Below are 54,727 nucleotides of genomic sequence, written 5' to 3'. Positions count from 1 at the left end.
GTCCCGGTTCTCCTTGATGGACGTCTCGATCATCCACAGAACCGGAAACAGCATCACGACGGCCAGCACGGTCAGCAGCACGACCTCCAGCACGGAGCGACCCCGGCCACCGAGGCGGCGCGCGGAGGGCGTGCGATCCCGGACAGGACCTGTGGCCACGGCCTCGTCGACGGAGACGGCCATCAGTCCTCCTTGAGCTTGTTGAGGTAGCGCAGGTAGAGCTGCGTGAGGACGATGACGATGAGGACCATGAGGATCCCGTACGCCGAGGCGGTTCCGGTGTTGAAGCCCAGGAACGCGACCTTGTAGACGTGGAACGACAGCGTCTCGGTGGAGACCCCCGGACCTCCGCTGGTGAGGATGTAGACGAGGTCGAACAGCCGGAAGGCCTCGATGGCCCTGAACAACACGGCGATGAGGAGCAGCGGCCACACCAGCGGAAGAGTGATGGTGCGGAACCGGAACCACTCGGACGCCCGATCGATCGAGGCGGCCTCGTACAGGTACTTGGGGACCGCGGTGAGGCCGGCGAGTGCGATGAGCATGATGAACGGCGTCCACTGCCACGTGTCGACCACGATCAGGGAGAACAACGCCGTCTGCTGCCGGGTGAGCCACTCCACCTGTCCCAGGCCGAGCGAGCCGAGCATGCTGTTGATCACGCCGAACTGCGCGTCGAGCATGAACCGCCAGAACAGCCCGACCACGACCGGCGACAGCATCATCGGAACCAGGAACAGAGTGGTCAGCAGTCCTCGCCCGTGCGTGCGCCGTGAGATCAGGTAGGCGATGGAGAAACCGAGCACGGTCTGCAGGGCGACCGCGCCGACCACGTAGATCACCGTCGTCAAGGCCCTCAGGTGGACCTGCGCCGAAGCCAGGATGGCGGTGTAGTTCCCGAACCAGACGAAGGTGGCGGGCCCCCCGCGGGTGGCCGAGTAGTCGGTGAAAGACAGGTACAACGCCCACAGCAACGGGAACACCGACATCGCGAGCAACAGCAGCAACGCGGGGGAGATGAAGACCACCGCGAGCCAGCGGTCGCTCAAGTGGCGGGACCGACCCGGTGCAGGCGGCGTCGTGGACGCCACCTGCCCGGGGTGGTCCGTCGTCAGAGAGACGGGGTCACTCACAGTCCGCCGCCGCCCTTGCGGCCGCTGGAGTCGAGCACGCTCTGCTGCTCCTTGGCGATGTCGTCGAGCGCGTCCTTCGGCGCCTTCGCGCCGTTGAGAGCCGCGTTGACGTTGGTGTTCTCGATGTCGATGAGGCGCGCGTACTCGGGCACGTTCCACATGTCCCGCATCCGCGGGACCGACTCGGTGTACACCTTGTTGAACGGCCCGGCATTGAGGAACTCGGGCGACTCCAGGGCGTCCGTACGCGCCGGCACGCCACCGGCCGCGGCCCACTTCTTCTGGATGTCAGCCTGCTCGAACCACTTCATGAAGTTCAGGGCCTCGGCCTGCTTCTCCTTGGGGGAGTAGGCCGAGATGTGCATCCCCATGCCGCCGAGAGGCACCAGGTTCGTCTTCTGGCTCGGCAGGGCGGCGAAGCCCAGCTTGCTGAGAATCTCTTCCTTCGTGGAGCCGAGCGTCGACTGCTTCGGGTCGAGCAGAGCGCCGCTCGCGGCGATCCAGTTGAACGCGATGCATGCCTTGCCCTGGGCGACCGCCGCGTTCACCTCGTCGATGAACCAGTTGCCGGAGCCCTTGGCGGTCAGCGGCTTCATCTTGTTGACCAGGATGTCCATCGCCTCCTGGCCCGCGGCGTCGTTGATGACGCCCTCGATCTTGCGCGCCTTGGCGTCCCAGAGGTTGCCGCCGTAGAGGCCGTTGACCGTGTTGTAGGTCACGGCCGCGGCGTCGGAGCCGTTGGCCTGGTGGAAAGCCAGCCCGCTGACGCCGGGGTTGTCCGCCTGGCACTTCTCGGCGACCGAGATCATCTCGTCCCAGGTCTGCGGCGGCTTGTCGCCGATCAGATCCTTGCGGTAGATCATCGTCCAGGTGTCGCCGAGCAGCGGCAGTCCGTACAGGCTGGCGTTCTCGTCGCGCTTCCCGGTCTCCGCCTGGGGGAACTGGCCGTAGGCCGCCAGGAGGTACGGGTTGTAGGCCTTGACGTCGATGTTCTTCTTGACGAAGTCGGTGATGTCGAGGATGTTGCCGTTCGTCACGGCCTCACCGATGTGCTGCGAGTCCAGGACCGGAATGTCGAAGTCGGTCTTGTGCGCCGCGAACTGGGTGAACATCGCGTCGTGCCAGTTCGCGTTCGGCACGGTGTTGACCTTGATGGTCACATTCGGCCGCTCCTTGGTGTACTCCGCGTTCGCGAAGGTCTCCAGCGCGTGGGCGGGGGGCCAGTCGAACCAGATGAAGCTGAGGGTCAGCGGGTCCTTGGTGAGCTCCGGGATGGTCGCCGGCGCCTTAGGGGCGCTCGAATTCGCGCCGTCGTCCTGGCCGCAAGCCGCCATGGCGGCCACCAACAGGGCCGCCGTCGCCAGGTGCGCCGTTCGACGAGGAACGGACAGTCGTCCTATTCGCTTTGGATACCGCATCTTCTTGCCTGCTTTCTGAGTGGGGAGCTCTGGAGCCTTACTGCGTGCTTCGCCGAGCAGTTACTGGGGGGTGTTCAGGCGTGTTGCCGGCTGTCGCAGGGGCTGACCCGCAGACCGGCGTCACGAGTACGCCGCGACGTAATGGGGCTTCAAGCAGTCGAGAGGTCCTTCGGCCCTTGTGTGGCCCGGCGGCGAGCCGAGTAGGACGTCGAGCATGCTCATGGGAGCTCCAACTGATCGAAGCGGAGCGATGACGGGCGGTTCCGAGATGGAGGAAGGATGGCTGGCATCCGCCACCTTTCCTATACGATCCGAGTGGGGGCGTCAACATCCAGCAGCGTTGCGAACGACGTCAACAGGTTCCCGAAAACTCCAGAAAGGACCTCACGTCACGATGGACGACGAAACGATGATCGTGCGGCGCCGTGGGGCCATGACAGGCGGAGCGCCGCCGAGAAGATCTCGCGGCCGGCTTGCCGACGAGGTGTACGACACGCTGCTCGGACAGCTGATGTCGCTGCGGATCGAGCCTGGCTCCCGCGTCACGATCGACGTCCTGGCGCGAGAGCTCGGGGTCTCGCAGACGCCGATCCGAGACGCTCTGAACCGCATGGAGGCCGAGGGCCTGGTCGTGCGTGTGCCCCATGCCGGCTATCGCATTCCCCCCCAGATCACCCGTCAGCGATTCGAGGACATGCTTGAGCTCCGCCTGCTCCTCGAGCCGGCGGCGGCGCGCAGATCCGCCGAACGCGCATCCTTGCAGCAGGTGGCCGGTCTGCGACGAATGCTGGAGGAGATGGCGGAGCTGGAGGGAGGCAACGGGATCATGGCCTATGGCGCCTTCGGGTTACGCGACGCCGCTTTTCACGATCTCGTCGCCCTGAGCGCGGAGAACCAGGTCATCCGCGAAGCGCTCGGTCGCCTGCACACGCACGTGCACCTGTTCCGGCTTCTCCACGACACCCAGGTCACTCATTTGGCCATGGCCGAGCACGAAGAGGTGCTGGCCGCGATCGCCGCGCGTGACCCCGACGCCGCCGCCTACGCCATGCGCCGGCACATCCTGCTGTCCGGCGAGCGGTTCCGCCGATTGTTCGACGAAGTCAAGGGCTCGGACGGAATGGCGTAAAGGCTTGACGGGCGGGCCAAGCCGAGGAATGCTGACGCAATCGGATCGGATCCGATTGGATCGGATCCACCTCACCCGCCCCAGATGCGAGGAGAAGTAGGTGCCTAGAGCACTGCTCCTTACCGGCGACGCCGCCGAGGAGCTCGACACCATGTATCCCTACTATCGCGTGCAGGAGGGCGGCTGGGACGTCGACGTCTCGTCACGGACGATGCGTGACGTTCAGCTGGTCATCCACGAGTTCGACCCCAACTCCGACGCGTACGTGGAGAAGAACGGCCGAAAGCTGCCGGTCGACGTGCCCTGGGCCGAAGTCGACGTCGAGCGCTATGACGCCCTCATCATTCCCGGGGGACGTGCCCCCGAGTGGATCCGGGTCGACGCCGACGTCAGGCGCATCACCGAGCACTTCTTCGCGCGCAACCTCCCGATCGCGCTGGTGTGCCACGGCGCGCAGGTGCCGGCTGTGTACGGACTGCTGAAGGGCCGTAAGACGGCGTGCTTCCCCCCCATCACCGGTGACATGGAGAACGCGGGCGCGACGGTCATCGACGCTCCCGACGTCGTGGACGGAAACCTTGTCTCCTGCCGCGGCTGGCCTGACATGCCGCAGTTCGGCCGGGTGATGATGGAGGTCTTCTCGAAGTCCGTCAACTCCGCGTCCGCATGAGCACACCTGGCCTGTCCCGGTGACGGCGCTTCGGACCGTCACGGTCGACGGCTCCCCCGTTCAGGTCATGGAGAGCGGCACCGGGCCCTCGGTGCTGATGCTGCACGGCTCCGGACCCGGTACGACCGGATCCGGAGCCTGGGCGGCGACCGCACAGGCGCTGGACGCGTCCTTGCACCTGGTGGCTCCTGACCAGGCGGGGTTCGGCCGTACACCGATCCCGGCGGGCTCCAGGGGTGGGCTCCGGCTGTGGACGGAGCAGGCCGCGGGCCTGATGGATGCTCTCGGTGTCGAGCACTACGCGGTGGTGGGCCACTCCATGGGCGGGGCCGTGGCGCTGGCGTTGGCGGCCGCGCGTCCCCAGCAGGTCACCCATGTCGTGGCGGTCTCGACGATGGGCGCCCCCGGGGCGCCGCTGTCGCCCGACCTCGACGCGCTCTGGGCCGCCTCCGCCGGCCCGCTCGGGGCACGAGACATGCTGAGTCGCCTCTTCTTCGACCAGGCGCTCGTGACCGAGTCGGCCGTCGCTGCCCGTGCGGCTGCGATGCGAGAGGGGGCGGACGCGTACGCGTCGTTGTTCCCTCCGCCCAGGGCACGGTGGGCCGATGACCTCACCCTGTCGGCGCAAACGCTGGCAGGGGTCCGCGCGCCCGTGCTGCTCGTCCACGGCGCCGAGGACCGAGTCACCCCGCTCGGGACGGCGGCCCTGCCCCTGCTCGAGCATCTGGCCGATGTGCGTCTGCACGTGTTCGGCCGATGCGGGCACGTGCCGGCGATCGAGCACGCGCACGACTTCAGGCGACTCCTGTCGTGCTTTCTCGGCAGGGAACAGGGTCACTGATCGCCGCGACAGGTCCGCAGCCCGTGTCAAGCAGATCAGCATGAAGCGGGCGTGATCCGCGCAGAAGCCGGCGCCCTCCCCGAGGCCCGAGCCATGACGAGACAGTGGCCGAGGCAGTGGCCGAGGTTGGGGGGCACTGCGCTGCCGGTTGTTCCCGAGCGGACGGCGGCGGTGGCAGGTCGGCGATGTCCGCCCGATTCCCGGCGAGTAGTGCGGCAACCCCGGCTTCGGCGATCGCGGGACTTCGGACGTTCTAGGGGTGTCGGGCCGGCGACGAAACCGGCGCCGGGGCCGGCCAGGCGACGTCGTCGATCGCGAGCCACGGCGCCTCGGCCACGGCCGTGGGCGTGAGCCCGGCGAACGCCTTGATCTCGCGGTTGAGGTGGGACTGGTCGGCGTAGCCGCTTTCCGCGGCGACCCCGGCGGCGCAGTGCCCCGCCGCCAGAAGGTGGGCGGCGTGGTCGAACCGCACCAGCTGAGCGGCGCGTTTTGGGGTGATCCCGAGCTGCGACCGGAAACGGGACCACAGGCGCTTGCGGCTCCAGCCGACCTCGTCCGCCACGCCGTCGACCCGCACCCGCCCCCGGCTCGCGAGCGTCCGCCGCCAGACGTGGGCGACCTCCGGATCGACCGGGGGACGGGCGTCCAGTCGCCGGCCGAGGATGTCCCTCGCGATCGCGAACCGTTCGTCCCACGACGCGGCGGCGCGCAGCCTGTCCTCGGCTCGCCCGGCGTCGCGGCCCCAGACGTCCTGGAGGGGCACCACCGTGCCGCTGAGCTCGGCCGGCGCGCCGAACACGGCGGCCGCCGCGACCGGCTCCAGCCGGATCTGCAGGCACTCGACCCGGCGGCCGGCTGCCCGGAAATCGCCGGGAAGGAGCCCGGCGACGACACTGCCGCGCCGGCTCCGGCCATGGGCGTCGTAGACGACGGCCTCCTCATCGCTCAGGTCGACGAAGACGGTGACGAACGGGTACGCGACCATGGTGATGTCCCAGAGCGCGGGGGAGCGCTGGCGGAACCCGGCCATGCTCACCCCCGGCAGCCGGCCCGGCGCACCCGGGACCGCGACATCCACCCACGCCCAGTCGTATGGGGTCCCCGTCGACGGCATACGACCAGCCTAATCACCCCAGCCGCACGTCGTGATCTCCGATGCCGGCCGGGCGGCCCCGGGCCGTTGAGCGGAGGCTCCACGCTTTGTCGCGAAATTCGATTGCACGGCCTTGTTACGGTGGCCGCATGCCCTCTCAGCGTGCCCTGCTGCCGCGTTCGACACCGGCCGCCTCGGGGATGTCGTCCCGTTCGATCGGCGCGATGCTGGACCGGCTCGAAGCACGATCCGTCGAGTGCCACTCCATCATGGTCGTACGCCACGGTCACGTCGTCGCCGAGGGCTGGTGGGCGCCGTACTCGGCCGGACGCCCGCACCTTCTCTACTCGCTGACCAAGTCGTTCACCGCGGTCGCCGTAGGGCTCGCGATCGCCGACGGGCTGCTCGCGCTGGACGACCGGGTGGTGGACGTGCTGCCCGGCCACGTTCCGGCCGGCATCTCGGAGCAGGCACGCCGCATCACCGTTCACCACCTGCTGTCCATGACGACCGGACACCGCGCGGACAGCCTCGCGGAGGCATGGCGGCTGGAACCTGGCGACCTGGTGAAGGGCTTCCTGCGCGTGCCCTTTCCCGAGACCGAAGGGACACGGCACGCCTACGACAACCCGACCACCTTCATCCTGGCCCGGATGGTGGAACGGGTCACGGGCCGCGGCTTGCCCGAGCTGCTCGACGAGCGCCTCTTCACGCCTATGGGCATCGACCACGCCGAATGGGACCGGGTGGCGAGCGGCGCCACCTTCGGCTTCCACGGGCTGCACCTCACGACCGAGGCCGTGGCCGCCTTCGGCGAGCTGCTGCTGCGCGGAGGCCGTTGGGGCGACCGGCAGCTCGTCCCGCGCGAATGGGTGGAGCTCGCGACCAGGCGGCACATCGACACCCTGCCGTTCGAGGACGGATCGGGGGACGCCGACTACCTGAGCGGCTACGGCTACCAGTTCTGGGTGTCGCGCCACGGTTACCACGGTGACGGCTCCTTCGGCCAGCAATGCGTGGTAGTCCCGTCGCACGACCTCGTGGTCGCCGTGACCGGCGCCCACACGCAGGCACAGGAGATGCTCGACGCACTGTGGGAGTGCCTGCTGCCGGGCATGGACCACTTCGACCGGAAGGCGGAAAGCACCCGGGACGACGAGATCCTCGCCGAGCGGCTGCGGCGGCTGTCGTTCGCGCCGGTGCCCGGTTCGGCCGCCCCGGGGCGTCCCGTCAAGGCGAGCATCGACGCCTCCGCCGAGGGTTCCGCTCTGCCCGGCGGAACCCCGGTGATCGTCGATTCCGCGGACGGTGGATGGCTCCTGCGGTTCGGATCGTCCCTCGACATCGAGGTCGGCCACGGCGCATGGCGGGAGAGTTCGCCGCTCGGCCGCCCTGTCGTCGCGGCCGGCGCCTGGCAGGGCGACACGTTCGTCGCCGAGCTCTACGTCATCACCACTCCGCACCGGGTCAGGCTGGTGGTCGACACCGGCGCCGGGACAGCGGCGGCGACGTGGAACATCGTCCCCCTGACCGGTCCCGATCTGGAGTTGCACCTGCGGTCGCCGCTGATGACACGGCCCGACGTCGCGTAGGCGATGCCGGCGAGGCGCGCGGGCGCCGGCCGCTCCGTCCCCCGTGACACCGGTCGCGTCGGGCGGGTCCCGCCATGTGGGAGACAATGCGAGCCATGACGAATCCTCCCGGAGGCGCCGCGGGCAGGCCGCCCGGCGTGCAGCTCGACGCCGTGCTGGAGCGGATCACCTACGCCAACGAGGAGACCGGTTACACGATCGCCAGGGTCGCCACCGAACGGTCCGGCACCGAGCTGCTGACCGTCGTCGGCCCGCTGCTCGGGGCGCAGGTGGGCGAATCGCTGCGGCTCACCGGCCGCTGGGGCTCCCACCCCAAGTACGGCAGGCAGTTCGAGGTCTGGTCGTACTCGACCGTCCTGCCGGCGACGATCCAGGGCATCCAGCGCTACCTGGGCTCCGGGCTGATCAAGGGCATCGGCCCGAAGATGGCCGAGCGGATCGTGGACCACTTCGGCACCGACACGCTGCGGATCATCGAGGAGGAGCCCAAGCGCCTGGTCGAGGTCCCCGGCCTCGGGCCCAAGCGGACCAAGATGATCGCCGCCGCCTGGGAGGAACAGAAGATCATCAAGGAGGTGATGATCTTCCTGCAGGGCGTCGGGGTGTCCACCTCCATCGCTGTGCGCATCTTCAAGCAGTACGGCGAGGACTCCATCGACGTGGTCCGCAAGGAGCCCTACCGGCTCGCCGACGACGTGTGGGGCATCGGGTTCAAGACCGCCGACACCATCGCGCAGGCCGTGGGCATCCCGCACGACAGTCCCGAGCGGGTCAAGGCCGGTCTGCGCTACACGCTGTCGCAGGCCGCCGACGACGGTCACTGCTACCTGCCCGCCCCCAACCTGGTCGCCGACGCCGTCAAGATCCTGGAGGTGCCGCCCGACCTGACCACGGCCTGCCTGGAGGAGCTCGTCGCCGAGGAGGGCGTGGTCCGCGAGGAGGTCCCGGCCAGGGGAAGCGGCGAGCAGAACGGGGACGGCGACGAGAGCACCGTTCCCGCGATCTACCTCGTCCCCTTCCACCGCGCCGAGTTGTCGCTGGCCGGCACCCTGCGCACCCTGCTGACCTCCGGCCACGACCGGCTCGGGGCGTTCGCGGACGTGGACTGGCCGGCCGCCTTCGACTGGCTGCGCGGCCGGACCGGCGCCGACCTCGCGCCTGAGCAGGCCGAGGCCGTACGGCTCGCGCTGACCGAGAAGGTCGCCGTCCTTACCGGCGGCCCCGGCTGCGGCAAGAGCTTCACCGTGCGCTCGGTGGTGACCCTTGCCCGCGCGAAGCGGGCCAAGGTCATCCTGGCCGCCCCGACCGGCCGGGCGGCCAAGCGGCTGGCGGAGCTGACCGGCCACGAGGCCACCACCGTGCACCGGCTGCTCCAGCTGCGCCCCGGCGGGGACCCCACCTTCGACCGCGACAACCCCCTCGACGCCGACCTGGTCGTGGTGGACGAGGCGTCCATGCTCGACCTGCTGCTGGCCAACAAGCTCGCCAAGGCGGTCGCCCCGGGCGCGCACCTGTTGTTCGTCGGCGACGTCGACCAGCTTCCCTCGGTCGGCGCCGGAGAGGTGCTGCGCGACCTGCTGGCCGCTCCCGGCATCCCCCGGGTGCGCCTGACGCAGATCTTCCGCCAGGCGCAGGAGTCCGGCGTGGTCGTCAACGCCCACCGCGTCAACACCGGCCAGCACCCGCTGGTGCGCGAGTTCCCCGACTTCTTCCTGTTCTCCTGCGAGGAGCCCGAGGAGATCGCCGCCCTGACCGTGGACGTCGTCGCGCGGCGCATCCCCAGGAAGTTCGGGCTCAATCCGCGCAGGGACGTACAGGTGCTGGCGCCCATGCACCGCGGCCCGGCGGGCGCCGGCGCGCTCAACATCGCTCTGCAGGAGGCGCTGACCCCCGCCCGCGAGGGCATGCCCGAGCGCCGGTACGGCGGGCGGGTCTTCCGCGTCGGCGACAAGGTCACCCAGCTGCGCAACAACTACGACAAGGGCGCGGCCGGGGTGTTCAACGGCACGGTCGGCGTCGTCACCGCCATCACCTCCGAGGAGAGCAAGCTGACCGTGCTGACCGACGAGGACGAGAACGTCGACTACTCCTTCGACGAGCTCGACGAACTCGCCCACGCCTACGCGGTCAGCATCCACCGCTCCCAGGGGAGCGAGTATCCGGCCGTGGTCATCCCGCTGGCCACCAGCGCCTGGATGATGCTGCAGCGCAACCTCCTCTACACCGCGATCACCCGGGCCAAGAAGCTCGTGGTCATCGTCGGGTCGCGGCGGGCGCTCGGCCAGGCCGTGCGCACGCGGGGGGCGGGCCGCCGCCACACGGGGCTGACCCACCGCCTCCGCGTGATCTGAACCATCGTGTCCCGGCCGGCGCGCCCGCCCCTGCCGCCGGTCGTCAGTACATCGAGGTGTAGGTCACGAACGACGCCTGGTTGACCCTGGTGGTGGCGTTGTAGCACGCGACGTCACGGACGTAGGTGGTCGACCCCGAGGTCGTCCACAGGGTGAGCAGGTTGCAGAACCCCGGTCCGGGGCCGTACGCCGTGACCTGCACGTTGTTGGGCAGCGCCCCGACCTTGGGGAAGGTCACGAGACGCAGGCCTGTCCCGGCCGACTGGACCGTGTTGACCGCGCCGGGGTAGTTGAAGTTGATCGCGGGGGGCACCGGCGCGTACGGCCCGGGGTTGGCCGGGGTGTTGTCGAAGGTGTAGGCGAACAGCTTCGGCGGCGCGAACGCTCCGGTGATGGCCCGCTCGCGCTGGTAGGTGAGGGTCCAGCCGGTGTCGAGTGGGTTGACGGTGGCGTCGTGGCACAGCACCTGGATCTTCTGCCCGGACGTCGCCCAGCTCCAGGCGCCCACCTTGCAGCGTGCCGGCTGACCCGAGTCGACCGCGGTGACCTGGATGTTCCCCGCCTGCACCGAGGAGCCGAGACCGGGCAGCCAGACGGTCCAGTCACCGGTGGCGTTGTGGAAGACGGAGTTCGCCGCGAGCGAGGAGTTGTAGCCGGAGGCGATGGAGCTGCCGTTCCAGAAGACGTAGCCGAACGCCTGCGCCGCCGAGAACAGCGCCCCGCTGCTGCTGCCGAAGACGATGGAGAACAGCGCCTTGGCCGGGCCGCCGCCGAACCGGTAGCACCGCACCGCCACCATCTCGTCGGTGCCGACCTGGCCCCACTTCTCGATCTGGCACCACTCGGCCGACTGCGAGATCGCCGTCACGTGCGCGATGCCGCCGCCCGAGGGGATCCCGATCTGCGGGAACCGCACGAAGTACTCCCCGGGAACGCCGGGCGTGACGGAGACCGCACCGGATGTCCAGCTGCCCGCCTGGTAGGACAGGTTCGGCACGCCGGAGCTGGTGTCGACGTAGGCGAAGCCCCACGCGTCGGGAACCGCCGCGTTCGCGGTCCCCGTCCCGGCGGCGGCGCCCGCGGCGACCATCGCACACAGTAGAAGTAATCGGGTGAACACGGAGCGTAACAAGCGCATGCCGTCCTCCATCGCGGTGGTGCCCAGTGGGCGTACGAGATGTCGACGCCGGGTTGCCGGCGAGTGGTGCCCGTTCGTGGAGCCGTGGAACGTTCTAGAAGGGCGCGGAGTTCACGATCACCCTTCCGCCCTGTGATAACCCGCGGACCGATCTTTGAGAAGGCCCAAAGGCGCACATGTCGTACATCGCCATTTAGGCGTGAAACGTTCATCTTTCGACGGTTGCCGAAGGATCACGGCCCTAACCTGCCGGAGAGACGACGACCACCGCAGAAAGGGGGAAGGGGGCGGGCCTCCACGCGTCCCCGGCCACCGATGACAGCCGACCCGCCCGCCGTTCTGGAACGGCGGCTCACCCGGCACGCGGACGTGCGCGCCGTGCTCGCCGACCCTCGATTCCTCGTCCCCGCCGCCCCCGCCGCGCAACCCGGCACGGGGATGGCGTGGCTGCGGGGGGCGGTCAGCAGGTTCAGCAACGGGGCCGAGCACGCCTGCCGCCGCGCGCGCGCCGAGGGGCTGCTCGACGCCCTCGACCCCGTACGGCTGCGCCGCGAGGCCCGCGAGCAGGCCGGCGCCGAACTGGCGGGCGGCTCCCGGGTGGACGTGATGGCCAGGATCGCCCGCCGCGTCCCGGTCGGCGTCCTCGCCACCCGGCTCGGCGTCCCGGAGGACCGGCGGGAGGAGGTGGTCGCCGCGGTGACGGCCATGGCCGCCGCCTACCATCTCCCGCCCGCGCCCGGGGCCGCGTCCGCCGGGGACGCGGCGGTGGCCGTGCTGGCGGACGCGCTGGGCGAGGGGGAGGGGCTCGAACCCGGCCTGCTGGCCGCGGTGGCCGGGGCGCTGGTCCAAGCGTGTGACGCCACCGCCGGCCTGATCGGGAACACCCTCGCGGTCGTGGCCCGTCTGCCCGCCGACCTGTCCGTACGGTGGCCGGTCGAGGCGCTGCTCGCCGAGACCCTGCGGTGGGACCCGCCCGTACGGCTCACGCGCCGGGTGGCGGCCGAGGACGCCACGGCCGGAGGAGTCACCGTGCCCGCGGGGGCCGTCCTCGTGCTGGACCTGGCGGCGGCCAACCGGGACCCCGAGGTCTTCCCCGACCCACACCGCTTCGACCCCGGCCGTTTCGACTCCGAGCGCTTCGACTCTGGCCCTCGCCGGCAGGGGCGTGGCGGGAGCGGCGGGCACCTGGGCTTCGGCGGCGGGATCAGGCCCTGCCCCGGTGAGCGGGCCGCGCTCGCCCTGGCGGCGGGCGTCGTGGAGGCCGCTCTCACACACCGCCTCGCCGACCCCGAGATCCCGTACGAGCCGTCGCCGAACCTGCGCGTGCCCGCCAGCCTCCACCTTGAGGGCACCCACACCACGAAAGGACCCCGATGAGCACCCACGGCGAGACGTTCCGTGCGCTGCACCACCCTGACTTCCGTGCGCTGCACCACCCTGACTTCCGTGCGCTGCACCACCCTGACTTCCGTGCGCTGCACCACCCTGACTTCCGTGCGCTGCACTATGCGAAGCAGCCGCTGGTGCTGCCCAACGCCTGGGATTACGCCTCGGCGGCCGTCCTGGCCGCCGCCGGGTTCGCCGCGATCGGGACCACGAGCCTCGGCGTCGCCGCGGCGGCGGGCAAGCCCGACGCGACCGGTGACACCGCGGAGGAGACGCTCGCGCTGGCCCGGCGGCTGGCCGGGCTGCCCTGCCCGGTGTCGGTGGACATCGAGGGCGGCTTCGCGGACACGCCGGAGGGGGTGGCCGAGATCACCGCCGAGCTGGCCGCGCTCGGCGTGGCAGGCGTCAACATCGAGGACGGCCGGCCGGACGGGACGCTGGCGGATCTCGGCGAGCGGTGCGAGACGATCGCGGCGGTCAAGGCGAAGGCGCCGGGCCTGTTCGTCAACGCCCGCACCGACACCTACTGGCTGGGGGCCGGGGACCTGGCTACGACCGTCGGCCGGCTGCGGGCCCTCGCCGAGGCCGGAGCCGACGGCGTGTTCGTTCCCGGGGTCGCCGACGGCGACGACGTACGGGCGCTGGTGGACGCGGTCGATCTGCCGCTCAACGTGCTGCTCCTGCCCGGCCGCCACACCGTCGCGGGTCTGGCCGCGCTGGGCGTGCGCCGGATCAGCACCGGCTCGTTGCTGCTGCGGGCCGCTCTGCACGCCGTGGCCGAGACCGCGCGGGCGGTCGCCTCGGGCGGGCAGATCCCCGCCGGCCTTCCCTCGTACGAGGACGTGCAGGCCCTCATATGACGGGCGCTGACTTGCCACTTGATCAGTCTTGACCTGCACCTTACCGTCTACAGAGACGAGCCCATCGGAGAAGCGACCGAAATGTGACCTAAGCGCAGGAGAAAATGCCAACATAGGAGGCAACCCCGAATAAGGTCTTATAGTGCCCTTCGCGCTCATGGGGGAGTAGTTGTGCTGAGCACTGGAAGTCGTTCGAGGTGGCCGATCGCCGGAGTCGCCGTGGCGCTGGCCGCGGCTCTGTCGGCATGCTCCGGCGGATCGGGGACGCCAGGCTCGACGGGCGGGGACTCCGGCGACGCCGCGCCGGCGATACCGGCGCCGAAGATCACGATCAGCCCGGCGACGGGCAGCGCGAAGGTGCGTCCCGACAAGACCGTGGTCGTCACGGCCGCCGACGGCGAGCTGGAAGAGGTCACCGTCCAGGCGGGCGACGAGACGGTCGAGGGCGAGTTCGACTCCACGCACACCAAGTGGACCTCCAAGGAACCGCTGAAGCCCTCCGCCAAGTACACCGTGTCGGCCAAGGCCACCGGCAAGGGCGGCCCGGCGGCCGCGACCAGCCGCTTCACCACTCTCAAGCCCAAGGTCGGGCTGGAGGTCGTGGACGTCACCCCCGGCATCAAGGGGGAGACCGTCGGCGTCGGCATGCCGATCATGGTCAGGTTCAACGCGCCGGTGCAGGACAAGGCCGCGGTGGAGCAGGCCCTTGAGGTGGACGCGGAGAAGCCGGTCAAGGGCGCGTGGCGGTGGATCGACGACAAGTACGTCATCTACCGGACCGCCAAGTACTGGCCCGCGCACCAGAAGGTGAAGTTCACCGCGCACCTGACCGGCGTGAAGGCCGGGCCGGACACCTACGGCATGGAGGACCACAGCACGATCATCAAGATCGGCGCCGCCTGGATCAGCTCGGTCAGCACCAAGACCCACATGATGGTGGTCCGGCGCGACGGCAAGGTCGTGCAGACCATGAAGATCAGTGCCGGCATGGCGACCACCCGCGAGTACACGACCACCAGCGGCGTCCACCTGACCATGGAACGCGGCAACCCGGTCACGATGATCTCTCCGGGCAAGAAGGAGGGCGACCCCGGCTACTACAAGGAGGTCGTCAACCACGCGGTGCGCATCTCCAACAGCGGTGAGTACGTCCACAGCGCGCCCTGGTCGGTGGGCTCCCAGGGCCGGGCCAACGTGAGCCACGGCTGCGTCAACGCCAGCCCCTCCCAGGCCAAGTGGTTCTACGACAACTTCCACCGGGGAGACGTCGTCAAGATCGTCGGTACCAGCCGGATCCTGGAGTGGAACAACGGCTGGGGCTTCTGGCAGATGCCGTTCAGCAAGTGGCAGCAGGGCAGCGCCCTCGAATCGTGATCCCTCGCTCGCATCGAGGAATTCCGAAATATGGGTGGGGGAGCTGTAGCCTGGGCTCATGGCGGAGAGCGTGACCTCACCGGATCCCGAGCTGGTCGAGGCGTTGCGTGCGCTGTCGAACCCGATGCGGTTGCAGCTGCTGATGTGGCTGCGTGAGCCCGAGCGTCACTTCCCGCTGCACGAAGCGATCGCCGACCCGGCCGAGGTCGGGGTGTGCGTGAGCCACATCCAGGCCAGGGCGGGGCTCGCGCAGTCGACGGTGTCGGCGTACATGGCCGAGCTGCAGCGGGCGGGCCTGGTGAAGGGCACGCGGGTGGGCAAGTGGACCCACTACAAGCGCGACGAGGAGCGCATCGCCCGGCTCGTCGCCTCCCTGGGGGAGACGCTCTAGAACCACGACGTCGCATGACGCCCGCCCTCGCATTGCGGTTCATATCGAAAATCTGCGATACTTCGATATATAGATCGAAGACAAGCACGAGGAGACACCGATGGGCGACCTCGACGGCCTGGACCTGGGCGGGTTCGGCGTCTACACCTTCGACTTCGAGCACCAGCCCGCCGCGCTGATGCGCGAATCGATCCAGGAACTGGAGGATCGGGGATGGCCCGCGTTCTGGATCCCGGAGCTGGCGGGGCGTGAGGCGTTCACGCACGCCGGTTACCTGCTCTCCTGCACCCGGCGGATCGCCGTCGTCAACGGCATCGCGCGGATCTGGTCGCGCGAGGCCCCGTGGGCGTACGGCGCCGCGCTGCTCCTGGCCGACGCCTACCCCGGACGGCACGTGCTCGGCCTGGGCTTCGGCGGCGCCCCGAGGCCGGGAGTCACGCCGCTGGCGGCGATGGCCGCATATCTCGACGACATGGACGCGGTGCGGACGTCCAACCCGCTGCCGCGGACACCGATGCGCCGCATCCTGGCGGCGTACGGGCCCAAGATGCTCGAACTGGCCCGTGACCGCTCCGCCGGCGCCCTCACCTACCACGTCACGGTGGAGCACACCGCGCGAGCGCGGGAGATCCTGGGACCGGACGCGTTCCTGGGCGTCGAGCACGCGGTACTGTTCGAGTCCGACCCCGCCAGGGCCCGCGCGGCCGCGCGGGAGCACCTGCACCGCTACTTGAACTCGCCGTACAACATCGCCAAGTTCCGGCGGCTGGGCTACCCGGACGAGGAGATCACGGGCGGCGGTAGCGATCGCCTGGTCGACGACCTGGTGTTCTGGGGCGACCTCGACACGATCGTGGCCAAGCTCGGCGCCCACCGCGACGCCGGCGCCGACCACGTCGCGATCCAGGTCATCGGAGTCGAGCCGGGGCGGTCCGCGATGCCGTACTGGCGGATGCTCGGCGACGCGCTGCTCCCCCAGGGGGCCGGCGTCCGCCGCACGACGTGAGGGGAAACCGCGGTCCTACTGGACGCCCCACTTCATGAGGGCGAAAGCGCCCACGATCTTCAGCGCGACGAGCGCGATGACCACGCAGAACACGATCAGCGCGGGGCGGTGCTCGAAGTGCTTGCCCTCCTTCAGCGGAGGACGCTTGGCGACGCGCTCGGCGATGCGCTCTTCGAGGGGTTTGCGGTGGAACATGAACGCAGACTACTACCCGACTCGCCCGGCCCATCTGCCGATCGGAGGGCCGGAAAAGGATTGGACGAGATCACGCTCGGGCTTGTAGCGTGCGGTCCACCGTGACACCGGCCGAGGAGGTGAGACCCATGAACGCTGCATCGACGTGGGTGCTCCCCCTTCCCGTCACGGCCGGGCGATTGACGTAGGTGTCGCCGGGAGCGCCCAGCCATCAAGGCACTCCCGAAAGGCACCACCTATGCGTTCTCAGTTCACCGCCGAGCCGTCGTCGAACGACATGGCCGATCGCGACTTCACCGTGGGCGAGGTCCCCACAGTTGTCCGGGCACCCGCCACCGACGCCGATCGCGAACCCGTGTTCGACGTGATCATTGCCGGGTGCGGGCCGACCGGTGCGATGCTGGCCGCCGAACTGCGGCTGCACGACGTGCGGGTGCTCGTCGTGGAGAAGGAGACCGAGCCCAAGTCGTTCGTCCGCATCGTCGGTCTGCACATTCGCAGTCTCGAGCTGATGGCGATGCGCGGGCTGCTGGAGCGCGTTCTCCCACATGGAAGACGGCGTCCGGCCGGCGGTTTCTTCGCCGCCATCGACAAACCCGCGCCCAAGGGGCTGGACTCCGCGCACTCCTATCTGCTGGGCATCCCGCAGCCGGTCATCGAACGCCTGCTTGAGGAACATGCGACCGAACTGGGCGCGCAGGTGCGGCGTGGTTGCGCGGTGACCGGTTTCGAGCAGGACGACGAGGGTGTGACCGTAGAGCTGGCCGACGGGGAACGGCTGCGTACGCGCTATCTCGTCGGCTGTGACGGCGCGCGCAGCACGGTGCGCAAACTGCTCGGCGTCGGCTTCCCCGGCGAGCCCTCGCGCACCGAGACGCTGATGGGCGAGATGGAAGTGGGGGTGCCGCAGGAGGAGATCACCGCCAAGGTGACCCAGATCAACGAGACCCACAAGCCGTTCTGGCTGAGGCCCTTCGGCGGTGGGGTCCACAGCGTCGTCGTCCCCGCCGTGGGAGTCGTCGATCGTGCGGAACCGCCCACCCTCGAGGATTTCAAAAACGCGCTGCGCGCCATCGCCGGAACCGATTTCGGCGTGCACTCCCCGCGCTGGTTGTCCCGCTTCGGGGACGCCACCCGGCTGGCCGAACGTTATCGGGCCGGGCGGGTGCTGCTGGCCGGCGACGCGGCACACATCCATCCGCCCATCGGCGGACAGGGCCTCAACCTCGGCGTTCAGGACGCGGTCAACCTCGGCTGGAAACTGGCCGCGCAGATCCGCGGCTGGGCGCCGGGCCCACTGCTGGACACCTACCAGGCCGAACGCCGTCCGGTCGCCGAGGACGTGCTGGACAACACCCGCGCCCAGAGGGAACTGCTGTCCGCCGAACCGGGCCCCCAGGCCGTACGCAGGCTGCTCAGCGAACTGATGGACTTCGACGTGGTGAACCGCCATCTCATCGAGAAGATCACCGCGATCGGCATCCGCTACGACTTCGGCGACGGCCCCGACCTGCTCGGCCGCCGCCTGCGCGACATCGACGTGAAACAGGGCCGCCTCTTCGATCTGCTGCATCGCGGCCGCGGCCTGCTGCTGGACCGCACCGGACGCCTGACCGCCGGCGGCTGGTCGGACCGGGTCGACTATCTCGCGGACCCCACCGCGGCGCTGGATGTTCCGTGCGTCCTGCTACGCCCCGACGGCCACGTCGCCTGGATCGGCGACGATCAGCAGGATCTGGACGCCCACCTCTCCCGCTGGTTCGGCACGCCGGCCGGCTGACTTCGAAAGGGCACCGATCATCTCGCGTGTCCTGTGCGGTCATGACGGCATTCCGGTCGGATCGGCGGCGAGGACACAGGCGACGGGCGGGTCGAGGTCGAGGGTCTCGACCCGCAGGCGGGTGAAGCCGGCCCGGGTGAGCAGGTCCTGAAGCTCTAGGGCGGCCCGGGCCGTGGTGTCCCGGGTGGCACGGTTCCTGGTGGCACCGTTCCGGGCGGCAGGAGAGCAGCGCGGCTGGCTGACGAGCGCGATGCGTCCCCCGGGCCGGAGCAGGCGGCGCAGCTCGCGAAGCCGCTCCACCGGGTCCGGCCAGAACCCCACGGAGTTGACGGCGAGGATCGCATCGAGCGGATCGCCGAAGTTCGGCAGCCGCTCCACGGTGGCGTGCGCGAGGTGGACGCGGCCGGCGCGGATGGCGGCGGCGTTGCGACGGGCGGCCCGCCGGACCATGGTCTGTGAGTGGTCGACGCCGAAGACGTGGCCCCGAACGGCGCGGGCGGCGCATTCGGCGATGGCGATGCCGGGACCGAAGCCGACCTCGAGCACCTGGTCGGCAGGCTGCACGTCCAGCAGCGACACCGCCCAGATGTTGCGCTTCCGGTTGGAGGGGCGGTGGGCGAACATCCAGCCGTTCGCCCACCCGACGACGCCCCGGGGGCGATGGGCCTGGCCCACCAGGTATCTGATCACGCGTTGCTTGAGAGACGCACCCGCTGTTCGCATGATCGCCAGTCAACGGCTTCAAGTACGCTTGAAGTCAATGGACGAGCAGTTGACGATCGGTGAGCTGGCGCGCCGCACGGGTGTGGCCACCTCCGCTCTGCGCTACTGGGAGGAGCTCGGCCTGCTGCCGGCGCCGGCCCGGGTCTCGGGCCAACGGCGTTATCCGCCGTCGGCGGTCGGGCTGGTCGGTGTGGTCTTGATGCTGCGGGACGTCGGTTTCACGCTGCGCGAGGTCAAGACGTTCGTCGCGTCCCGGTCGCCGGCCGGCGACGGTTGGCGGGAGCTGTACCACCGCAAGCTCGCCGAGCTGGATCAACGGATCGCCCGGGCTCAGGTGGCCCGCACCGCCATCGCCCACGGCCTGGCCTGCCCGCACGAGGACATCCTCGAGTGCTCCAACTTCGCCACCGGGGTCGCGGCGGTCCTGGAGGGGCGTTCCCTCGAAGAGGCTCACGAAGAGATCCACTCGCACTGACCTCGCCGCCGAGAGCTGCCGAGAGCCGCCCAGAGTTGCTGGGAGCGGCCCGTGCCCGCCGCCGTAGGAGGTAGTGCGGCCCGAGCCGCTCCGGTCAGCCGCCGAGCCCGAGCCGTACGGCCCGCGCGAGGGGGGTGGCGTCACCGGAGGTCAGCGGCTCGGTCAGGAAGAACGGAATCTGGGACATGAAACGAGGCCGGGTGCCGCGATGGGGCTGAGCGGCGTGGACGAGGTGCGGATGACACAGGTAGACGTCGCCGGGCAGTCCCGTGGCGAGGGCCTCGGGCCGGTCCGCGGTCGCCTCGTCCAGCACCGGGCCGGAGGCGAAGAACTCCAGCCCCTGCGCGCCGTGCGGCTCCAGGACGCGGACGGTGTCGAGGTGGGAGCCGACCCTGACACGGGTGGGCGCGTCGTCGGGACCGACCTCGGACAGCAACACCAGCACGAGCATCGTGTGGGACGCGAGGGCGACCGTCCCCCAGGCGCCGGCCGGGCCGGGGTCGTTCTGGTCGATGTGCCAGCCGGTGTCCCCGGCGTCGGAGGGGTGGGGGAAGCGGACCGGCGTGTTGCCGATGGTGCCGCGCGGCACCCACCCGCCCTTGCCCGCGACGAGGTCCAGCGCCTCGGCAAGACGCGGGCCGCGCATCGCCTCCCCGAACGGGCCCTGCCCGGCGGGGTCGGGGGCGGCCCACACCACCGGCTGCGTCCAGTCCTCCGGCCGGTCGGGGGACAGTCCGATCTGCCGCCACAGCAGATCCCTGATCCGGTCCCCGGTCTCGCGGGGGAACGCCTCCTCGACCTTGAGGAAGCCCTCGGTGACGAAGCGGTCGAGGTCAGCGTCGGTGAAAACGGCCATGGCCGGACGGTAGCGAGCTCCGGCGCCGGGTGTCGATCGATTTATCCGGCACCTCACCCGCCGCGGTCCGGGCGCCCGGCGGCGCGACGTTCCGCGGCGGGTGAGGTGCCGATACAGGAGACCGGGGTCAGCGCGACGGAACGCGGCGGCCTCCGGACGCGAGAAAACAAGGTGGCTTTCCGACGCGATGAGGCATTCGTCAGGTCAGGGGCTGCTGCAGGTGACCGCCGGCGATGCCGGTGATCCGTTGGCGAGGAACCCGAACGTGGCGGAGGCGTTCGCGCCCAGCGAGCCGTTCCAGCTCATGTTCTTCACCGTCACCGCGGAACCGCTGACACTCAAGGTGCCGTTCCAGAGCTGGGTGATCGTCTGCCCGCCGGCCAAGGTCCAGCGTGCCGTCCAGGCGTTGATCCCCGAGGTCCCGGCGCGCACCGTCACCTCGCCCTGGAATCCGCCGGGCCATGAGCTGATCGTCGTGTAGGTGGCCGAGCACGCGCCGCCGACCGGCGACGGGCTCGCCGAAGGCGAAGCCGACGGTGAGGGACTCGGGGACGGCGAGGCTGAGGGCGACGGGCTCGGGGACGGCGAGGGGCTCGCGGACGGTGAAGGTGAGGGGCTAGGCGATGGTGAGGGGCTCGGCGACGTTCCCTTGTACTCCGCGGCCACCTTGGCCAGGTCGGTTCCCGTCCCCCTCATGTAGGTCTGGTTGACCCACGAGGTGAAAGCGGTCTGGACGGCCGACGACGAGGTGCCCGACCACCGCTCCTCCTTGTCCTGGTCGAAGTAGACGACGTTCTTCAGGTCGGGGTAGCGGCCCGACTGCAGGACGGACGCCATGTCGTTGATCCACTGGGCCTTGTTGCCGCCGTCCTCGCTGGAGGCGACCTCGCCGATCATCACCGGGCGCTTCGGGGCGACGGCGCGCGCCTTGGCGTAGGCGCTGGAGAACATCGAGTCGAAGCTCGTCCAGTAGTTGCCGGACGGGTCCCAGGTCGGGCCGAGGCCCCAGTTGTAGCCGTCGATGCCGACCCAGTCGACGTAGGCGTCACCGGGGTAGGACTGCCCGGGGTCGTTGAAGGAGGAGTTGGGGGTGGAGCTGTTGTTGAAGCACCACACCCACTGGACGTTGGTGGCGCCGGCGGCGACGACCAGGTCGTGCACCCGCCGGTAGGCGCTTATGTACAGAGCGGGGTTGCTGCCGTTGTTGACGATGCCCCAGGGGTACCAGTCGCCGTTGAACTCGTGTCCCCAGCGAATCATGATCGGCGCGCCGACCGATGCGAACTCCGCGCCGCGGGCCCTGATGTAGCTGTCCCACTTTCCGTTGACGATGTCCTGGAGGTGGATCTGGTTGGAGTCGCTCACGCCGAGAGCCGGGTTCCAGGGTTCCCAGGTGAAGTGCGTCATCACGCCCTGGTTCCACAGGGCCCTGGCCTCGGCCGCGTTGAAGGCGTTGCCGGTGGCCCAGCTGTCGAACCACTCCACGCTCGCGGGGGTGACCCCGTACCGGCTGACGGTTCCCGAGAGGATCTGGGAGGGGCTCGTCTCGCGGAACACGCCGAGGTACTTGGTTGAGGCGTCCGCGGCGGCGGCCTGCTGGGAGATGGTCAGCGCCGCGCACACAAGGAGACCGGCGACGAAGACGGCCATCGTTCGGAGGCGCCCGAACTCGATCCGGTGTTTCATATGTCCTCCATGGATTTGGCGCGATCCGAGCCGGTCACACGGAGATCCGGGCGCTCAGGTCCATCGGCCTGCGCCACTCGCGCCGTCGGCTGCTCGTCGGCGCTTCGGGTCTGATCGGCGGGAGCTCGCGTGCCCAAATGGTGAAACAGAGGGCTACACGCCGAACACCCCAGGCGAGTGGCGGCAAACATTTCCGCAGGTGAAACCGGATAATGGAATGAATGCTTCTGAAAGTTCCACGAAACACTCGTTCCTGCACCTGCCATGGAGGGCCGGATGGCCGGTGAACCTGGGTCAGACAAGGGGAGCGGTGCTGGAGCGCACGTGTAGCCGGGTGGCCAGCTCGACCCGCTCCTCGACCGGGGCTCCTCGGGAGGCCAGGGCCAGCACCATCTCGGCGGCGGCGGTGCCCATCTTCTGCAAGGGCTGGCGCACGGTGGTCATCGGCGGGTCCGCCCACTGCGCGAGGGGCAGGTCGTCGAACCCGACGACGCTCAGGTCCTCGGGAACGCGCAGCCCGGCCCGGTGGGCGGCCTGGTAGACCCCCAGGGCCTGCAGATCGTTGGCGGCGAAGATCGCGGTCGGCGGATCCGGGAGCGCCAGCAGCGCCTGGGCCTGGGTGCGGCCGCCCTCCACATACAGCGGGCCGGTGCACACCAGGCCGGGATCGGCCGGGATGCCGGCCGAGTCCAGGGCGGCCCGGTAGCCGTCCAGGCGGGCCCGGCAGCACATCAGCGTGTCCGGCCCGTTGATCATGGCGATCCTGCGGTGGCCCAGCTCCAGCAGGTGGCGGGTGGCGGCCAGGCCGCCGTTCCAGTTGGTGGCTCCCACCGAGGGGACGTCGTGGTCGGGCTCGCCGCGCGGGTCCAGGGCGACCAGCGGGATGGAGCGGCTGGCGAGCCGGGCCCGCTGGCGTTCACTGAGATCGGCCGAGACCGCGATCACCCCGACCGGTCGGCGGGCCAGCACCTGGTCGATCCAGCCCGAGTGCGGGGAGCGCCGGCCGCGCATGTCCGTCAGGCCGAGGATCATGCCGCGGTCCTGGACGACCTCGTCCATGCCCCGGATCAGCTCCAGCGCCCACAGGCTGTCGAGCGATTCGAAGACGACCTCCACCACCGCGCTGGAGTCGACGGCGTCCGGCCGGCGCCGCCAGCCGTGCTCCTGGACCAGTTCCTCGACCTTGCGGCGGGTTCCGGCGGCCACGCCGGGATGGCCGTTGATCACTTTGGAGACGGTCGGGGCGGACACGCCGGCCAGCTTCGCGATATGCGCCAGCGTGACCTCCGGGCGGGGACGCGGCGCCGCGTACGGGTCGTGGGGGGTAGCGGTCACACCGAGATTCTACGAAGCATGGAATCCGCCATGAAAATTACAGAATCATTCGCGAGAAATACCGTTACGAGCTGCACGAAATACTTTCTCGTCGGTGTCCGCGAATGTGCATCTGCCGCACCCGCGGTGGCCTCGCCTACGGCGGCTTCCCGCTGCCGCAGGTCGTGAACACCTATGCCTGCAAGGCCTCCGTGACCCGCAACATCACCTTTCACCGACCACCTGCGTGGCACCTCCGTCGGATTCTCCTGGTCGGCACGCCACGGCACGGCTCGACCGGCCCGGGGCATCCAGCCGCAGCGCGAGGCACGGCGAACGGCGTGATCACGGCGCGCCCTCGGGGCCGCGGGGCGTCATCCCGTGACCGCGCGGACACGCGGTCAGCACCTGATGACGCCCCGCCCGGCTCACCAGGTCTTGCCGGCCTGTTCCCGGACGGCGCGGTTGATCCGGTTGAAGAAGTTGGTCATCGCGACGTTCAGGATGATCGCGGACAGCTGCCCGTCGTCGAAGTGGGCGGCGGCGGCCTCCCAGATCTCGTCGGTCACGCCCGGCGCGCCGTCCTGGATGCGGGTGGCGGCCTCGGTCAGCGCGAGCGCCGCCCGTTCCGCCTCGGTGAAGAAGGGCGTCTCGCGCCACGCCACCACGCTGTGCAGCCGTTCGTCGGTCTCTCCGTGCTTCTTCGCCGACGCGACCCCGGCGAACACGCACGGGCTGCAGCCGTTGATCTGGCTGGCGCGCAGGTGGACCAGTTCGAGGACGCGCGGGTCGACGCCACCGGCGTGAATCGCCTTGTAGAGGTGCTGGACTGCCGTGGTCACGTCGGGGTTCGCCGGGCTCTTCAGGCGTGCTTCCATCGGTGTTGCTCCTTCATCGGTTACCTCGGCCCGTCCGGGCCCGTCATCCCCATGACGGAGCAGATCCGAGGAAGGTAACAAACATGTCCGACACCAGCCCCGCGGACCCGGTGGCCGAGGCGTTCGAAGCCCAGCGCGACCGGCTGCGCGCGGTCGCCTACCGCATGCTCGGGTCGCACGCCGACGCCGAGGACGTGGTCCAGGAGGCCTGGCTGCGGCTGTCCCGCCAGGACACGGCCACCATCCACAACTTCGCCGGCTGGCTGACCACGGTGGTCGGCCGGATCAGCCTCGACGTCCTGCGGTCACGTCAGGCCCGTTCCGAGGCGTCCTACGACGACCGGCTGCCCGAGCTCGTCGTGACCGTCGACGACGGCCCGGCGCCCGAGGACGACGTGGCGCTCGCCGACTCGGTCGGGCTCGCGCTCCTCGTCGTCCTGGAGTCGCTCGGGCCGAGCGAGCGGCTGGCGTTCGTGCTGCACGACCTGTTCGCGGTCTCGTTCGACGAGATCGGCCAGATCCTCGGCAAGTCCACCGCCGCCGCCAAGATGCTCGCCAGCCGCGCCCGCAGGAAGGTGCAGGCGGCGGAACACCCCACGTCCGCCGGGCGAGAGCAGCGCGAGGTGGTTCAGGCCTTCCTTTCCGCGGCGCGCCGCGGCGACTTCGAGGAGTTGCTGCGCGTGCTCGACCCCGGGGTGAAGCTGACCGCCGACCTCCCCCATGGTGTGGTCGTCATCCTCGGCGCCACCGAGGTCGCCACCGGCGCACAGAGCCGTGTGGCCGCCGGCGCGGCCGTGCGAGGCCGGGCGGTGCTCGTCAACGGCCTGCCGGGGTACGCGTCGTGGCGAGAGGACGGCGCTCCGCTGTCGGTCATGGCGTTCACCGTCGTCGACGGCCGGATCACCGGCATCACTGTCGTGGCCGACCCGGCCAGGCTCGCGGCGATGGACCTGCCGGAGCCGGAGTGAGTCGCCGCCGGAATCGCCTTCACGCGTGCTCAGCGGTCTTCGGGCCGCGGTCTTCAGGCCGCGGTCTTCAGGCCAGGTCTCGGGCCCGTGGTCTACGGGCCGTGGTCTACTGGCCGTGGTCTACGGGCAGCGGCCCGGCCCTACCGGGCTCTCAGGTTGCGGAAGAAGTCCCGGACGTCGGCGACCAGCAGATCCGGGGCCTGCAGCGAGGCGAAGTGCCCGCCGCGGGGAAACCGCGACCAGTGGACGACGGTGTTCGACAGCTCGGCCAGGCCGCGGATCGCCCGGTCGCCGAGGAAGTTCGCCACGCCCGTCGGCACCGGGGACGGCGGGGGGCGCCGGCCCCACGCCTCCGAGGCGGTCTCCAGGTACAGCCGCGCGGCCGAGCCCGCTGTGGCGGTCAGCCAGAAGATCGTGACGTTGGTCAAGACGGTGTCGCGGTCGACGGGGGTTCGCTCGGTCCGGGTGGGATCCCAGTCCACGAACCACTCCAGGTTCCACGCGAGCTGGCCGGCCGGGGAGTCGTTGAGCGCGTACGCCAGGGTCTGCGGCCGGGTGGACATCTGGGTGGCGTAGCCGGAGTGGCCGTACCACCACGACTGGTTGCGCCTGGCCTGTTCGCGCTCGTCGTCGGAGAGCTTGTCCAGCTCGCCGGGGTCGATCGGCGTCGAGGCGGTGGCCAGCGCGTTGACATGGACGCCGATCACGTGTTCCGGCGCGATCCGGCCGAGTTCCGGGGAGACGATGCTGCCGAAGTCGCCGCCCTGAGCGCCGTAACGCTCGTATCCCAGGCGTCGCATGAGCTCGGCCCAGGCCCGGGCGACGCGGCCTGACCCCCAGCCGGTCTCGCGGGTCGGCCCGGAGAACGCGAAACCCGGCACCGAAGGCGCGACGACGTGGAAGGCGTCCGCCGGATCACCGCCGTACGCCCGGGGGTCGGTCAGCGGCCCGAGGACGTCCAGGAAGTCGTACACCGTGCTCGGCCAGCCGTGCGTGATGATCAGCGGGGTGGCGTCGGGCTCGGGGGAGCGTACGTGCAGGAAATGGATGTCCTGGCCGTCGATCTCGGTGGTGAACTGCGGGACCCGGTTGAGGCGGGCCTCGTGCTCGCGCCAGTCGTAGCCGCTGCGCCAGTGCTCGACCAGCTCCATGAGGTAGTCCTTGTTCACCCCGTAGGACCAGCCGGCGCCGGGAAGCTCGTCGGGCCAGCGGGTGCGGGCCAGACGGCCGGCCAGGTCGTCGAGGTCGGCCTGCGGGACGTCGATGCGAAACGGTCGTGGTGTGCTCACGGCAGTCAGCCTGCCCGGTGTGTAGGACAGCAGCGGTCCTACACATCCGTCACCATGGACGAATGGTGGACACCGACACCCCGGCTCGCCTGCTCCGGCTGCTGTCGCTGCTGCAGACCCACCGCGACTGGTCGGGCACCGAACTCGCCGAACGCCTGAACGTCACGACCAGGACGGTGCGGCGCGACGTCGGAAGGCTGCGCGGGCTCGGCTATCCGGTGCACACCACGATGGGCCCCGCGGGTGGCTACCGCCTCGGGGCCGGCGCCTCACTGCCCCCGCTGTTGCTGGACGACGAGGAGGCGGTGGCGGTGACTGTCGGGCTGCGCGCCGGCGCGCCGAGCAGTGTCAGCGGGTTCGAGGACGCGTCGCTGCGTGCGCTGTCCAAGGTCGAGCACGTCCTGCCGTCGCGGCTGCGTCACCGGGTCGAAACTCTGGGAGACGCCATGGTGGCGATCCCGCCGCGCGGCGGGCCCACCGTGGACGCGGCGGTCCTGACCGCTGTCTCCGCCGCGATCCGCGCTGCGGAGACGCTCCGCTTCGACTACGTCGGCCACGAGGGGGCGCCGTCGGCCAGGACCGCCGAACCCCATCGCCTGGTCTCCTGGGGCTACAGGTGGTACCTCGTCGCCTGGGACGTGGACCGGGGCGACTGGCGCACGTTCCGAGCCGACCGGATGTCGCTGCGCACACCCAACGGGCCCCGCTTCACGCACCGCGAGCCACCCGACGGCGACGTGGCGGCCTACCTCCGCAGGACGATCGGCCGTGACATCTGGCCGTACCGCTGCCGCCTTACGGTGCACGCCCCCGCTTCGCGGATCGCCGGACGCGTCGACGGCGTCGTCACCCCCATCGACGACGACAGCTGCCTGCTCGAACTGGCCTCCGACTCGCTCGACCTGGTCGCGCTCGTGGTGGGCACGCTCGGCGTCGACTTCGACGTCCAGTCGCCGCCGGAACTCGCCCGGCACCTTCGCACGCTGTCCAGCCGCTTCGCCAGGGCGGCCGGACAGCGCCGAAGGTGACGGGCCGGGGAGGCGTCGTTCAGCTCTGACCGAGGAGTCAGACGAGGGCGAGCTGGCGGGCGGGGGAGCGGCGCCTCCGCCAGCGCCGCGCGTCCCTGCCGATGCCGTAGGTCTCGGCGAGGGACCGCACCTGCTCGGCGATCCGCAGGCGGTAGCCCTCCTCGGCGACCTGGCCCCTGCCGTACAGCGCCTGGTAACGCGGCACGAGACCGGGATGCTCGCGCTCCAGCCACCCCATGTACCACTCCCGCGCCCCCGCCGGCAGGCGCAGCACGACGGGGGTGACGCTGACCGCGCCCGCCTCGGCCGCCCGCCGCACGGTCGCCAGCAGGTGATCGGTGGAGTCGGTGATGAGCGGCAGGATCGGGGCCATCAGCACCCCGCAGGGAATGCCGGCGTCGTTCAGCGTCGCGCAGATCTCCAGGCGCCGCTGCGGCGTCGCGGCTCCCGGCTCGACGGCGCGCCGCAGGCGGTCGTCGACGAACCCGACCGACACCAGGGCGCCGACCTGGGTCACCTTCGCCGCGTCGCGTAACAGGTCCAGGTCGCGCAGGACCAAAGGGCTCTTGGTGAGCACGGTGAACGGGTTGGCCGCGTCGGCGAGGGCCCGGATGACACCGGGCATCAGGCGGTAGATCTCCTCGGCCGGCTGGTAGCAGTCGCCCGTGAGGCCCAGCGCGACCGGATCGCCGCCCCAGCGGGGGGATGCCAGCTCGCGCCGCAGGCGGCGTGCCAGGTCGGTCTTGACCACGATCTTCGTGGCGAAGTCAGCGCCGGGGTCCAGGCCCAGGTAGCGGTGACCGCGGCGGGCGGCGCAGTAGCCGCAGCCCGCCTCGCAGCCGCGATAGGGGCTCGCACCCCATGTGAAAGGCAGCTCGGCGGCCTCGGGCACCCGCTCCAGCGCCGCGCGGGCCGGCACCTCATAGCAGGTGATGCCGTCGAAGACGCGGGTGACGGCCTGCCGCTCGATGCGCGGCCGGGCGGGCCCCTCACCGACGAGCGACTGCTGCCCAGACTCCCGAGACTGTCGCTCAGGCTGTCGCCCAGCCTCCACGGGCCGCCGCGCCTGCTGCTGTGCGGACTGTCCGGGCTGTCGCACGGGCTCCCCGGGCTCCTGCACCGTCTCATGCACTTGGGGCCGCGCCGGGATCTGGTCCTCCGCGCGGGAAGTGGCGTCGCGACGCATGAGGTTCAGTAGAACACGCATTCGACCGTCGCGCCAAGTGTCCACGCCCACACGCATCCCGCCCGTGCAGGACTCGCGGCGTCCCGCGCGGCTGCTCGGCGCTCGAGGTTCGGGGTCGGGGTTCGGCGGTCCGCGCGGTTGCTCAGGTTTTGTGCTCGGGGGTTCGGGGTTCTGCGCTCAGGGCTCGGCGGAGGCGGCGGCGTGACAGGCGCCGTATCCGTCGGCGCGCGCGACCACACGCCCTGACCGCACCCGCACGGCCGCCTCGGTCCCGTCGCTCACCGCGGTCACCCCGGCCGCCGCCGCCACGGCCCCCTCGTCGTCGTGCACCACGCGCAGGCGCGGCCAGGCCGCCTCGGGCAGGGTCTGCCGGAGGCAGGCGCGTACGTCGGCGAGGGCCAGCCGGGCGAGCGGCCCCAGCTCGCCGGGATCGCCGGTGACCAGGACCGCGGTGACCTCGTCGCCGGGCGGTGTCGCACGCACCGCCTCCTCCACGGCCTCCAGCCGGTTCAGTCCGAGGACCGCCACCACGCCGTCACGCGCGAGCGAGGCCGGCTCACCCCGCACCGCGTCCACCGCGAGCGGCGGCGACCAAAGCTCGTCGGCGGGCCGTGCGCGGGGCACGAAGGGCAGGTGAGGGGGGTCCCATCGGTCGCCGAGGTCGAGGTCCGCCAGCGCGGCGCACGCCGTGACGATGTCGAACGGCTCGGCGAACCCGGGCGCCGCGTCGGCCATCTGGCTCGCGCCGTGCAGGGTGGTCAGGGCGGTCTCCGCGATCCGCACCCGGCGCCGCGCGGACATGTTCCCGTCGAGTCGTTCGAGCGCGAGCCCGAGCACGATCGCGTTCAGCTTCATCAGCTGCGCGAACGGCTGGCGGACCCGCTGGTCGGCGAGCACCTCCGGCATCAGGTCCATGCCGAGCCTGCCCGGGCCGTCGGTGGCCAGGGGGAGCCGGGAGACCCAGGCGCGCGCGAACGCGGCGAGCGCCTCCCCGGCCGTGGCCGCGCCGGGTGTTCCCACATCAACCGTCCCTGCAGCGTTCGTCCCTGCAGCGTTCGTCCCGGCATCGGCCGCCTCGCCGGCGGGCGTCTCGCCTGACGCGGAGGAGGACCGCCGTAGGCCGTCCGGCCCGGCTTCGCGCTCGGCCAGGCCGGCCAGCACCGAGAAGTACAGGGCTCGCTTGCCGGGGAAGTTGGAGTAGACCGCGCCACGGGTGAGCCCGGCCCGGTCGGCGATGGCGTCCACCTTGGCGTCGCGGAAGCCCCGCTCGGCGAACTCGTCGCGGGCGGCGGCCAGCACCTTGGCCCGGTTGCGTGCCTGAAGCTCGGCCCTGGTGAGGCGTCCCATCCGTCTCCTCGTCCGTATAACGCCCGCTTGCCGTAGGGGCGGACCCAAGATACCGTCGCCACTCAGATGATATGAACATCTGATTTAAACATCTGGAGATACTCGTGATCACACTGCCCGAGGTGGACCTCACCGATCCCGAGGTCCTGGCGGACCCCTTCACGACGTACGGACGGGCGCGCGAGCGCGCGCCGCTCGCCCGGCTGCTCATCCCCGGCCTCGGCCCGATATGGGCCCTCACCAGGCATGACGGGGCACGGGCGATGCTCGGCGACGCCCGTTTCGAGCTCACCGCCGACAGCTTCATGCGCCCGCAGGTCCCCGACGACTGCCTGCCGTACATGCGGACCATGAGCGAGATGAGCGGCCCCGAGCACGCGCGGCTGCGCAAACTCGTCGCCCCGGCCTTCACCCCCCGGCGGGCCGCCGAGTTCCGGCCCCGGATGGAGGCCATCGTCGACGCCCTGATCGACGACCTGCCCGCTCACGCCGACGGCGGGCGGGTCGACCTGCTGCGGCACTTCGCGCGGCCGCTGCCGATGGACGTCATCTGCGCGCTGGTCGGCATCCCCGAGGAGGACCGCCCACGCTGGCGCGAATGGGGCGCCTCCGTCGTCGCCGGGGCGGGTCAGGACTTCGCGCGGGCCATCCCGGGAATCATGGCGGGCGCCAGGGACGCGGTCGCCGCCCGCCGGGCCCGGCTCCGGCAGGAGGACGACCCCGGAGACGTGCTGGGCGAGCTCGTGCGGGTCCAGGCCGAGGACGGAGACCGGCTGAGCGACACCGAGATCGTCACGATAGTCTGGCATCTGGTCCTCGCCGGGCAGACCCCGACCAACCTCATCGCCAACGCCGTGGCCGCCCTGCTGTCCCATCCCGATCAGCTCGCCGCCGTACGCTCCGACCCCGCGCTGATGCCGGGGGCCGTCGAGGAGCTCATCCGCTGGTGCGGTCCCTCACTGCTGGCGGTCCCGCGCCACGCCCGCCAGGACGTCGAGTTGTATGGCGCGACCGTGCCCAAGGGCGCCAAGGTCACCGCCCTGATCGCCGCGGCCAACCGCGACCCGCGGGTGTTCGCCGACCCCGACCGGCTGGACGTCGGCCGGACGCCCGGCGCCGGCCATCTGGGGTTCGCCCACGGCCCGCACTTCTGTCTCGGCGCGTCCCTCGCCCGCGTGCAGACCCAGGTCGCGCTCACCGCGCTGCTGCGCCGCTTCCCCCGCTTGGCGATGGCCGCGCCGCCTGAGGAACTGCGCGCCCCCGACCCAGGCACGTGGCGGCTGGCCGCGCTGCCGGTGACCCTGTGAACGGGGTTTGAGGAACATCGGAGAGAAAGCCGGCGCTGAGCCTTGTCGGGGCTTTCAGGCGCTTCGACATGGTTCGTGGGGGTGTCTCGACGCTGGGCCGCTACTCCTTCTCCCTTCCCAGACTTGCCGGAGGTCTGCGGCCCCTGCGCGAGCCGGCGGACGAGCAGCAATAGGAGCCGGCAGGAAAAAGCCGTTCAACCCGTTCACAGCAGTTGTTCCAGCACATGTTTCATCGGAAGGAAGCCGGCGGCTTCGTAGAACGACCGGGCTTCATCGTTGCAATCCAGGACCTCTGTGAGGAGGCGCCGGCATCCCGCCTGCCTTCCTGCCTCACGGACCGCGTTCACCAGGGCGGTTCCAACTCCGTGGCGCGTCGCCTTCGGCGCCACGGCCAACTGGTTCAGAACGATGAAGGAATCCGCGTGCATGAGAGCACTGGCGGCACGCTGCTGCAAAGTCGCGGACGCGTACCCGACGCACTTGCCCTCCGGAAGCTCAGCGATGAAGATTCGCACAGACTCCCGGCTCAACTGGTCCTTGTAGAGCGCCATGAGCTCGTCTGGTGACGGCTGCTCTCTGTATATGTCCGGCCGACGCGCCACGTGCAATCCATGCACGTGGCCGTTCAGCTCGGCCAGAAGGCGGGCGTCCTCGGGCAGCAGTACATCGCGGCTACTCGGCGGGCGGAGGGCTCGAGCAGGCCGCCTCGTCCTTCGACTTGGCCTTGGAAACTGGAGCCAGCCGTACGCGGCCGGGGCGGTCCTCCTCGTGCGGGAAGACCCACCTCCGAAATGCCCAGAAACGAAAGGCCGCGGCGATCAACGTGCCGATGACCTGCGCGCTCACGAAGTCGGCGATCTCCTGGGTGACCAGGCTCACGTCCGGGGTCTCCAGCAGGAACACGTACCGGGAGATCCACAGCGGCACTGAGCTGAGCACCAGACCGACGCCACTGACCAGGAAGAACAGCGCCGCCTCGTGGTGTCGCTCGCGGCCGCCTCTCGTCCGGAACGACCATTCACGGCTCAGCGCATAGGACACGATCGTCGCCACGAGCACCGCGATGACCTTCGCGGTCACCGGCTTCGGTTCCAGAATAGTTAGCTTCAGCCCGTAAAACACGGTGTTGTCAACCAGGAACGATGTTCCACCTACCACAGCGAACTTCAGCAGCTCACGATGCTTCACGGCAAAGGCGGGCACTGCTGGTAATCGTGCGAGTACTGTTTGTGCTATTGCGAAACGTCCTGATCTTCTCATCTGCCGGACACCCTGGTCTCAAGACTCACTGACACGGCCTTTCCAGCTCGGGCGGCTGGAGCCGCACCTGTCGGCATCTGGGATCAAGGCGGCCACCATACATTGCTTTTCACGGCCTTCACTCGGCCGGCACGCGCTGCCTCAATTCCCGGCACCTCTGTACGGCCTGCGAATGGCAGGCTTTTGGCGACATGCAGTCGTACCTCGCCACAGGGCTGGACGTGTCGCCAGAACAGCGGTGTCAGCCCACGCCGGTGGGCGGGCTTGGGCAGGCGGACCCGTTCGGTGTCGGCGAGGACGTCCTGCAGCACTGAACCAGGGTCGGCGCGCGATCGGCCCACAAGCCTGGGGCCCCTGGTCGGCCCGCCCATGGCTTTGCCGCGCCGCGCCGCGTAAAATTGGGACAAGCGTACCGTTTTTATAGATGAGGTTCCCCATGGCCTGGCTCCTGCTCGTCGGCGCGATCGCCTCGGAGGTCCTGGCCACCTCCGCGCTCAAACTCAGCGACGGCCTGACCCGCTGGGGCTGGACCATCGTGGTCGCCGCCGGATACATCGCCTCGTTCCTCCTGCTGGCCTGGGCGCTCAAGCTCCGCATGCCCGTCGGCATCGCGTACGCGGTGTGGGCGGGCACCGGGACCGCGGCGATCGCGCTGATCGGCGCGTTATTCCTCGGCGAGCACATGAACCTCGTCAAGGCGGCCGGCATCGCCCTGATCATCGCCGGGGTCGCCGTGCTCAACCTCTCCGGCGCCCACTGATCGCTCGCCGCCGATCGTTTGACCCGGCGGCGCGCGCCCGTTAAGGGTGATCAGGACGACTTCCCGCCCGAGGGCGGAGCCCCGACGACCCAGGGGAGGAACACGGCGTGCCCGATCAGGACCGGCCCGCGCCCGTCCCGGCGGCGGCCCCCGCACGCGGCGTCGCCGTGCGGGCCGTCTCGCCCCAGCCGCGGCGCCCGCAGGAGCGTGCCGTACGCCGCAGGGAGGCGCTGCTCGACGCGGCCGTCGACCTGCTCGGCGACGGCGGCTTCGCCGCCGTGACGCACCGCGCCGTCGCCCGCCGGGCCGGCCTGCCCCTGGCCGCCACCTCCTACTACTTCACCAGCCGCGACCAGCTGCTGGCCGAGGCGTTCGCCCTGCTGGTCGAGCGGGAACTGGCCCGCATGCGGGCCACGGTGGACCACCTCGCGGGCCGTACGCCGCTCGCGGTCGCCGAGACGCTCACCGGCGTGTACGCCTCCGACCGGATGCGCCAGCTCGGCCTGTGGGAGCTGTACCTGCAGGCGGGCCGGGACCCGGCGCTGCAGGCCATCGCCCGCGCGTGGACCGACGGCTGCGACGACATCGTCGCCGTGGTGCTGGGCGGCGCGGGCTACCCGTGCGGGCCCGGGGAGGTCCGCTTCGTCGCCGGTCTGCTGTCGGGACTGTGGGTGGAAGAGGTCGTCGAGGCCCGCCCGGACGGCAGGCAGCGGGCCCGGGAGGCGGTGGCCCGCGCGCTGGCCGCACTCGGGCCGCCCGCTAAGGTCGGCCCATGATCTTCCATCTCGCGCTGGCCGCCGACTGGGACGCGGCCGTCCTCGCAGGCGAATACCGCGTCTCGACCCTCGGCCGCACCCTGGAGGAGGAGGGCTACATCCACGCCTCGGCCGACCCGATGCAGGCGCGTGGCGTGGCCGGCCGCTATTACGGGCACGTCACCGAGCCCCTGGTGCTGTTGGAGATCGACGAGGACCGGCTCGGCTGCCCGGTCAGGCTGGAGGTGCCTGAGGGGGCGGACGAGGCGTTCCCCCACGTCTACGGGCCGATCCCGGTGACCGCCGTCACGGCCGTCACGCCCTTCTCCCGCTGAGTGCGCAAGTCCTGGCGCCCGCAGGCGGCTGTCCGATTCGTTCAAGACGACCGAGCGGGCCGCCCCCTAGCGTGGTCGTCATGGCACCTTCGTTCGATCTCATCGGCCTGGTCGTGACCGACATGGCCGCCTCCCTGTCCTTCTACCGCCGGCTCGGGCTGGACATCCCACCCTCGGCCGACACCGAGCCCCACGTGGAGGTGACCCTGCCCGGCGGGCTGCGCCTCGCATGGGACACCGCTGATGTCGTCCATTCGTTCGACCCCGCCTGGTCGCCCGGCAGCGGCGGGCCGCGCATGGCGCTGGCCTTCCGCTGCGACGGCCCCGAGGAGGTCGACCGCCTGTACGCGGACCTGGTCGAGGCCGGATACGAGGGATACCTGCCGCCGTGGGACGCGTTCTGGGGGCAGCGCTACGCGGTGGTGCATGACCCGGACGGCAACGGCGTGGACCTGTTCGCCGCCCTGCCCACCGCCTGACGGGCCACAGGGCGGCAGGGCGGCAGGCAGGGGCTCAGCGGATCAGCGCGCCGAGGGTCACGCCGGTCAGGGACCTCACCTCACGAGACAAGTGGGCCTGGTCGGCGTACCCGGCCACGGCGGCCACGGTGGCCGGTGGCGTGCCCCCGCGGGCCAGGTCCACCGCCCGGTTCATCCGCAGGATGCGCCCGAGCGTCCGCGGGCCGTATCCGAACGCGTCCAGGCACCGGCGGTGCAGCCGTCGTTCGCCGACGCCCGTGTCGGCGGCGATCCGTGCGACCGGCAGGCCCGCGCGCACGCCCGTGACGACGGCGCCGACGAGAGCGGCGTCGACGCGGCGGGGCGCCCTGCCCAGCCGGCGTGCCGCCTCCTCCTCCAGCACCGCGCCCAGCCGGGGGCCCGCATCGGCGGCCTCGCCCGCCCGTTCCGTCAGCCGTCGCGCCTCGGCGCCCGGCCACAGGTCGGCCAGCGGCACCCGCCGGTCACGCAGCTCGTGCGCCGGGACCCCGAAGACCACCGGTCCGGTGCCCGGGCCGAAGCGCAGCCCCACATAGCGGGCGCCGGGCCGGTCGGTCACCACGTGCGCGGCGGTGTCCGGCCCCGCCACCAGCAGCGCGCCGTCCGCCCAGATCACGTCCATGCACCCGTCCGGCAGCACGCGCCGCTCGGCGGCCCCGGTGCCGGGGGAGGCGCCGGGGGAGGTGCTCCACCACAGCACCGCGTCCGGCACACGCGACACCCTCTCCCGGTACATGCCCCGCATTATCCCGTGGGCGCGGCGATCAGCGGGGGTTGCCCGCCCGCAGCCAGCCGACGTAGTCGGTCACGGCCCGGTCGAGGTCCCACTCGGGGGCGTAGCGGGTGTCCTCCCGCAGCCGGGAGATGTCGAGGCAGGGGTCCACGGCGGGCGCCGCGGGGGAGCGCCCGGGGAGCAGCACGGGCGCCGCCCCCGGCACGGCCCTGCCGATGGCGGCGGCGACCTCCCGGTTGGCGACGGCCCGGCCGCCACCGACGTTGTAGGTGCGGTGGCGCAACGTCGCCGTCGTCTGCAGGAGCGCGAGAGCACGGCCGCAGTCGGGCGCGTAGCACATGTCGACGGCGTCCTCCGCGTAGGAAGGCGGCGCCTCGCCTGGCACGCCGCCCTCGCCCGCGGCCTGGGCTTCCCCCGCGCGGGCGGCAGAGGAGACGCTCGCGCCGCCATCCGCCATCGCATGCCGCGCGGCGGCATGGACGAGCCGGGGAGCGGCGAAGAACGGCGAGGACGGCCTGCCCAACGGGCCCCAGATCGCCCCGATCCGGGCGGCGACCACGTCCAGCCCGGATGACGCGGCGATGTCGGCGGCGACTTCCGCGATCTTCTTGGCGGCCGGGATCGGATGCGGGCTCGCGACCGGCAAGGGCGCGTCCTCGCGGAGAGCCGGGTCCGCGACCCCCGCGTACACGCCGATCGTGCTCGCGACGACGACGCGGCCGGCGTCCCACTCCCGCGCGGCGCGCAGCACGGTGAACAGCCCGGCGGCGTTGGCCGACAGCTCGTCCAGCGGCGCCGACGCGCCCATCCCCGCCGCGGCCAGGTGCACGATGCCGGTCACGCGGTGACGCCTGCCCGCCGCCAGGACGCTGCCGAGGTCGGTGCAGTCCATCGGCTCCACCACGGCCCGCCCCTCCCGCACCTCCCGTTCGGTCACCAGGGCCGGCGGAGGTCCCGCCGCCCGCTGGCCGAGCACGCAGCGTTCGCCGAGGTCGAGCAGGGCACGCACGGTGTGCGCGCCGATGAAGCCGCGTCCGCCCGTCACAAGGATCATGCGGATCCCTCCAAATCGATAGCAAGCTAACGATCAGCGTAACCGGAGAATCATTAGCGCGCAAACGAATCGTAGGATGGCCGGGTGACCGAAGTACTGAGGCTGCTCACGCGGGCGCAGAAGCTGTTGCGGGCGGCGGCGGACGAGGCGATGAGCCGCCACGGCGTGCGCGTGGGGCAGAACCTCGTGCTGGAGGTCCTGTGGGAGACCGACGGGCTGACACCCGGGGAGCTGGCGGCCCGCCTGCAGGTCACCACCCCGACCGTCGTCAACACCGCCACCCGGATGGAGGCGGCCGGGCTGCTCGTGCGTCGCCGCGACCCGGCGGACGGCAGACTCGTCCGGCTGCACCTGACCCCGAAGGCCCGCGCCGCGGAGCAACCGATCGCCGAGGCCAGGCGCCTGCTGGCCGAACACGCCACCGCGACCCTCACCGACGAGGAGCGGCGCCACCTGCACAGCGCACTGGAGAAGATCATCGAGCGGATGACCGCATCCGCACCACCCCCCGGCCCCGGTGCGGACGGGGACTGAGGTACGCCCGCGTCCAGCTCCGCCGAGGGACGACGTCATCAGCGCGGCAGCGTCACGAGTCCCATCTCATAAGCGGAGATCACGAGCTGGACCCGGTCCCGGGCGCCCAGTTTGGTGAGCAGCCGTGACACGTGCGACTTGGCCGTGGCCACCGTGATGAAGAGGTCCTGCGCGATCTCGGTGTTCGACCGGCCGCGTCCGACCAGGGTCAGCACTTCCTGTTCCCGCTCGGTGATGCCCTCGATCGGTCGCGGGGAGCGTTCGGAGGCGGTGCCGGGGCGCCGAACGAGGTCCGCGATCAGGCGGCGCGTCACACTCGGCGCGATCAGTGCGTCGCCGGCGGCCACCACCCGGATCGCGGCGAGGATGTCGTCCAGCGCCATGTCCTTGACCACGAAGCCGCTCGCGCCGGCCCGGAGCGCGCCGTAGACGTGGTCGTCCTCGTCGAAGGTGGTCAGGACGAGGACACGCGTCGTCGCCGCGCCGGCCGTGATCCGGCGGGTCGCCTCGATCCCGTCCATGCCGGGCATCCTGATGTCCATCACCACCACGTCGGGGCCGAGTTCGCCGACGAGCCGGACCGCTTCTGAGCCCGTGGCGGCCTCACCGACGACGTCCAGGTCGGGGTGGTCGGCTATGAGCACGCGCAGCCCTGACCGCACCAGCGGCTGGTCGTCGGCGAGCAGGATCCGGACGGTCATCGGGCCTCCACCGCGAGTCCGGTGGGTTCGGGCAGCGGCAGCCGGGCTGTTACTCGGAAGCCACCCTCGGGGCGCGGCCCGGCGCTGAGGTGGCCGCCGAGCAGGCCGACCCGCTCCCGCATGCCGACGATGCCGAAGCCCTGAGCCGGTCGGGCCGCCGATCCGTTCCAGGTGGCGCCGCACCCGTCGTCGACGACCTCAACGGACAGTTCCTCGTCTCCGAAGTCGATGGCCACCCGGCAACGGCCGGTGTCCGCGTGGCGGACCACGTTGGTCAACGCCTCCTGCACGATGCGGTAGGCGGCCAGATCGACGTCGGCGGGCAAAGGACGTTGCTCCCCACTGCGGCGCACATCGACGCGTACCCCCGCGTCCGCGGTCGCCGCCGCCAGTTGTCCGAGGTTCGACAGGCCAGGCGAGGGGGCGAGCGGTGACCGCTCCGGCCCGATCGCGCCCCCGTCGGCCTGGCGGAGCGCCACAAGCGTGCGCCGAAGGCTCGACAGGGTCTGTCTGCTGGCGGCCTCGATGGTGCGCAGCGCCTCGCCGGCCTCCGCCGGCTGTGTCTGGATGACCCGGCTCCCCACGCCGGCCTGGATCGCGATGATGCCGATGCTGTGCGCGACCATGTCGTGCAGCTCCCGTGCGATCCGCAGCCGTTCCGCGGTCACGGCCTCGGCCACCTCCTGTGAACGCAGCGCCGCCGCGTGCTCACGGCGCTCGCGAGTCAGCAGACCGGCCATGCACGACGCGGCTATCGCCAGGAGGGCGATCACCCCGTAGACGGTCAGGTCGTCCCCGTGCGCGAAGCCGCCGATCAGCAGGAGTTGCACGGTGAAAGACACGGCCACGGCGACGATCGAAGCCCGTCGCGCACGGGTGGCGACGACGAAGCCCAGAACGAGGTCCACTGCCAGATACGACAGGAACTGGCCCTGATACGACGCCGCCAGGCTCTCCTGGGCGGCGCTCGGAGGGCCCGCCACCACGGCTGTGGATCCGATGAGCGTCATCGCCAGAGCCGACAGCGGCATCCGCCGCACCATGCCGGCGAGCAGGCTCACGGCGAGCAGGGAACCGGCGGCGTGGACCGTGCCCGGCGCCTCCGGCGCGCCCCACACCAGCAGGCCCACCATGAGGAGGTAGGAGGCACCCCCCACCCAGGCCATGGCCTTCGTTCTCGTCATCGGCGGCGCGTCCTCTCGTGGACGACGGTGCGACAGGCAACGCGCGCAGAAGACGGGGCGGCCGTTGAGGGGTTCATGCCCCGAGGCTAACCGGCCGCCGCCGAGGTGGCATCGGCCCGGGGACGTACGCCCGCAGGCCAACCCCGGCCGCACGAGTGCCGCCGACGGCGCCGTGACCGTGTTCTCGGAGAGCGATCGATGGTCGGCGGACGTCACCCATGTGGCCCCGGGCGCGCACGCGCTGCGGACGCGCCGGAACGGCGTCACCCCGCGTCACCGGCGTCGCCTGTGCGATCGACTCGGGGGACCAGCGTCACCCCTCGCCGACGCCCCTGGCCATGACGTATTTGCGCAGGCCAGGGTCGCGCGGGTGGAGTTCGTACTCGCCCGTGTCGCGGAATCCGAGCCGCCGGTAGACGCGTTCGGCGGAATCGTTGCCGGAGATCACCCACAGCTCCACCCGGGACCGCCCTGTCTCGCGCGCCCAGGCCACCACCTCCAGTGCCAGGCGCTCGGCGATCCGACCGCCTCTGGCCCGGGGACGCACCCACATGCCGAACAGCTCGACGGCCCCGGCCCGGTCCGCCGGCACACGCCCCGCGGCCACGCCCACCGGCGCGTCCGCGTCGAACGCGACCGCCTTGACACCGTCCTCGGTCCACGCGTGCCACCGCGCCTCGTCGTAGGCTCGCTCCTCTTCCAGGTCGCCGTGGAAGACGCCGGGCGCGTCGGCGAGCGCCGCCAGGCGCAGACGACGCCAGGTGCGCCAGTCCTCACCGCTGAGACGGCCTATGACTACCGGGCTCATGCTCTCGCTCCCTCGCATTTCCTCGGGAAGATCCTCCTTCTGCCATGGTCGATATCCGGTCCGGGCCGGACAACCGGGCCCGGACATAATCGATCCGTACGCCGAGAGGGGAGCAATGAGCATTCGCGTGGGTGGCGTGGTCATCGACGCCAACGACCTCGACGGGCTCGCCGCGTTCTGGAGCCGCCTGCTGGAGCGGGACATCACCCGTCGCGAGGACGACTGGATCAGCCTCGGTCCCGACCTGGCCCTGCAGCGGGTCTCCGAACCCAAGACCGCGAAGAACCGCGTCCACCTGGATCTGGTATCCGACGACTTCGCCGCCGCGGTGGCCCGCGCCACCGCGCTCGGGGCCACCCCGGTAGGGGAGATGCACGAGGATCTCTGGCAGGTCTGGCGGGATCCCGAAGGCAACGAGTTCTGCGTCTGCGTGTCCTGACCCGTCCCCAGGTGATCGCGCCCGAGCGCGGTGAGCGCATGGTCAGGCACCGCGTGGAGCGGGGCGGGGCGGGCGTGCCGCCGGTGCCGTCACCCCTCGTAGTCGGGGACGAAATGGTTGTCGTGGGCGTCGTGGAGCCGGCTCAGGTCCCGCTCGCGCACAGTGGCGACCTCCGCGAAGTACTCCTCCCGGAGCACGCCCGGTGAGAGCACCATGAGGAGGGTGGCGGGTTCGGCGCGCTCCTTGCGGATCGCGTGGACGTCGCCCACCGAGGCATGCGCGGTGTCGCCGGGCCGCAGTGTTCGCCAGGCCCGCCCGTCGAAGTAGTCGACTTCACCTTCTTCGACGATGAAGGTCTCGCTGAAGGTGGTGTGGAAGTGCGGGGAGGGTCCCCGGCTGGAGGGCGACATGCGCCACCGGTAGATGCTCACGATCCCGCCGGTCTCCGCCTTGCGGGCGAGGACCTCGATGGTCGATCCGCCGGCGCCCAGCCGGATCGTTCGCGTCTTTCCGGCTTGCTCGGGCTGGGAGCAGCACCCGTCCGTCTGCGTGGTGTCGGTCATGGCCCGAGTCTCGGGGCTTCGCCGCTCCGCTCGCGCTCACTTCGGCGGTGGCCTAACAATCGGGAGATGATCCGCTACCGATTGGGCGCCGGGGCCGCGGGAGTGCGCTGGGCGATGTCGCCGATCCACGAAGTGGTCAGCCTCGCCCGGCTGTTGACCGAGCCGCAGCGTCACCCGATGTTCCACCCGTGGCTTCGCCGTCGCCGCCACCGCCTTTCCGGCCTGGACCTGACCGCGCTCACGGTCTTCATGGCCGATGGCGCCTATCGGCCCGACTTCCTCGACCCGTCGCCGATGTCCAGCGAGCCGACCTTCGACGAAGGAATGGACGCCCTCCTGTCCACCCCGGCGGATCAGGTCTACGCCGAGCTGGCCGACGCCGCCGCCGGCCGTGAGGCGGAAACAGGCCGCCGGCTGCTCGGCGACCCCGCCCGCACCAGGGGGGAGGCCGCCGACGCGGTGCGCCGCCTCTGGAAGGCGGCCGTGGAACCGGAGTGGCCGTCCATGCGGCAGGCGCTGCGTGCCGAGATGCTGGACCGGGCCCTTCAGGTCAACCGCGAGGGGCTGCGCACGGTCCTCCCGCGCCTGCACCCCTCCGCGGCGTGCGAAGGCGACACCATCACCGTCGAGTCGGCCGTCGACATCGCCGTCGACTGCCCCGGGGGGCTCATTCTCGTTCCGTCACTGTTCATCACCGACCGGGTGCAGTGCACCACCTCACACCACTGGGCCCCGGCGATCTATTACCCGGCGTCCGGGCGGTACCTCTGGGCGGCGCCCCCCACTCCGAGATCTCTCGACCGGCTCGTGGGAACGACCCGATCGAGGATTCTGGCCGCGCTCACCACACCGCTGCAGACGAGCGTCGTGGCCGGGCTCGTGAGCGTCACCGCCCCGACGGCAAGCGAACACCTGGCGATCCTGCGCGACGCCGGGTTGATCGACAGCACCCGGGCCGGTCGCACGGCCACGCACGAGCTCACCGAGGCCGGACGCGCTCTCCTCGAGGCGGCCTCGCCGCGACCGTGACCGGTCCGGAGCTGCCCGTCCGCGCCTACTGACGGCTCGGGAGCATCGCGAGCGCCCGCGACCGCTGGGCGACCAGATCGGCGTAGGTGCCGTCGCGCTCGGCCCAGCGGTGCATCAGCACGCCCTTGACGAGGATCTCGTGCGGAGTGGGATCGGCCTGGAGCAGATCCATCACCTCGGTGGCGAACTCGGCGAGGTCGAGCGCGCGGGGGTTGAGCCGAGCCTGCTCGGGCGTGGTGGCGACAGCCGGAGGGACGAGTTCGGACACCTCGATGCCCGTGCCGTCCAGTTGCGCGCGCAGCGCCTCGGAGTAGGCGTGCACCGCGGCCTTCGACGCCGCGTACGTCGGCATGAGCGGAAACGGCAGGAACCCGATACCCGAGGTGACCGTGATGACGGTGCCGGCGCCGCGCCCGACCAGGTGCGGGGTGAACGCGTCGATGACGCGGATGGTGCCCAGGAGGTTGGTGTCGATCATCTGCCGTGCGGCGCCGAAGTGCGCGGGATCGCGCAGATCCTCGGGCATCCCGACCCCGGACATCGTCATGATCGTGTCGAGGTCCGGGTGGCTGCGGAGGATCGCGTCGCGGGCACGGCCGACGCTGTCCTGGTCGGTCACGTCGATGGCAACGGTGCCGAACCCCTCGGCTGCCAGCCGGTCGAGCAGGTCGGCTCGCCGGCCGCCGACGACGACCGAGCTGCCGGCCGCGGCGAAGCGGCGAGCGAGCTCGAGACCGATTCCCGAGGTGGCGCCGGCGATGAAGACCGTGCGGTTGGTGATGTCCATTGAATGCTCCTGCTCAGGGTGGGCCCGTCCGCGGCGAAGCCGCTGGGCGCGCTCGTCGAAGTTCCGGATTGCGGTTCCTGCGCCGCGGCGTCTTTAGTGTCGATCCCTTCTCCGGCTGGAGGCAGTGCCCCCGTCTTCCGGGGTCCTGCCAGGGCCCCCTTGGCGCGGAAAGCCCGAAATACGATGGCGAACATGAGCGACGACGACCGCGCCAACCTGCTCGGCGGCTACCTGCGTGCCCGGCGGGCCCTGGTCACCCCGCAACAGGCCGGGCTCGCGCCGGGCCCGAACCGGCGCGTTCCGGGGCTTCGCCGTGAAGAGGTCGCCATGCTCGCGGGCATCAGCGCCGACTACTACCTGCGGCTGGAGCGCGGCCGCGACCGGAACCCCTCAACGCAGGTGCTCGAATCGCTCGCGCGGGTCCTGCACCTCGACGAGCTGGAACAGGACTACCTTCTCGGCCTGGCCGCCGCACGCCCCAGGCCCCGGCGGCGCAGGAAGCCCGAACGCGTCCCCGCGCGGCTGCACCAGCTCCTGGCGAGCGTGCAGGTTCCCGCCTTCGTGGAGGGGCGCGCGTTCGACGTGCTCGCCTCCAACCGGCTCGCGGTCGCGCTCTCTCCCCGCCTCCAGCCCGGGCACAACCGCCTGCGGTCACTGCTGCTCGATCCCGAGGAGCAGGCGTTCCAGCAGGACTGGCCACGCTCGGCGGAAGGATTCATCGCCGCCTTCAGGAAGTCCGCCGGGGACGACATCGACAACCCGCGGTTCGTGGAGCTGGTGGGGGAGCTCGCCCTGTCGAGCGAGCGCTTCCGAACCCTCTGGGCCCGCCACGACATCCGCACCCTCGACGGCGGCACCGCCACCGTGAACCATCCCGTCGTCGGCGAGCTGCGCCTGCACCGGGACAAGCTCCCCGTGGACGGCCTGCTCCTGGTGCTCTACTACGCCGATCAGGGCAGCGAGAGCGACGAGAAACTCCGCATGCTCGCCTCCATGGCCCGGACGGCACCCACCCCGACGGGCGCCGGCTCACCTACGGTGACCTGAGCATCGGCTCGGCTCTCCCCGCCCCGCCCATCGCGCCGCCCGCGGCCCTGGCATAGCGGCGGGCCAGATGCGCGAAAGCCTCCCTGAGCTCGGCCGGGCCGACGACCTCGATGTCGGCGTCGAACCTGCCGATGGCGGCGGCCAGGCCGGGCCACGACCACGAGCCCAGGACGAGCCGGCAGCGGTCCGGGCCGAGCTCCTCCACGACGCCGTCGCGGGCGTATCGGGACACGGCGGCGGCGGGCAGGGCGAGGATCACCTCACCGCGGCAGGGCCAGTCGCCCGAGCCGTCGAAGCCCCGGAACCTGCCGGCCACGAAGGCGGCCACATCGCCTCCGGGCACCTCACGCGGCGTGAAACGCGGCCCCGTGGGGGAGCGCGGGGTGATCCGATCGGCGCGGAAGGTGCGCCAGTCCCCCCGGTCGAGGTCCCAGGCGACGAGATACCAGCGTCCGCCCCAGGTGACCAGATGATGCGGCTCCACTCGGCGCGGCGGCGTCAGCACCCCGTCGTCCGCGTCCGGAGGGGACGCGGACGCGTAGTCGAAGCGCAGCACCTCAGCCGCGTGGACGGCGGCGCTGAGCGCCATGAGCACGCTGCCGTCGACCCCCACGTCCGGCCGCGCCGCGGACCGCTCGACGGCGGTGACCTGGAGGGTGTCGATCCTGTGGCGCAGCCGTGCGGGCATGACCTGCCGGACGGTGTGCAGCGCACGCGCCGCGGCCTCCCCGATGCCGGCGCCGGTCGTGGTGGCGGTCTGGAGGGCCACGGCGAGGGCGACGGCCTGGTCGTCGTCGAACAGCAGCGGGGGCAGCTGCGAACCGGCGTCCAGCCGGTATCCGCCGTCGGGCCCCTTGAAGGTCGTGATCGGATAACCCAGCTCACGGAGCCGGTCGACGTCACGGCGGACCGTGCGCGCAGTGATCCGCAGCCGCTCGGCCAGGTCCTCGCCGGACCAGGTGCGACGGGTCTGCAGCAGCGACAGAAGCGCGAGCAGCCGCGCGGACGTCTTCGGCATAAGCCCATCCTGCTCCAGTAGAGGACCCTTCCTGTCCTCTACCCGTGGAAACCTGCGGTCGTCGATACCGACCGAGTCGAACAGAAGCACGATCACCGCAGATCACCATCCTCTCGGACAGGGGGGACGCGACGACAGCGGCGATCGCCCGGAGCGCCGTCGCCGAAGCGGCACACGCCCGGCCGCTTCCGACACGAGCTCGTCCGGCGCTTGTCCGAATGATCGAAAGCTGGGAGTCATCATGTCCATCACCACCACGACCCACCTGAACTTCCGCGGCGACGCCCGCGCGGCGCTCGGCTTCTATCACTCCGTCTTCGGCGGGGACGTCGTCGCCGTCACCTACAAGGACGCGGGCAACGTGCAGAACCCGGACGAGGCGGACTGGGTGATGTGGGGCCAGGTGGTCGCGGGGAACGGCTTCCACGTCATGGCCTACGACGTGCCCTCCCACACACCGTGGAACCCGGGCGAGAACGCCGTCTTCGTCTCCGTACGCGGCGACGACACCGACGAGCTCACCGCCCTCTGGGGCAAGCTGGCCGTCAGCGCGACCATCGTGCAGCCGCTGGCCCCCGCGCAGTGGGCGCCGCTCTACGGGATGCTCAAGGACCGCTTCGGCGTCGTCTGGGTCCTGGACGTCGCGGCGCCGTACAACGGCTGAGTACGGCTGACCTCCCTCGCGGAGGGGTGCGGCGGGGCATCCGTCCGTCTGCCGCACCCCTCCGCTCCCCTGAATCGAAGAGGAATCGGACCACTGTGAGAACGCGCGAGCTGGGGCGAACCGGCATCGAGGTCAGTGCCTACTGCCTGGGCACCATGATGTTCGGCCCACTGGGCAACCCCGACCACGACGACTGCGTCCGCATGACCCACCGGGCGCTGGACGCCGGCATCAACCTCGTCGACACCGCCGACGTGTACGGCTACAGCGAGACCGAGGTGATCGTCGGCAAGGCCCTCAAAGGCCGGCGTGACGAGGTCGTGCTGGCCACCAAGGTCAACGGCCGGATGGGGGAGGGGCCCAACCGTCACGGCAGCTCACGGCGGTGGATCATCGCCGAGGTCGAGCACTCGCTGCGACGCCTGCAGACCGACTACATCGACCTCTACCAGATCCACCACCCCGACCCCCGCACCGACATCGAGGAGGCCCTGTCCGCGCTGACCGATCTGGTGCGCAGCGGCAAGGTCTACGCCATCGGCTCCTCGAACCTGCCGCCCTCGGAGATCGTCGAGGCGCAGTGTGTGTCCGAACGGCGTGCTCTGCACCGGCTGCGCACCGAGCAGCCGACGTACTCCATCCTCAACCGCGGGATCGAGCGAGAGGTCCTGCCCGTCTGCCGGCGCTACGGCCTGGGCGTGCTGGTGTGTATCTCCTACGATCCGCCGGCCGTCACGCACCCGGCGCTGCGCAGGCGCCCAGCCGACGACCGGGCCGTGGCCTGACACCATGACGGTCCTCGACAGCCGCGCGCTCAACCGTGCCACGCTCGCCCGGCAGTTCCTGCTCGACCGCACCGACACACCGGTCCTCGGCGTCGTCGCGCACCTGTGCGGCATGCAGGCACAGGAACCGCAGGAGCCGTTCGCCGGGCTGTGGTCGCGGGTGCGCGCCTTCCGCCCCGCGGCCCTGGACGGCCTGCTGACCGGACGGGACGTGGTGCGCACCCACCTGATGCGCCGCACCGTCCACCTCGTCACCGCCGCCGACGCGCTGGCCTGGCGTGCCCGGCACGACGCCATGCTGCGCCGGCGGGTGCTGACCACCTACCGCCGTGAACTGGCCGGGCTCGATCCGGACGAGGTGGCGGCGGCCGGCCGGGAGGTCATGGCCGACGGACGGCCCCGCACCATGGCCGAACTCGTCGACGCGCTCACCCACCGCTGGCCCGCGCCGCCGCGCCGGGCCCTGGGCGAGCTGCTCGTCGCCGCGCTCATCCCCATGGCCCAGCTGCCCCCGCGCGGACTGTGGCGCGCCAAAGCAGGGGTACGCAACCTTCCCCTCGCCGCATGGCTGGGACGCGACATCGCCCCGCTCTCCCCGGACGGATCCGACCAGGCCGGGCGGGCGCTGGTCCGCCGCTATCTGGCCGCCTTCGGGCCCGCCGCGTCCGCCGACCTGCGCGCCTGGTGCGGCCTGGCCGGGCTGCCCGCCGCGGTCGAAGCCGTACGCGAAGAGCTCATCGCCTTCCGCGACGAACGGGGCCGGCAACTGCTGGACCTGCCCGGCGCGCCGCGTCCCGACCCCGGCACCCCCGCGCCCGTGCGCTTCCTGCCGGCGTTCGACAACGCGATCCTCGGCTACCACGACCGCAGCCGCATCGTCGACGACGCCCACCGCGGCCTGTCGGTCGCCGGCGCCCGCGTCGTCCTGGTGGACGGCCGGGTCGCCGCCACCTGGAACCTCACCGCCGGCACCGGCACCGTGACCGTCACCCCGCTGCGCCGCCTGTCCCGATCCGACCGCGCCGCCGTGACCGAGGAGGGGCGGTCGCTGGCGTCGTTCCTGTCGGACGGCGACAGCGACCGCGTACAGATCGACGCGTCATCCGCCTGAGCGCCCGGGCACCGGCGGGTGCGGGGCCGCGAGTCGACCCCGCACCCGCCGTCAGTCACACAGGACCCGGGTCAGGCGCCGGGAGGCGAACCAGACCCCCGCCCCGGCCAGCACGACCAGGTAGACCGCATGCCCCAGCAGCCCCCACCCCAGCACTCCCATGCACAGGCCCCGCACCAGCTCCACCGCGTGGTAGAGCGGCGTGAGCTGGATCAGCACCTCGACCCCGACCGGATAATCCTGCACGGGGGAGAACGTCCCGGAGAACAGGAACAACGCGAACTGCCCGGTGCCCATCAGGTCGAAGTCCTGCCAGCCGCGCATCAACGTGCTGACGGCCATCCCCAGCCCGCCGAAGGCCAGCCCCACCAGAATGGTCGCCGGAAACGCGGCCAACGCCCAGCCGGGCTCCGTCAGCCCCATCGCCACCATCACGACCAGGAAGATCACGGTGTAGAGCGAACCCCGGACGATCGCCCACACCAGCTCGCCCACCGCGACTTCGGCGGGCCGCACCGGCGTCGCCAGCACCGCCTCGAACGTCTTCATGTATTTCAGCTTGAAAAAGAAGTTGTACGTCGTCTCGGCCAGCGCCCCCGACATCGCCGACACCGCCAGCATCGCCGGCGCGACGAACGACGCGTACGACATGGTCCGCCCGTCCACTGTCAGATCACCGACCAGCGCGCCCACGCCGACACCGATCGACAGCAGATACAGCAGCGGCTCGAAGAAGCCCGACAGCAGCACGATCCAGTACGACGGCCCGGAGCGCAGCGCCCCCACGTTGCGGCCGATGACGGCGCCCACCCGGCCGGGGGAGACCCGGGACGCCACCAGCGTCGTCATCATCAGTCCTCCAGCCTCCGGCGGAACGCCCGAACCGCCAGGAAAAGACCCGCCGCCGCCCACACCAGCAGATAGGCGGCATGCGCCGGAACCGGCCAGGCCGGGGCCGTGCCGAGCGTCGCCGCCCGGCACAGCTCCACCGCATGCCACAACGGCGAGGCGTACGCCAGCGGGCGAAACACCGGCGTGAGCTGCTCGACCGGGAAGAACACCCCCGCGAACAACGTCGAAGGAAGAGCCACCAGCCGAAACACCAGGGAGAAATAACTGTCGTGGTCGATCGTGGCGGCGAACGCCGTCACCGGCGCCGCCACCGACACCGTCAGCAAGGCGCACACCAGCGGGGTGACCAGCGCCCACGGCGAGTGCAGCCCGCCGAAGAACACCACCACGACCAGGAAGGCGACGACCGCGATCGTCACCCGGAAGACCAGATAGAGCAGATGCCCCCGGACCATGTCCATCGGCCCCACCGGCGTGGCCCGCATCGCGTGATAGGCCCTGACCCACTTGAAGTCGCCCAGCACCGAAAAGGTCGACTCGCCCACCGCGATCTGGAAGGCCGTCGACGCGAGCACGCCCGGCACGATCCACGACAGGTAGTCGACCCCCTGCACCCTGCCGACATAGCTCCCCACACCGATGCCGATGCTCAGCAGGAACAGCACCGGCAGCAGGAACGAGGAGAACACCGACGCCTGCCACAACCGCCGGTAGAGGGTCAGGTGCCGCTCCAGCACCGCGATCGTGGGATGCACCCCGTGGGTCACGGCCATCTCAGTCCACCAACGTCCGGCCCGTCAGATGGAGGAACACATCCTCCAGCGTCGACCGCCGCACCAGCACGCTCGTCGGCTCCAGACCGCGCCGCTGGATCTCCGCGAGCGCGGCGTCACCGTCGTCCACGTAGACCAGCACCCGATCCGGCAGCGGATCGACCCGCTTGCCCACCCCCTCCAGCGCCGCCGCGTATCGCGGCCCCACCTCGGGCATGCCGGGGAACCGCAACTCGACCACCTCGGCCGTCGAGTAGGTCTCGATCAGCGACCTCGGCGACCCCTCCGCCACGATCCTGCCGCCGTCCATCACGACCAGCCGGTCGCACAGCTGCTCGGCCTCGTCCATGTAGTGCGTCGTCAGCACCAGCGTGGTGCCCCGCTGCTTGAGCCGGAACAACCGCTCCCACAACAGGTGACGGGCCTGCGGGTCCAGCCCCGTCGTCGGCTCGTCGAGCAGCACCAGATCAGGATCGTTCACCATCGCCCGCGCGATCGTCAGCCGCCGCTTCATGCCCCCCGACAGCGGCTCGACCTTCCCGCCCGCGCGGTCGCCGAGCTGCACGAACTCCAGCAACTCGTCGGCCCGCCTGCGGCTCTCCGCCCGCGACAGCCCGAAATAGCGGGCGTACGTCACCAGGTTCTCCCGCACCGTCAGGTCGGGATCAAGATTGTCGAGCTGCGGGCACACCCCCAGGCGCGCGCGGATCCTCGGCCCGTCGTGCACCGCGTCCATGCCCAGGATCCGCAGCTCCCCGGCGGTCGGCGTGGACACGCACCCGATCATCCGCATGGTCGACGACTTGCCGGCCCCGTTGGGCCCGAGGAAACCGAACGCCTCACCCGGCGCCACGTCGAGGTCGATCCCGTTGACGGCGGTGAACTCCCCGAAGCGTTTGACCAGGCCACGCGCGTAGATCAAAGGTTGATCGGCCACAATCCGAGACCCTAACCAACGGCCCCGACATTTCCGCAACAGGTTATCCGTGCCCACCGGCCGGGCCCTGCGCCGCCTCCCCGCCGAACCCTGCGAACCCGCCGCGCCGCCACCCGATCCACCCTGGCGCGCCCCCGGACCCGGGCCCGGATGCGGCCGCCCCGGCGTGGCCGTACCCTGACTTGCGTGAACACGTTCGAGCTGGGCACCGACGGCCCGCGAGTGATCCTCGTCGGCATCGACGGCTCGGAGACCTCCCTACGTGCCGCCGCCTATGCCTGGGGCCTCGCCCGCCGCCAGGGTTCGCACGTCGTCCTCGTTTACGTCACCAACCCCGGAGCGATCAGCACGATGGTGCCGGCCGCGTCGGCATCGGTGATCGAGGCGGGGGAGGAGGTCGCCGCGGACCTGCGCGCGCAAGTGGAGCACTTCGTCCAGACCGCCCACTCCCGTGTTGACTACACCTTCCGTACCGAGCACGGCGACGCCGCCGGCGTCCTCGCCAGGATCGCCGACGAGATCAGGGCGGACGCGGTCGTGGTGGGAGCCTCCACTCAGGCCGGCCACCGCTTCATCGGCTCGGTCGCGCTCCGCCTGGTCCGCACCGGCCGCTGGCCGGTCACCGTCGTCCCCTGACCCGCCGCGGATTCCCCGGGCATCCCCGGGGCATCACACCGCGCATCCGCCGGGGGATTCCGGGGGATCAGCGGCGGTCGGGCCCGGACACGTCCAGGGCCCGCAGGCCCTCCAGCACCCGCAGCAGCGTCGCCTCGTCCGGACCGTCGTCCCGCGCGCCCACCGGGTGCCGCCGCACCCGCCGCGGCAGCGTCCCCGTAGCCGTCCCCGCAGACGTTCCGGCGGACGCTCCCTCAGCGGCGACCGCGACCGCCGCAGCCTGCCGATCCGTACCCTGCCGATCCGTACCCTGCTGACCCGCAGCCGGAACCGCCGCCGGACCCGGCCTCCCGCCCGGTACGGAACCGGCGGCCGGAGCACCCGCCGCCCCCGGCGAGCGCGCCCCCTCCACCGGAGAGATGGCCAGCTCACACCACACGATCTTGCCGCGATCCGGCGCCGAGTAATGACCCCAGCGCCGGGCCAGGCTGCCGACCAGCACGAGCCCCCGGCCGCCCTCGCCCAGCTCACCCCCCGCCTCGCCATGCGGCACCGGGTCACGGTCGCTGACGTCCCACACCTCGATGAACAGGCTGGGTCGTCCCGGCGCCACCCGCACCCGCAACGCCACCGTACGCAGGGCCACCGGGAACATCGACGAGGCCATCGGCGGGCTGACCACGGCGTCCGTCGCCCGCACCGCGTTCGTCACCAGCTCGGACACGACCAGCTCCGCCGTCTCGGCCAGATCCGCGAGCTCCCATCCCCGCAACTGGCACCGCACGAACGCGCGCGCCCGGCGCGGAGCGGTCGCGGCCGACCCGAACACCTTGTACGCGGTCCTGCGGCCCTCCTGGGAAGGGAAGGGGGAGATCAGCATCGCGACGAACGGGCTTGGACGGACCGGCCCGCGAGGACCGGGACGGCCGGTCGGGGGAAACCCATGCCTCCGATCATCTGTCATGAACGGCTGCAAAGTGGCGGGCTTCACGGCATTCGCCTAACTTTCTCCTTCCGCTCACCCATCGGACATCGCCCTACCTGACAGCAGATGACAGGAACACGCGGCACCCTGGACCCATGAACGGACACGCCACCGGCACCTTCGACATCACCAACTGGACCGAACTGGCCACCGAGGACAAGGAGGGCGCCACCTTCGGCCGCAACCACATCACCAAGACCTTCCACGGCGACCTCGTCGGCACCAGCACCACCGAGATCCTCACCGTGGTCACCCCCCAAGGCCCCGCCGCCTACGTCGGCGTCGAACACTTCGACGGCACCCTCCACGGCCGCAAGGGCACCTTCACCCTCCAGCACAGCGCCGGCAGCCACAACGGCGAACAGTGGATGAAATGGCAGATCGTCCCCACCAGCGGCACCGGCGAACTGGCCGGCCTCACCGGCGAAGGCGCCATCCGCGTGGACGACGGCCACCACTACCTCCTCGACTACACCCTCCCCGAGGCCTAACCGCGCCCCATCCGGGTAGCCGCCGGTCCATGGTGAAATCCGCTGACCGGCGGCCCGCGGACGATCACGCCGCCGCGCCCGCCACCCCCCGAACCCCGGCACCACCCCGCGTCGCCGTCATCGCACACCGCAAGAAGACCGTCGGCGGCGGCCTCGACGAGCTCCGCAAGCTCATCACCGGCTACGACGTCGGCGACCTGCTCTGGTACGAGGTCCCCAAGAGCAAGAAGGCCCCCAAGAAGGTCCGCCAGGCGCTCAAGGACGGCGCCGAGCTGTTCTTCCTCTGGGGCGGCGACGGCACCGTGCAACGGTGCGTCGACGCCCTCGCCGGCAGCGACGCCGCCATCGCCATCGTCCCCGCCGGCACCGCCAACCTCCTCGCCCGCAACCTCGGCATCCCCGAAGACCTCCCCGAGGCCGTACGCATCGGCTTCGAGGGCCGCCGCGCCAGACTCGACCTCGGCAAGATCAACGGCGAGCACTTCGCCGTCATGGCAGGCGTCGGCCTCGACGCCGAGATGATCGCCGACGCCGACCGCGGCCTCAAGGACCGCCTCGGCCGCCTCGCCTACATCTGGACCGGCCTGCGCCACGTCGGCGGCGCCGTGACCCCGATGAAAATCAAAATCGACGGCAACGACTGGTTCGAGGGCGACGCCAGCTGCGTCCTCGTCGGCAACGTCGGCACCGTCACCGGCGGCATCGACGTCTTCGAAGACGCCCGCTACGACGACGGCTGGCTCGAAGTCGGCGTCTCCACCGCGGAAGGCCCCATCCAATGGGCCCGCACCATCGGCCGCATGAGCGCCGGCAACGCCGAGAAGTCCCCCTTCGTCCGCATCACCCGCGCCAGAAAGGTATCGGTCAAACTCCGCACCCCCATGGCGTACGAACTGGACGGGGGAGCCCGCGACGAGGTCAAGCGCATCACGGTCAAAGCCGTGCCCCAGGCCGTCACCGTCTGCCTGCCCGACACCCCCGCCTGACCACGCACGCCCCGCGAACCACCGCTGCGCGCCCGGCTCGGGACCGACGGCCAACCGCCCGGCCCGGCCGGGCGCCTCGGACGACGCGCCCCGCCCGCGCGGCCTACCGAGGCCGCACGTTGTGATTGCGGGCGAACAGGTTGCCGGGGTCCCACTGGCGCTTGACCGCCGCCAGCCGCTCGTAGGTCCGCGGCGGATAGACCGCCGCCACATCCTCCTCACCCGCCAAAGCGAGGAAGTTCCCGTACGCGCCGCCGACGTGGGGCGCGAGCCCGGCCCAGAGCGCATCCAGAGCCGGCCGCGCGGCCTCCACGACCGGCGCCGGCCCCGCGACCGTGGTCACGATCATCAATTCCGCCCGGCGATGCGCGTAGGCCGTGGCATCGCGGGGAACCCGGGCCACCGCGCCGCCGACGCTGCGCACGGACACGAACGGCGCCCCCTCCGCCGCCCCGGCCGCGGCGAGGATCGCAAGGACCTCGCGCACCGACTCCCTGTCGACGAACCCGCTCCGGGTGAACAGGCGAATCCCCGGCGGCGCGACGGCGCCGTCCACGAGCGTGTCGGCGTAGGGCCTCAGCGCGACATCGTCGGCGATCACCGTGCCGAGCCGCCGGATCGGATCGATCGCCTGGGCCGCGAGCCGCGGGTCGTCGCCGTCAAAGGCGACCTGTACCTCGATCGGCGCCCGAGGGCCGCCGGAGAAGGGATTGGCGAGATTCGCGATGGAAGTGAGCTCTTCCGGGGCGCGGCGCAGACACTCCGCCCACCCCTGGAGCACGGCGGCCGCCTCCGACGCCGGGAAGGCGATCCTGCCGAAGAAGACGTCCGTCGTCGGATGCGCCGCGAACGTGAAGGCGGTCACGACGCCGAAGTTGCCCCCACCACCGCGAATCGCCCAGAACAGCTCGGGGTTCTCCTCCGCACCGGCCCGCACCACCTGTCCGTCCGCGGTCACCACCTCGGCCGCGACCACGCTGTCCAACGCCAGACCATGCTTCCTGACCTTCCAGCCGATGCCACCGCCCAACGTCAGCCCGCCGACACCGACGCTCCTGGTGTCACCCGACGAGATCGCCAGTCCGTGCGGGGCCAGGGCGGCCGCGACCTGCCCCCAGGTGGCGCCGCCGCCGATCCGTACGAGGTGACGCTCCTTGTCGACGACCTCGACCTTCGCGAGCCCGCTCAGATCGATCACCACGCCGTCGTCGTTCGTGCCGAAGCCCGCGAAGCCATGACCGCCGCCCCGCACGGACAACACAAGCCCCGCACCGGCGGCGAACCTGACCGCTGCCCGCACATCCCCGACGCTCCTTGGCCGCAGGACATAGGCCGGACCACCCGAAGCCAGCACCGTCCGGCTGGCCGACGCGTACTCCGGTGCTCCCGGTTCGATGACGTCGCCGCCGAAATCGCGGCGAAGGCTCTCAACCGCTGCGTTCATGACGTTGTTCATGACGTTCCTCTCAGCTCTCCATACGGCGAACACGCCGGGCCCGTACGATCCGGCGTCCTGACGGGCAAGAGATCCCGGCGACCCGATCCCTGTGACAGCACAGCTGTGTGACGTGCGTCACCGGCGACGGGTGTCACAAAGCGGCGAGCGCCGG

58 protein-coding genes (1 of these 58 cut by a window edge) are annotated in these 54,727 nt (G+C 71.0%); 29 read left to right on the top strand and 29 right to left on the bottom strand.

All coding sequences use genetic code 11. The features are described from left to right. The 3 genes from ACIBK1_RS17155 to ACIBK1_RS17145 form a co-directional block, all read right to left on the bottom strand. Positions 1-183 carry the 5' end (the start) of a carbohydrate ABC transporter permease gene (locus tag ACIBK1_RS17155; RefSeq protein ID WP_030511130.1) on the bottom strand. Its footprint begins 729 nt before the window's first position, so the window shows 183 of its 912 coding nt (coding positions 1-183); its start codon is at positions 181-183; its stop codon lies off the left edge, out of view. Then, positions 183-1,049: a carbohydrate ABC transporter permease gene (locus tag ACIBK1_RS17150; protein WP_036408440.1), complete on the bottom strand. Its 867-nt coding sequence runs from the start codon at positions 1,047-1,049 to the stop codon at positions 183-185. Before ACIBK1_RS17150 ends, ACIBK1_RS17155 begins: the two co-directional genes overlap by 1 nt. An 80-nt stretch (positions 1,050-1,129) precedes the next feature. After that, positions 1,130-2,467, bottom strand: a complete 1,338-nt coding sequence (locus ACIBK1_RS17145; protein ID WP_197042853.1) for an extracellular solute-binding protein — start codon at positions 2,465-2,467, stop codon at positions 1,130-1,132. Between the two features lie 478 nt (positions 2,468-2,945). Here ACIBK1_RS17145 and ACIBK1_RS17140 point away from each other — a divergent pair, with 478 nt between their 5' ends. From ACIBK1_RS17140 to ACIBK1_RS17130, 3 genes are all read left to right on the top strand, one after another. After that, positions 2,946-3,680 (top strand): GntR family transcriptional regulator, encoded by a 735-nt coding sequence (locus tag ACIBK1_RS17140; protein ID WP_036408437.1) that lies wholly within the window; start codon positions 2,946-2,948, stop codon positions 3,678-3,680. A 100-nt stretch (positions 3,681-3,780) separates the two neighbouring features. Next, positions 3,781-4,350: a DJ-1/PfpI family protein gene (locus ACIBK1_RS17135; RefSeq protein WP_139572575.1), complete on the top strand. Its 570-nt coding sequence runs from the start codon at positions 3,781-3,783 to the stop codon at positions 4,348-4,350. 19 nt (positions 4,351-4,369) lie between these two features. Next, on the top strand, positions 4,370-5,191 hold the full coding sequence (locus tag ACIBK1_RS17130; protein ID WP_396735945.1) for an alpha/beta fold hydrolase: 822 nt from the start codon (positions 4,370-4,372) through the stop codon (positions 5,189-5,191). Between the two features lie 253 nt (positions 5,192-5,444). On the opposite strand, the gene ACIBK1_RS17125 is transcribed toward ACIBK1_RS17130, so the two are convergent. Then, on the bottom strand, positions 5,445-6,305 hold the full coding sequence (locus ACIBK1_RS17125) for a helix-turn-helix domain-containing protein (RefSeq protein ID WP_396735943.1): 861 nt from the start codon (positions 6,303-6,305) through the stop codon (positions 5,445-5,447). 128 nt (positions 6,306-6,433) lie between these two features. Between ACIBK1_RS17125 and ACIBK1_RS17120 the strand changes: the two genes are divergently transcribed. Then, a complete protein-coding gene (locus ACIBK1_RS17120) occupies positions 6,434-7,876 on the top strand; it encodes a serine hydrolase domain-containing protein (RefSeq protein ID WP_396735940.1) in 1,443 nt (480 codons plus the stop codon). Positions 7,877-7,971: 95 nt separating this feature from the next. Beyond that, the gene (gene recD2, locus ACIBK1_RS17115; RefSeq protein ID WP_363536622.1) at positions 7,972-10,227 is read left to right on the top strand and encodes an SF1B family DNA helicase RecD2; all 2,256 of its coding nucleotides are present in this window, start codon (positions 7,972-7,974) and stop codon (positions 10,225-10,227) included. A 43-nt stretch (positions 10,228-10,270) separates the two neighbouring features. On the opposite strand, the gene ACIBK1_RS17110 is transcribed toward recD2, so the two are convergent. After that, on the bottom strand, positions 10,271-11,365 hold the full coding sequence (locus ACIBK1_RS17110) for a hypothetical protein (protein ID WP_156081267.1): 1,095 nt from the start codon (positions 11,363-11,365) through the stop codon (positions 10,271-10,273). A gap of 315 nt (positions 11,366-11,680) precedes the next feature. Between ACIBK1_RS17110 and ACIBK1_RS17105 the strand changes: the two genes are divergently transcribed. From ACIBK1_RS17105 to ACIBK1_RS17085, 5 genes are all read left to right on the top strand, one after another. Then, a complete protein-coding gene (locus ACIBK1_RS17105; RefSeq protein WP_396735936.1) occupies positions 11,681-12,742 on the top strand; it encodes a cytochrome P450 in 1,062 nt (353 codons plus the stop codon). After that, positions 12,739-13,611: an isocitrate lyase/phosphoenolpyruvate mutase family protein gene (locus tag ACIBK1_RS17100; RefSeq protein WP_396735933.1), complete on the top strand. Its 873-nt coding sequence runs from the start codon at positions 12,739-12,741 to the stop codon at positions 13,609-13,611. The genes ACIBK1_RS17105 and ACIBK1_RS17100 overlap by 4 nt, the downstream gene beginning before the upstream one ends. Positions 13,612-13,782: 171 nt before the next feature. Further along, entirely contained in the window at positions 13,783-14,985 is a 1,203-nt protein-coding gene (locus ACIBK1_RS17095) for a L,D-transpeptidase (protein WP_396735930.1), read from the top strand. 58 nt (positions 14,986-15,043) lie between these two features. Then, positions 15,044-15,376 carry an ArsR/SmtB family transcription factor gene (locus tag ACIBK1_RS17090; protein ID WP_030512423.1) on the top strand — a complete coding sequence of 111 codons (333 nt, stop codon included), beginning with the start codon at positions 15,044-15,046 and terminating at the stop codon, positions 15,374-15,376. A gap of 100 nt (positions 15,377-15,476) precedes the next feature. Beyond that, the gene (locus tag ACIBK1_RS17085) at positions 15,477-16,382 is read left to right on the top strand and encodes a TIGR03620 family F420-dependent LLM class oxidoreductase (RefSeq protein WP_030512422.1); all 906 of its coding nucleotides are present in this window, start codon (positions 15,477-15,479) and stop codon (positions 16,380-16,382) included. 15 nt (positions 16,383-16,397) lie between these two features. Here ACIBK1_RS17085 and ACIBK1_RS17080 read toward each other — a convergent pair whose 3' ends face one another. Then, positions 16,398-16,577, bottom strand: coding sequence for a hypothetical protein (locus ACIBK1_RS17080; protein ID WP_030512421.1), 180 nt, complete (start codon positions 16,575-16,577; stop codon positions 16,398-16,400). Positions 16,578-16,932: 355 nt separating this feature from the next. On the opposite strand from ACIBK1_RS17080, the gene rox reads away from it, so the two are divergent. Next, the gene (gene rox, locus ACIBK1_RS17075; protein ID WP_396736011.1) at positions 16,933-18,357 is read left to right on the top strand and encodes a rifampin monooxygenase; all 1,425 of its coding nucleotides are present in this window, start codon (positions 16,933-16,935) and stop codon (positions 18,355-18,357) included. 39 nt (positions 18,358-18,396) lie between these two features. Here the strand turns inward: rox and ACIBK1_RS17070 are convergent, their stop codons facing one another. Then, the gene (locus tag ACIBK1_RS17070; protein ID WP_396735926.1) at positions 18,397-19,080 is read right to left on the bottom strand and encodes a class I SAM-dependent methyltransferase; all 684 of its coding nucleotides are present in this window, start codon (positions 19,078-19,080) and stop codon (positions 18,397-18,399) included. 37 nt (positions 19,081-19,117) lie between these two features. Between ACIBK1_RS17070 and ACIBK1_RS17065 the strand changes: the two genes are divergently transcribed. Then, positions 19,118-19,555 carry a MerR family transcriptional regulator gene (locus ACIBK1_RS17065; RefSeq protein ID WP_030512418.1) on the top strand — a complete coding sequence of 146 codons (438 nt, stop codon included), beginning with the start codon at positions 19,118-19,120 and terminating at the stop codon, positions 19,553-19,555. Between the two features lie 94 nt (positions 19,556-19,649). Here ACIBK1_RS17065 and ACIBK1_RS17060 read toward each other — a convergent pair whose 3' ends face one another. From ACIBK1_RS17060 to ACIBK1_RS17035, 4 genes are all read right to left on the bottom strand, one after another. Next, entirely contained in the window at positions 19,650-20,411 is a 762-nt protein-coding gene (locus ACIBK1_RS17060) for a phytanoyl-CoA dioxygenase family protein (RefSeq protein ID WP_396735923.1), read from the bottom strand. Positions 20,412-20,615: 204 nt separating this feature from the next. Further along, positions 20,616-22,097, bottom strand: coding sequence for a cellulose binding domain-containing protein (locus ACIBK1_RS40610; protein ID WP_449566884.1), 1,482 nt, complete (start codon positions 22,095-22,097; stop codon positions 20,616-20,618). Positions 22,098-22,391: 294 nt separating this feature from the next. After that, positions 22,392-23,432, bottom strand: a complete 1,041-nt coding sequence (locus ACIBK1_RS17040) for a LacI family DNA-binding transcriptional regulator (protein ID WP_030512415.1) — start codon at positions 23,430-23,432, stop codon at positions 22,392-22,394. 407 nt (positions 23,433-23,839) lie between these two features. Continuing rightward, positions 23,840-24,289, bottom strand: a complete 450-nt coding sequence (locus ACIBK1_RS17035) for a carboxymuconolactone decarboxylase family protein (RefSeq protein WP_357318975.1) — start codon at positions 24,287-24,289, stop codon at positions 23,840-23,842. Between the two features lie 83 nt (positions 24,290-24,372). Here ACIBK1_RS17035 and ACIBK1_RS17030 point away from each other — a divergent pair, with 83 nt between their 5' ends. Then, complete coding sequence (locus ACIBK1_RS17030; RefSeq protein ID WP_396735920.1) at positions 24,373-25,257, top strand: sigma-70 family RNA polymerase sigma factor; 885 nt, start codon at positions 24,373-24,375, stop codon at positions 25,255-25,257. Positions 25,258-25,397: 140 nt separating this feature from the next. Here the strand turns inward: ACIBK1_RS17030 and ACIBK1_RS17025 are convergent, their stop codons facing one another. After that, the gene (locus ACIBK1_RS17025) at positions 25,398-26,546 is read right to left on the bottom strand and encodes an epoxide hydrolase family protein (protein WP_030512412.1); all 1,149 of its coding nucleotides are present in this window, start codon (positions 26,544-26,546) and stop codon (positions 25,398-25,400) included. A gap of 62 nt (positions 26,547-26,608) precedes the next feature. Here ACIBK1_RS17025 and ACIBK1_RS17020 point away from each other — a divergent pair, with 62 nt between their 5' ends. Beyond that, complete coding sequence (locus ACIBK1_RS17020; protein ID WP_396735916.1) at positions 26,609-27,574, top strand: helix-turn-helix transcriptional regulator; 966 nt, start codon at positions 26,609-26,611, stop codon at positions 27,572-27,574. A 37-nt stretch (positions 27,575-27,611) separates the two neighbouring features. Here the strand turns inward: ACIBK1_RS17020 and ACIBK1_RS17015 are convergent, their stop codons facing one another. Further along, entirely contained in the window at positions 27,612-28,673 is a 1,062-nt protein-coding gene (locus tag ACIBK1_RS17015) for a radical SAM protein (RefSeq protein ID WP_363531221.1), read from the bottom strand. 264 nt (positions 28,674-28,937) lie between these two features. Further along, positions 28,938-30,107 carry a TetR/AcrR family transcriptional regulator gene (locus ACIBK1_RS17010; RefSeq protein WP_396735913.1) on the bottom strand — a complete coding sequence of 390 codons (1,170 nt, stop codon included), beginning with the start codon at positions 30,105-30,107 and terminating at the stop codon, positions 28,938-28,940. 104 nt (positions 30,108-30,211) lie between these two features. On the opposite strand from ACIBK1_RS17010, the gene ACIBK1_RS17005 reads away from it, so the two are divergent. Beyond that, entirely contained in the window at positions 30,212-31,414 is a 1,203-nt protein-coding gene (locus ACIBK1_RS17005) for a cytochrome P450 (protein WP_396735910.1), read from the top strand. Positions 31,415-31,617: 203 nt separating this feature from the next. Here ACIBK1_RS17005 and ACIBK1_RS17000 read toward each other — a convergent pair whose 3' ends face one another. Both ACIBK1_RS17000 and ACIBK1_RS16995 read right to left on the bottom strand, forming a co-directional pair. Then, complete coding sequence (locus ACIBK1_RS17000) at positions 31,618-32,016, bottom strand: GNAT family N-acetyltransferase (RefSeq protein WP_396735907.1); 399 nt, start codon at positions 32,014-32,016, stop codon at positions 31,618-31,620. 70 nt (positions 32,017-32,086) lie between these two features. Further along, complete coding sequence (locus tag ACIBK1_RS16995) at positions 32,087-32,617, bottom strand: GtrA family protein (protein WP_396735904.1); 531 nt, start codon at positions 32,615-32,617, stop codon at positions 32,087-32,089. Between the two features lie 493 nt (positions 32,618-33,110). Here ACIBK1_RS16995 and ACIBK1_RS16990 point away from each other — a divergent pair, with 493 nt between their 5' ends. The 4 genes from ACIBK1_RS16990 (at position 33,111) to ACIBK1_RS16975 (ending at position 35,003) form a co-directional block, all read left to right on the top strand. After that, positions 33,111-33,434, top strand: coding sequence for a DMT family transporter (locus ACIBK1_RS16990; RefSeq protein ID WP_030508172.1), 324 nt, complete (start codon positions 33,111-33,113; stop codon positions 33,432-33,434). Positions 33,435-33,541: 107 nt separating this feature from the next. After that, positions 33,542-34,210 carry a TetR/AcrR family transcriptional regulator gene (locus ACIBK1_RS16985; RefSeq protein WP_051761742.1) on the top strand — a complete coding sequence of 223 codons (669 nt, stop codon included), beginning with the start codon at positions 33,542-33,544 and terminating at the stop codon, positions 34,208-34,210. Then, complete coding sequence (locus ACIBK1_RS16980) at positions 34,207-34,524, top strand: DUF952 domain-containing protein (RefSeq protein WP_396735901.1); 318 nt, start codon at positions 34,207-34,209, stop codon at positions 34,522-34,524. The genes ACIBK1_RS16985 and ACIBK1_RS16980 overlap by 4 nt, the downstream gene beginning before the upstream one ends. 80 nt (positions 34,525-34,604) lie before the next feature. Next, a complete protein-coding gene (locus ACIBK1_RS16975; RefSeq protein WP_030508169.1) occupies positions 34,605-35,003 on the top strand; it encodes a VOC family protein in 399 nt (132 codons plus the stop codon). Between the two features lie 34 nt (positions 35,004-35,037). Here ACIBK1_RS16975 and ACIBK1_RS16970 read toward each other — a convergent pair whose 3' ends face one another. Both ACIBK1_RS16970 and ACIBK1_RS16965 read right to left on the bottom strand, forming a co-directional pair. Then, positions 35,038-35,757 (bottom strand): helix-turn-helix domain-containing protein, encoded by a 720-nt coding sequence (locus ACIBK1_RS16970; protein WP_396735897.1) that lies wholly within the window; start codon positions 35,755-35,757, stop codon positions 35,038-35,040. Positions 35,758-35,785: 28 nt separating this feature from the next. Further along, a complete protein-coding gene (locus ACIBK1_RS16965; RefSeq protein ID WP_396735894.1) occupies positions 35,786-36,808 on the bottom strand; it encodes an NAD-dependent epimerase/dehydratase family protein in 1,023 nt (340 codons plus the stop codon). Positions 36,809-36,892: 84 nt separating this feature from the next. On the opposite strand from ACIBK1_RS16965, the gene ACIBK1_RS16960 reads away from it, so the two are divergent. Continuing rightward, positions 36,893-37,342 carry a MarR family winged helix-turn-helix transcriptional regulator gene (locus ACIBK1_RS16960; protein WP_396735891.1) on the top strand — a complete coding sequence of 150 codons (450 nt, stop codon included), beginning with the start codon at positions 36,893-36,895 and terminating at the stop codon, positions 37,340-37,342. A gap of 38 nt (positions 37,343-37,380) precedes the next feature. Here ACIBK1_RS16960 and ACIBK1_RS16955 read toward each other — a convergent pair whose 3' ends face one another. From ACIBK1_RS16955 to ACIBK1_RS16945, 3 genes are all read right to left on the bottom strand, one after another. Further along, entirely contained in the window at positions 37,381-38,043 is a 663-nt protein-coding gene (locus ACIBK1_RS16955; RefSeq protein ID WP_396735888.1) for a response regulator, read from the bottom strand. Then, a complete protein-coding gene (locus ACIBK1_RS16950; protein WP_396735885.1) occupies positions 38,040-39,227 on the bottom strand; it encodes a sensor histidine kinase in 1,188 nt (395 codons plus the stop codon). Before ACIBK1_RS16950 ends, ACIBK1_RS16955 begins: the two co-directional genes overlap by 4 nt. Positions 39,228-39,540: 313 nt before the next feature. Then, positions 39,541-40,035, bottom strand: coding sequence for a GNAT family N-acetyltransferase (locus tag ACIBK1_RS16945; protein WP_036406587.1), 495 nt, complete (start codon positions 40,033-40,035; stop codon positions 39,541-39,543). A 115-nt stretch (positions 40,036-40,150) separates the two neighbouring features. On the opposite strand from ACIBK1_RS16945, the gene ACIBK1_RS16940 reads away from it, so the two are divergent. Then, positions 40,151-40,474 carry a VOC family protein gene (locus ACIBK1_RS16940; RefSeq protein WP_396735882.1) on the top strand — a complete coding sequence of 108 codons (324 nt, stop codon included), beginning with the start codon at positions 40,151-40,153 and terminating at the stop codon, positions 40,472-40,474. An 89-nt stretch (positions 40,475-40,563) separates the two neighbouring features. Here the strand turns inward: ACIBK1_RS16940 and ACIBK1_RS16935 are convergent, their stop codons facing one another. Then, positions 40,564-41,037 carry a cupin domain-containing protein gene (locus ACIBK1_RS16935; protein WP_396735879.1) on the bottom strand — a complete coding sequence of 158 codons (474 nt, stop codon included), beginning with the start codon at positions 41,035-41,037 and terminating at the stop codon, positions 40,564-40,566. Between the two features lie 66 nt (positions 41,038-41,103). On the opposite strand from ACIBK1_RS16935, the gene ACIBK1_RS16930 reads away from it, so the two are divergent. Beyond that, positions 41,104-42,066 (top strand): DUF5937 family protein, encoded by a 963-nt coding sequence (locus tag ACIBK1_RS16930; RefSeq protein ID WP_396735876.1) that lies wholly within the window; start codon positions 41,104-41,106, stop codon positions 42,064-42,066. A gap of 25 nt (positions 42,067-42,091) precedes the next feature. Here the strand turns inward: ACIBK1_RS16930 and ACIBK1_RS16925 are convergent, their stop codons facing one another. Next, positions 42,092-42,853 carry an SDR family oxidoreductase gene (locus tag ACIBK1_RS16925; protein WP_396735873.1) on the bottom strand — a complete coding sequence of 254 codons (762 nt, stop codon included), beginning with the start codon at positions 42,851-42,853 and terminating at the stop codon, positions 42,092-42,094. A gap of 192 nt (positions 42,854-43,045) precedes the next feature. Between ACIBK1_RS16925 and ACIBK1_RS16920 the strand changes: the two genes are divergently transcribed. Next, positions 43,046-43,900: a helix-turn-helix domain-containing protein gene (locus ACIBK1_RS16920; protein WP_396735870.1), complete on the top strand. Its 855-nt coding sequence runs from the start codon at positions 43,046-43,048 to the stop codon at positions 43,898-43,900. Here the strand turns inward: ACIBK1_RS16920 and ACIBK1_RS16915 are convergent. Next, entirely contained in the window at positions 43,887-44,918 is a 1,032-nt protein-coding gene (locus tag ACIBK1_RS16915; protein ID WP_396735867.1) for a helix-turn-helix transcriptional regulator, read from the bottom strand. The genes ACIBK1_RS16920 and ACIBK1_RS16915 overlap by 14 nt on opposite strands. Positions 44,919-45,159: 241 nt before the next feature. On the opposite strand from ACIBK1_RS16915, the gene ACIBK1_RS16910 reads away from it, so the two are divergent. The 3 genes from ACIBK1_RS16910 to ACIBK1_RS16900 all read left to right on the top strand — a co-directional run bounded on the left by ACIBK1_RS16910 (position 45,160) and on the right by ACIBK1_RS16900 (position 47,478). Further along, positions 45,160-45,582 carry a VOC family protein gene (locus ACIBK1_RS16910; RefSeq protein ID WP_396735864.1) on the top strand — a complete coding sequence of 141 codons (423 nt, stop codon included), beginning with the start codon at positions 45,160-45,162 and terminating at the stop codon, positions 45,580-45,582. 95 nt (positions 45,583-45,677) lie between these two features. Next, a complete protein-coding gene (locus ACIBK1_RS16905; protein ID WP_396735861.1) occupies positions 45,678-46,367 on the top strand; it encodes an aldo/keto reductase in 690 nt (229 codons plus the stop codon). 4 nt (positions 46,368-46,371) lie between these two features. Further along, a complete protein-coding gene (locus tag ACIBK1_RS16900) occupies positions 46,372-47,478 on the top strand; it encodes a winged helix DNA-binding domain-containing protein (protein WP_396735858.1) in 1,107 nt (368 codons plus the stop codon). A gap of 51 nt (positions 47,479-47,529) precedes the next feature. Here ACIBK1_RS16900 and ACIBK1_RS16895 read toward each other — a convergent pair whose 3' ends face one another. From ACIBK1_RS16895 to ACIBK1_RS16885, 3 genes are read right to left on the bottom strand one after another with little or no spacing between them, the layout of a single operon-like run. Further along, a complete protein-coding gene (locus ACIBK1_RS16895) occupies positions 47,530-48,327 on the bottom strand; it encodes an ABC transporter permease (RefSeq protein WP_396735855.1) in 798 nt (265 codons plus the stop codon). Positions 48,328-48,329: 2 nt separating this feature from the next. Next, complete coding sequence (locus ACIBK1_RS16890; RefSeq protein ID WP_363536352.1) at positions 48,330-49,103, bottom strand: ABC transporter permease; 774 nt, start codon at positions 49,101-49,103, stop codon at positions 48,330-48,332. Position 49,104: 1 nt separating this feature from the next. Beyond that, a complete protein-coding gene (locus ACIBK1_RS16885) occupies positions 49,105-50,040 on the bottom strand; it encodes an ABC transporter ATP-binding protein (protein ID WP_081903551.1) in 936 nt (311 codons plus the stop codon). A gap of 186 nt (positions 50,041-50,226) precedes the next feature. Between ACIBK1_RS16885 and ACIBK1_RS16880 the strand changes: the two genes are divergently transcribed. Next, complete coding sequence (locus ACIBK1_RS16880; RefSeq protein ID WP_231513889.1) at positions 50,227-50,676, top strand: universal stress protein; 450 nt, start codon at positions 50,227-50,229, stop codon at positions 50,674-50,676. A 67-nt stretch (positions 50,677-50,743) separates the two neighbouring features. Here ACIBK1_RS16880 and ACIBK1_RS16875 read toward each other — a convergent pair whose 3' ends face one another. After that, a complete protein-coding gene (locus tag ACIBK1_RS16875; RefSeq protein ID WP_396735851.1) occupies positions 50,744-51,535 on the bottom strand; it encodes an ATP-binding protein in 792 nt (263 codons plus the stop codon). A gap of 200 nt (positions 51,536-51,735) precedes the next feature. On the opposite strand from ACIBK1_RS16875, the gene ACIBK1_RS16870 reads away from it, so the two are divergent. Both ACIBK1_RS16870 and ACIBK1_RS16865 read left to right on the top strand, forming a co-directional pair. Beyond that, positions 51,736-52,131 (top strand): DUF3224 domain-containing protein, encoded by a 396-nt coding sequence (locus ACIBK1_RS16870; protein WP_030508148.1) that lies wholly within the window; start codon positions 51,736-51,738, stop codon positions 52,129-52,131. Positions 52,132-52,160: 29 nt separating this feature from the next. Continuing rightward, a complete protein-coding gene (locus ACIBK1_RS16865) occupies positions 52,161-53,117 on the top strand; it encodes a diacylglycerol/lipid kinase family protein (RefSeq protein WP_357322439.1) in 957 nt (318 codons plus the stop codon). A gap of 103 nt (positions 53,118-53,220) precedes the next feature. On the opposite strand, the gene ACIBK1_RS16860 is transcribed toward ACIBK1_RS16865, so the two are convergent. Then, positions 53,221-54,561, bottom strand: a complete 1,341-nt coding sequence (locus ACIBK1_RS16860) for an FAD-binding oxidoreductase (RefSeq protein ID WP_396735848.1) — start codon at positions 54,559-54,561, stop codon at positions 53,221-53,223. Positions 54,562-54,727: the final 166 nt, after the last annotated feature.

Origin of the sequence: Microbispora rosea, from assembly GCF_044460045.1 — a bacterium.
In the GTDB taxonomy this organism is placed as follows: domain Bacteria; phylum Actinomycetota; class Actinomycetes; order Streptosporangiales; family Streptosporangiaceae; genus Microbispora; species Microbispora rosea.
Note: the sequence above shows the minus strand (reverse complement) of the source record. Positions and strands in the feature narration are given on the sequence as shown.

Excerpts from the sequence above, each read along its gene's own strand:
- ACIBK1_RS17105 (WP_396735936.1), top strand. The coding sequence starts at position 11,681 with ATGACAGCCGACCCGCCCGCCGTTCTGGAACGGCGGCTCACCCGGCAC.
- ACIBK1_RS17085 (WP_030512422.1), top strand. The coding sequence starts at position 15,477 with ATGGGCGACCTCGACGGCCTGGACCTGGGCGGGTTCGGCGTCTACACC.
- ACIBK1_RS17030 (WP_396735920.1), top strand. The coding sequence starts at position 24,373 with ATGTCCGACACCAGCCCCGCGGACCCGGTGGCCGAGGCGTTCGAAGCC.
- ACIBK1_RS17100 (WP_396735933.1), top strand. The coding sequence starts at position 12,739 with ATGAGCACCCACGGCGAGACGTTCCGTGCGCTGCACCACCCTGACTTC.
- ACIBK1_RS16935 (WP_396735879.1), bottom strand. The coding sequence starts at position 41,037 with ATGACCGACACCACGCAGACGGACGGGTGCTGCTCCCAGCCCGAGCAA.
- ACIBK1_RS17070 (WP_396735926.1), bottom strand. The coding sequence starts at position 19,080 with ATGCGAACAGCGGGTGCGTCTCTCAAGCAACGCGTGATCAGATACCTG.
- ACIBK1_RS16920 (WP_396735870.1), top strand. The coding sequence starts at position 43,046 with ATGAGCGACGACGACCGCGCCAACCTGCTCGGCGGCTACCTGCGTGCC.
- ACIBK1_RS17060 (WP_396735923.1), bottom strand. The coding sequence starts at position 20,411 with ATGGCCGTTTTCACCGACGCTGACCTCGACCGCTTCGTCACCGAGGGC.
- ACIBK1_RS17080 (WP_030512421.1), bottom strand. The coding sequence starts at position 16,577 with ATGTTCCACCGCAAACCCCTCGAAGAGCGCATCGCCGAGCGCGTCGCC.
- ACIBK1_RS40610 (WP_449566884.1), bottom strand. The coding sequence starts at position 22,097 with ATGAAACACCGGATCGAGTTCGGGCGCCTCCGAACGATGGCCGTCTTC.
- ACIBK1_RS16950 (WP_396735885.1), bottom strand. The coding sequence starts at position 39,227 with ATGACGAGAACGAAGGCCATGGCCTGGGTGGGGGGTGCCTCCTACCTC.
- ACIBK1_RS17010 (WP_396735913.1), bottom strand. The coding sequence starts at position 30,107 with ATGGGACGCCTCACCAGGGCCGAGCTTCAGGCACGCAACCGGGCCAAG.
- ACIBK1_RS16955 (WP_396735888.1), bottom strand. The coding sequence starts at position 38,043 with ATGACCGTCCGGATCCTGCTCGCCGACGACCAGCCGCTGGTGCGGTCA.
- ACIBK1_RS17065 (WP_030512418.1), top strand. The coding sequence starts at position 19,118 with ATGGACGAGCAGTTGACGATCGGTGAGCTGGCGCGCCGCACGGGTGTG.
- ACIBK1_RS17110 (WP_156081267.1), bottom strand. The coding sequence starts at position 11,365 with ATGCGCTTGTTACGCTCCGTGTTCACCCGATTACTTCTACTGTGTGCG.
- ACIBK1_RS17090 (WP_030512423.1), top strand. The coding sequence starts at position 15,044 with ATGGCGGAGAGCGTGACCTCACCGGATCCCGAGCTGGTCGAGGCGTTG.
- ACIBK1_RS16895 (WP_396735855.1), bottom strand. The coding sequence starts at position 48,327 with ATGACGACGCTGGTGGCGTCCCGGGTCTCCCCCGGCCGGGTGGGCGCC.
- ACIBK1_RS16990 (WP_030508172.1), top strand. The coding sequence starts at position 33,111 with ATGGCCTGGCTCCTGCTCGTCGGCGCGATCGCCTCGGAGGTCCTGGCC.
- ACIBK1_RS16980 (WP_396735901.1), top strand. The coding sequence starts at position 34,207 with ATGATCTTCCATCTCGCGCTGGCCGCCGACTGGGACGCGGCCGTCCTC.
- ACIBK1_RS16870 (WP_030508148.1), top strand. The coding sequence starts at position 51,736 with ATGAACGGACACGCCACCGGCACCTTCGACATCACCAACTGGACCGAA.
- ACIBK1_RS16890 (WP_363536352.1), bottom strand. The coding sequence starts at position 49,103 with ATGGCCGTGACCCACGGGGTGCATCCCACGATCGCGGTGCTGGAGCGG.
- ACIBK1_RS17125 (WP_396735943.1), bottom strand. The coding sequence starts at position 6,305 with ATGCCGTCGACGGGGACCCCATACGACTGGGCGTGGGTGGATGTCGCG.
- recD2 (WP_363536622.1), top strand. The coding sequence starts at position 7,972 with ATGACGAATCCTCCCGGAGGCGCCGCGGGCAGGCCGCCCGGCGTGCAG.
- ACIBK1_RS16860 (WP_396735848.1), bottom strand. The coding sequence starts at position 54,561 with ATGAACGCAGCGGTTGAGAGCCTTCGCCGCGATTTCGGCGGCGACGTC.
- ACIBK1_RS16930 (WP_396735876.1), top strand. The coding sequence starts at position 41,104 with ATGATCCGCTACCGATTGGGCGCCGGGGCCGCGGGAGTGCGCTGGGCG.
- ACIBK1_RS17020 (WP_396735916.1), top strand. The coding sequence starts at position 26,609 with ATGGTGGACACCGACACCCCGGCTCGCCTGCTCCGGCTGCTGTCGCTG.
- ACIBK1_RS17145 (WP_197042853.1), bottom strand. The coding sequence starts at position 2,467 with ATGGCGGCTTGCGGCCAGGACGACGGCGCGAATTCGAGCGCCCCTAAG.
- ACIBK1_RS16945 (WP_036406587.1), bottom strand. The coding sequence starts at position 40,035 with ATGAGCCCGGTAGTCATAGGCCGTCTCAGCGGTGAGGACTGGCGCACC.
- ACIBK1_RS17140 (WP_036408437.1), top strand. The coding sequence starts at position 2,946 with ATGGACGACGAAACGATGATCGTGCGGCGCCGTGGGGCCATGACAGGC.
- ACIBK1_RS16910 (WP_396735864.1), top strand. The coding sequence starts at position 45,160 with ATGTCCATCACCACCACGACCCACCTGAACTTCCGCGGCGACGCCCGC.
- ACIBK1_RS16970 (WP_396735897.1), bottom strand. The coding sequence starts at position 35,757 with ATGTACCGGGAGAGGGTGTCGCGTGTGCCGGACGCGGTGCTGTGGTGG.
- ACIBK1_RS16975 (WP_030508169.1), top strand. The coding sequence starts at position 34,605 with ATGGCACCTTCGTTCGATCTCATCGGCCTGGTCGTGACCGACATGGCC.
- ACIBK1_RS16875 (WP_396735851.1), bottom strand. The coding sequence starts at position 51,535 with ATGCTGATCTCCCCCTTCCCTTCCCAGGAGGGCCGCAGGACCGCGTAC.
- ACIBK1_RS16900 (WP_396735858.1), top strand. The coding sequence starts at position 46,372 with ATGACGGTCCTCGACAGCCGCGCGCTCAACCGTGCCACGCTCGCCCGG.
- ACIBK1_RS16925 (WP_396735873.1), bottom strand. The coding sequence starts at position 42,853 with ATGGACATCACCAACCGCACGGTCTTCATCGCCGGCGCCACCTCGGGA.
- ACIBK1_RS16865 (WP_357322439.1), top strand. The coding sequence starts at position 52,161 with ATGGTGAAATCCGCTGACCGGCGGCCCGCGGACGATCACGCCGCCGCG.
- ACIBK1_RS17120 (WP_396735940.1), top strand. The coding sequence starts at position 6,434 with ATGCCCTCTCAGCGTGCCCTGCTGCCGCGTTCGACACCGGCCGCCTCG.
- ACIBK1_RS17035 (WP_357318975.1), bottom strand. The coding sequence starts at position 24,289 with ATGGAAGCACGCCTGAAGAGCCCGGCGAACCCCGACGTGACCACGGCA.
- ACIBK1_RS16915 (WP_396735867.1), bottom strand. The coding sequence starts at position 44,918 with ATGCCGAAGACGTCCGCGCGGCTGCTCGCGCTTCTGTCGCTGCTGCAG.
- ACIBK1_RS16940 (WP_396735882.1), top strand. The coding sequence starts at position 40,151 with ATGAGCATTCGCGTGGGTGGCGTGGTCATCGACGCCAACGACCTCGAC.
- ACIBK1_RS16965 (WP_396735894.1), bottom strand. The coding sequence starts at position 36,808 with ATGATCCTTGTGACGGGCGGACGCGGCTTCATCGGCGCGCACACCGTG.